The organism is Streptomyces sp. Ag109_G2-15 (genome assembly GCF_900215565.1).
Classification (GTDB): domain Bacteria; phylum Actinomycetota; class Actinomycetes; order Streptomycetales; family Streptomycetaceae; genus Streptomyces; species Streptomyces diastatochromogenes.
This window is the reverse complement of record NZ_OCNI01000001.1, coordinates 7,419,300-7,476,970: the sequence shown is the minus strand read 5'-3', so window position 1 is coordinate 7,476,970 and position 57,671 is coordinate 7,419,300. Positions and strand designations below refer to the sequence as shown.

At 73.7% G+C, this 57,671-nt stretch carries 41 protein-coding genes and 5 pseudogenes (2 of these 46 cut by a window edge); 16 read left to right on the top strand and 30 right to left on the bottom strand.

What is annotated here, in order from left to right:
- Positions 1-329 carry the 5' portion of a TetR/AcrR family transcriptional regulator gene (locus tag CRP49_RS33640; protein ID WP_097256744.1) on the bottom strand. 229 nt of this gene lie to the left of the window's left edge, so only the first 329 of its 558 coding nucleotides appear in the window; its start codon is at positions 327-329; the stop codon falls past the left edge of the window.
- Between the two features lie 94 nt (positions 330-423).
- Between CRP49_RS33640 and CRP49_RS33635 the strand changes: the two genes are divergently transcribed.
- Entirely contained in the window at positions 424-1,581 is a 1,158-nt protein-coding gene (locus tag CRP49_RS33635) for an FAD-dependent monooxygenase (RefSeq protein ID WP_097256743.1), read from the top strand.
- A gap of 84 nt (positions 1,582-1,665) precedes the next feature.
- On the opposite strand, the gene CRP49_RS33630 is transcribed toward CRP49_RS33635, so the two are convergent.
- Positions 1,666-2,043, bottom strand: coding sequence for a metalloregulator ArsR/SmtB family transcription factor (locus CRP49_RS33630; RefSeq protein WP_097256742.1), 378 nt, complete (start codon positions 2,041-2,043; stop codon positions 1,666-1,668).
- A gap of 96 nt (positions 2,044-2,139) precedes the next feature.
- Here CRP49_RS33630 and CRP49_RS33625 point away from each other — a divergent pair, with 96 nt between their 5' ends.
- Entirely contained in the window at positions 2,140-4,167 is a 2,028-nt protein-coding gene (locus tag CRP49_RS33625) for a heavy metal translocating P-type ATPase (protein WP_097257682.1), read from the top strand.
- Positions 4,168-4,287: 120 nt separating this feature from the next.
- Here CRP49_RS33625 and CRP49_RS33620 read toward each other — a convergent pair whose 3' ends face one another.
- The 5 genes from CRP49_RS33620 to CRP49_RS33600 all read right to left on the bottom strand — a co-directional run bounded on the left by CRP49_RS33620 (position 4,288) and on the right by CRP49_RS33600 (position 8,373).
- A complete protein-coding gene (locus CRP49_RS33620) occupies positions 4,288-4,944 on the bottom strand; it encodes a hypothetical protein (RefSeq protein WP_097256741.1) in 657 nt (218 codons plus the stop codon).
- A 70-nt stretch (positions 4,945-5,014) separates the two neighbouring features.
- A complete protein-coding gene (locus tag CRP49_RS33615; RefSeq protein ID WP_097256740.1) occupies positions 5,015-5,521 on the bottom strand; it encodes a molybdenum cofactor biosysynthesis protein in 507 nt (168 codons plus the stop codon).
- A 9-nt stretch (positions 5,522-5,530) separates the two neighbouring features.
- Positions 5,531-6,433, bottom strand: coding sequence for a hypothetical protein (locus CRP49_RS33610; RefSeq protein ID WP_097256739.1), 903 nt, complete (start codon positions 6,431-6,433; stop codon positions 5,531-5,533).
- A 112-nt stretch (positions 6,434-6,545) separates the two neighbouring features.
- Positions 6,546-7,721 carry a DUF2306 domain-containing protein gene (locus CRP49_RS33605; RefSeq protein ID WP_257033574.1) on the bottom strand — a complete coding sequence of 392 codons (1,176 nt, stop codon included), beginning with the start codon at positions 7,719-7,721 and terminating at the stop codon, positions 6,546-6,548.
- Positions 7,722-7,842: 121 nt separating this feature from the next.
- The gene (locus CRP49_RS33600; RefSeq protein WP_097256737.1) at positions 7,843-8,373 is read right to left on the bottom strand and encodes a PadR family transcriptional regulator; all 531 of its coding nucleotides are present in this window, start codon (positions 8,371-8,373) and stop codon (positions 7,843-7,845) included.
- 127 nt (positions 8,374-8,500) lie between these two features.
- Here CRP49_RS33600 and CRP49_RS33595 point away from each other — a divergent pair, with 127 nt between their 5' ends.
- The 3 genes and pseudogenes from CRP49_RS33595 to CRP49_RS48190 form a co-directional block, all read left to right on the top strand.
- Positions 8,501-9,700 carry an SMI1/KNR4 family protein gene (locus CRP49_RS33595; protein WP_097256736.1) on the top strand — a complete coding sequence of 400 codons (1,200 nt, stop codon included), beginning with the start codon at positions 8,501-8,503 and terminating at the stop codon, positions 9,698-9,700.
- 45 nt (positions 9,701-9,745) lie between these two features.
- Positions 9,746-10,366 (top strand): hypothetical protein, encoded by a 621-nt coding sequence (locus CRP49_RS33590; protein WP_097257681.1) that lies wholly within the window; start codon positions 9,746-9,748, stop codon positions 10,364-10,366.
- Positions 10,367-10,427: 61 nt separating this feature from the next.
- Positions 10,428-10,725: pseudogene (locus tag CRP49_RS48190) on the top strand (aminoglycoside phosphotransferase family protein); the annotation flags it as partial.
- Here CRP49_RS48190 and CRP49_RS47030 read toward each other — a convergent pair.
- From CRP49_RS47030 to CRP49_RS33560, 6 genes are all read right to left on the bottom strand, one after another.
- Positions 10,710-10,856, bottom strand: a complete 147-nt coding sequence (locus CRP49_RS47030) for a DUF5959 family protein (protein ID WP_179851833.1) — start codon at positions 10,854-10,856, stop codon at positions 10,710-10,712. The pseudogene CRP49_RS48190 and the gene CRP49_RS47030 overlap by 16 nt on opposite strands.
- Positions 10,857-10,916: 60 nt before the next feature.
- Positions 10,917-13,205 (bottom strand): lantibiotic dehydratase, encoded by a 2,289-nt coding sequence (locus CRP49_RS33580; protein WP_097257680.1) that lies wholly within the window; start codon positions 13,203-13,205, stop codon positions 10,917-10,919.
- Positions 13,206-13,285: 80 nt separating this feature from the next.
- Complete coding sequence (locus CRP49_RS33575) at positions 13,286-13,534, bottom strand: acyl carrier protein (protein ID WP_097256735.1); 249 nt, start codon at positions 13,532-13,534, stop codon at positions 13,286-13,288.
- The gene (locus CRP49_RS33570) at positions 13,531-14,535 is read right to left on the bottom strand and encodes a threonine/serine dehydratase (protein WP_097256734.1); all 1,005 of its coding nucleotides are present in this window, start codon (positions 14,533-14,535) and stop codon (positions 13,531-13,533) included. The genes CRP49_RS33575 and CRP49_RS33570 overlap by 4 nt, the downstream gene beginning before the upstream one ends.
- A complete protein-coding gene (locus CRP49_RS33565; protein ID WP_097256733.1) occupies positions 14,532-16,064 on the bottom strand; it encodes an amino acid adenylation domain-containing protein in 1,533 nt (510 codons plus the stop codon). The genes CRP49_RS33570 and CRP49_RS33565 overlap by 4 nt, the downstream gene beginning before the upstream one ends.
- Entirely contained in the window at positions 16,064-18,388 is a 2,325-nt protein-coding gene (locus tag CRP49_RS33560; RefSeq protein ID WP_097256732.1) for a lantibiotic dehydratase, read from the bottom strand. The genes CRP49_RS33565 and CRP49_RS33560 overlap by 1 nt, the downstream gene beginning before the upstream one ends.
- Before the next feature lie 268 nt (positions 18,389-18,656).
- Here CRP49_RS33560 and CRP49_RS33555 point away from each other — a divergent pair, with 268 nt between their 5' ends.
- The 3 genes from CRP49_RS33555 to CRP49_RS33545 all read left to right on the top strand — a co-directional run bounded on the left by CRP49_RS33555 (position 18,657) and on the right by CRP49_RS33545 (position 20,561).
- Entirely contained in the window at positions 18,657-18,908 is a 252-nt protein-coding gene (locus tag CRP49_RS33555) for an MbtH family NRPS accessory protein (RefSeq protein ID WP_306459758.1), read from the top strand.
- Entirely contained in the window at positions 18,901-19,686 is a 786-nt protein-coding gene (locus CRP49_RS33550; protein ID WP_097256731.1) for a 4'-phosphopantetheinyl transferase superfamily protein, read from the top strand. The genes CRP49_RS33555 and CRP49_RS33550 overlap by 8 nt, the downstream gene beginning before the upstream one ends.
- 134 nt (positions 19,687-19,820) lie before the next feature.
- Positions 19,821-20,561, top strand: coding sequence for a peptidase E (locus tag CRP49_RS33545; RefSeq protein ID WP_097256730.1), 741 nt, complete (start codon positions 19,821-19,823; stop codon positions 20,559-20,561).
- 37 nt (positions 20,562-20,598) lie between these two features.
- Here CRP49_RS33545 and CRP49_RS48185 read toward each other — a convergent pair whose 3' ends face one another.
- Together CRP49_RS48185 and CRP49_RS33535 are read right to left on the bottom strand one after the other, a co-directional pair.
- Positions 20,599-21,198, bottom strand: coding sequence for a response regulator transcription factor (locus CRP49_RS48185; protein WP_257033573.1), 600 nt, complete (start codon positions 21,196-21,198; stop codon positions 20,599-20,601).
- Complete coding sequence (locus CRP49_RS33535; RefSeq protein WP_097256729.1) at positions 21,195-21,806, bottom strand: response regulator transcription factor; 612 nt, start codon at positions 21,804-21,806, stop codon at positions 21,195-21,197. The genes CRP49_RS48185 and CRP49_RS33535 overlap by 4 nt, the downstream gene beginning before the upstream one ends.
- Positions 21,807-22,254: 448 nt before the next feature.
- Between CRP49_RS33535 and CRP49_RS33530 the strand changes: the two genes are divergently transcribed.
- The 4 genes from CRP49_RS33530 (at position 22,255) to CRP49_RS33515 (ending at position 29,557) form a co-directional block, all read left to right on the top strand.
- Positions 22,255-25,335: a type 2 lanthipeptide synthetase LanM family protein gene (locus CRP49_RS33530; protein ID WP_257033572.1), complete on the top strand. Its 3,081-nt coding sequence runs from the start codon at positions 22,255-22,257 to the stop codon at positions 25,333-25,335.
- Between the two features lie 102 nt (positions 25,336-25,437).
- Positions 25,438-25,644 (top strand): hypothetical protein, encoded by a 207-nt coding sequence (locus CRP49_RS33525; RefSeq protein WP_097256727.1) that lies wholly within the window; start codon positions 25,438-25,440, stop codon positions 25,642-25,644.
- Positions 25,645-25,779: 135 nt separating this feature from the next.
- A complete protein-coding gene (locus tag CRP49_RS33520; protein ID WP_097256726.1) occupies positions 25,780-28,695 on the top strand; it encodes a LuxR family transcriptional regulator in 2,916 nt (971 codons plus the stop codon).
- A 76-nt stretch (positions 28,696-28,771) separates the two neighbouring features.
- Positions 28,772-29,557 carry a calcium-binding protein gene (locus CRP49_RS33515; protein ID WP_097256725.1) on the top strand — a complete coding sequence of 262 codons (786 nt, stop codon included), beginning with the start codon at positions 28,772-28,774 and terminating at the stop codon, positions 29,555-29,557.
- 12 nt (positions 29,558-29,569) lie between these two features.
- On the opposite strand, the gene CRP49_RS33510 is transcribed toward CRP49_RS33515, so the two are convergent.
- The 7 genes from CRP49_RS33510 to CRP49_RS33480 all read right to left on the bottom strand — a co-directional run bounded on the left by CRP49_RS33510 (position 29,570) and on the right by CRP49_RS33480 (position 48,718).
- Positions 29,570-29,989 carry a helix-turn-helix domain-containing protein gene (locus CRP49_RS33510; RefSeq protein WP_257033571.1) on the bottom strand — a complete coding sequence of 140 codons (420 nt, stop codon included), beginning with the start codon at positions 29,987-29,989 and terminating at the stop codon, positions 29,570-29,572.
- A gap of 105 nt (positions 29,990-30,094) precedes the next feature.
- On the bottom strand, positions 30,095-31,345 hold the full coding sequence (locus CRP49_RS33505) for an MFS transporter (RefSeq protein ID WP_097256723.1): 1,251 nt from the start codon (positions 31,343-31,345) through the stop codon (positions 30,095-30,097).
- Between the two features lie 73 nt (positions 31,346-31,418).
- On the bottom strand, positions 31,419-32,648 hold the full coding sequence (locus CRP49_RS33500) for a cytochrome P450 (RefSeq protein ID WP_097256722.1): 1,230 nt from the start codon (positions 32,646-32,648) through the stop codon (positions 31,419-31,421).
- A complete protein-coding gene (locus CRP49_RS33495; protein ID WP_097256721.1) occupies positions 32,645-39,955 on the bottom strand; it encodes a non-ribosomal peptide synthetase in 7,311 nt (2,436 codons plus the stop codon). Before CRP49_RS33495 ends, CRP49_RS33500 begins: the two co-directional genes overlap by 4 nt.
- Before the next feature lie 185 nt (positions 39,956-40,140).
- Complete coding sequence (locus tag CRP49_RS33490) at positions 40,141-46,458, bottom strand: non-ribosomal peptide synthetase (RefSeq protein WP_097256720.1); 6,318 nt, start codon at positions 46,456-46,458, stop codon at positions 40,141-40,143.
- A 506-nt stretch (positions 46,459-46,964) separates the two neighbouring features.
- Positions 46,965-48,131, bottom strand: a complete 1,167-nt coding sequence (locus tag CRP49_RS33485) for an MFS transporter (RefSeq protein WP_097256719.1) — start codon at positions 48,129-48,131, stop codon at positions 46,965-46,967.
- A complete protein-coding gene (locus tag CRP49_RS33480; RefSeq protein ID WP_097256718.1) occupies positions 48,128-48,718 on the bottom strand; it encodes an XRE family transcriptional regulator in 591 nt (196 codons plus the stop codon). The genes CRP49_RS33485 and CRP49_RS33480 overlap by 4 nt, the downstream gene beginning before the upstream one ends.
- On the opposite strand from CRP49_RS33480, the gene CRP49_RS33475 reads away from it, so the two are divergent.
- The gene (locus CRP49_RS33475) at positions 48,717-49,235 is read left to right on the top strand and encodes a GNAT family N-acetyltransferase (protein WP_097256717.1); all 519 of its coding nucleotides are present in this window, start codon (positions 48,717-48,719) and stop codon (positions 49,233-49,235) included. The two genes, CRP49_RS33480 and CRP49_RS33475, sit on opposite strands and share 2 nt — an antisense overlap.
- Before the next feature lie 218 nt (positions 49,236-49,453).
- Positions 49,454-49,546, top strand: a pseudogene (locus tag CRP49_RS47025).
- On the opposite strand, the gene CRP49_RS33470 reads toward CRP49_RS47025, so the two are convergent.
- Together CRP49_RS33470 and CRP49_RS48180 are read right to left on the bottom strand one after the other, a co-directional pair.
- Complete coding sequence (locus CRP49_RS33470) at positions 49,528-50,499, bottom strand: DMT family transporter (protein ID WP_097256716.1); 972 nt, start codon at positions 50,497-50,499, stop codon at positions 49,528-49,530. The pseudogene CRP49_RS47025 and the gene CRP49_RS33470 overlap by 19 nt on opposite strands.
- Positions 50,500-50,760: 261 nt before the next feature.
- Positions 50,761-51,015, bottom strand: a pseudogene (locus CRP49_RS48180) (GNAT family N-acetyltransferase); the annotation flags it as partial.
- 71 nt (positions 51,016-51,086) lie between these two features.
- Here CRP49_RS48180 and CRP49_RS47020 point away from each other — a divergent pair.
- Positions 51,087-51,179 (top strand): annotated as a pseudogene (locus CRP49_RS47020).
- Positions 51,180-51,219: 40 nt separating this feature from the next.
- On the opposite strand, the gene CRP49_RS33460 reads toward CRP49_RS47020, so the two are convergent.
- From CRP49_RS33460 to CRP49_RS33445, 5 genes and pseudogenes are all read right to left on the bottom strand, one after another.
- The gene (locus CRP49_RS33460; protein ID WP_097256715.1) at positions 51,220-52,068 is read right to left on the bottom strand and encodes a lysozyme; all 849 of its coding nucleotides are present in this window, start codon (positions 52,066-52,068) and stop codon (positions 51,220-51,222) included.
- 157 nt (positions 52,069-52,225) lie between these two features.
- Positions 52,226-54,088 carry a M1 family metallopeptidase gene (locus tag CRP49_RS33455; RefSeq protein ID WP_097256714.1) on the bottom strand — a complete coding sequence of 621 codons (1,863 nt, stop codon included), beginning with the start codon at positions 54,086-54,088 and terminating at the stop codon, positions 52,226-52,228.
- Between the two features lie 240 nt (positions 54,089-54,328).
- Entirely contained in the window at positions 54,329-54,496 is a 168-nt protein-coding gene (locus tag CRP49_RS47015) for a hypothetical protein (RefSeq protein WP_179851832.1), read from the bottom strand.
- Between the two features lie 131 nt (positions 54,497-54,627).
- Entirely contained in the window at positions 54,628-55,284 is a 657-nt protein-coding gene (locus tag CRP49_RS33450) for a 1,4-alpha-glucan branching protein (RefSeq protein WP_097256713.1), read from the bottom strand.
- A 77-nt stretch (positions 55,285-55,361) separates the two neighbouring features.
- Positions 55,362-55,985, bottom strand: a pseudogene (locus tag CRP49_RS33445) (cyclopropane-fatty-acyl-phospholipid synthase family protein); the annotation flags it as partial.
- A 344-nt stretch (positions 55,986-56,329) separates the two neighbouring features.
- On the opposite strand from CRP49_RS33445, the gene CRP49_RS33440 reads away from it, so the two are divergent.
- Complete coding sequence (locus CRP49_RS33440) at positions 56,330-57,235, top strand: SGNH/GDSL hydrolase family protein (protein WP_179851831.1); 906 nt, start codon at positions 56,330-56,332, stop codon at positions 57,233-57,235.
- A gap of 90 nt (positions 57,236-57,325) precedes the next feature.
- On the opposite strand, the gene pgm is transcribed toward CRP49_RS33440, so the two are convergent.
- A protein-coding gene (gene pgm / locus CRP49_RS33435; protein WP_097256712.1) for a phosphoglucomutase (alpha-D-glucose-1,6-bisphosphate-dependent) crosses the window boundary here: on the bottom strand, positions 57,326-57,671 show its final stretch. Its footprint extends 1,295 nt past the window's final position; only the last 346 of its 1,641 coding nucleotides appear in the window; its start codon lies beyond the right edge, outside the window; its stop codon occupies positions 57,326-57,328.

Genomic DNA, 57,671 nt, shown 5'->3' with positions numbered 1-57,671 from the left:
GCGCACGCGTAGCGGGCGAGGGACCGGCGTCGCCCCTCCCCGGCGAGCCGGAGCCCGGTGAAGGCCAGGAGGCCCGCGGTCAGTTCGGCGGCGTTCCGGGGCACCGGTGTCCTGGCCCCGATCTCCTGAAACTCGGCCTGGTCGACTGCCACCAGGCGTCGAACCAGTGCGGTGAGCAGCGCCTGGCGGGTGCGGTAGTAGGCGGACGTGGTGCCGGGCGGCAGGTTCGCCGCGCGGTCCACGGCGCGGTGTGTCAGTCCGCGCATTCCGGCGTCGGCGAGCACGCCGATGGCCGCGTCGGCGAGGACAGTACGTCGATCGGTGGGCACCCCCTCTTTCTACACCCCGGCTTCTACAGCTGTAGAGGGCCGGGCTACGCTCCTTCTACACCTGTAGAAGACTGCGCGTGGAGAGGGGACCGGCATGGGCGGTACCGCAGTGGTGGTCGGTGGCGGGATCGGGGGGCTGTCCGCGGCGATCGGCCTACGCCGGATCGGCTGGGAGGTGACGGTCCTCGAACGTGCCGCCGCCCTGGCCGACGCGGGTGCGGGCATCTCGCTGCACGCCAACGGGCTGCGCGCGCTGGACGTGCTCGGCGTCGGCGCGGCGGTGCGTGCGGCGGCCCGGCCGCAGTACAGCGGGGGCACCCGCACTCCGTCCGGCGGTCTGCTGGCGCGCATGGACGGGGCCGCGCTCGCGCGTGAGCTGGGCACGCCGATCGTCGGCATCCCGCGCGCCACGCTGCACCGCCTGCTGCGCGCGGCGCTGCCTCCGGAGTGCCTGCGCACGGGCGTCTCCGTTCCGTCGGTCGACCGCTCGGCTCCCGACCGGATCGCGGTGCCGACCGGAGCGGGTGTCCTGGAGGCGGACCTGGTCGTCGCGGCCGACGGCGTGGGCAGCCGGCTGCGCGGCCAGGTGTTCCCGGACCATCCCGGCCCGGTCTACAGCGGGTCGACGGTCCTGCGCGCCATCACCGCGCGCCCGGTGGAGCTGAGCAGCGACTTCGAGCTGACCTGGGGGCAGGGGGCGGAGTTCGGCCACATCGCCTTCACCGACGGGCGCGCCGAGTGGCACGCGGTGCTCAACTCCCCGCCCGGCGTACGTCACGCGGACCCGCTGGGCACACTCCGCGACCGCTTCCACGACTGGCACGAACCGATCCCGACGCTCCTGGCGGCGACCCACCCCGAGGCCGTACTGCACCACGACATCCACGAGTTGGTGACGCCCCTGCCTAGCTACGTCGCGGACCGGATCGCGTTCCTCGGCGACGCGGCCCACGCCATGACCCCGCATCTCGGCCAGGGCGCCTGCCAGGCCCTGGAGGACGCCGCCACACTGGCCGCGGCACTGGCCGACGCGCCCACGGTCGCGACGGCACTGGCCCGGTACGACACCGAGCGCCGCCCCCGCGCCCAGTCGGTCGCCCGCGCGGCCCGGCAGGCAGGCCGGATGGGCCAGCAGCTGTCCCATCCCGCGGCCGTCGCCCTGCGCAACACGGCCCTACGACTCGCCCCGTCCCGAGCGGCGATCCGCGGCATCCTGCGCCACGCCGACTGGACACCGCCGAGCCTGGGTTGAGGCCTCCGCAGGCGGAGGACAGGCCACCTGGTCAGACCGGGCCGGCGTCCAGCGCACGGCGGACGGCGCCCACCCTCACGGCGGTCAACCCGCGGGCCGGTCCGTGTCCGGGGTGTCGGGCAGGCCGAGGCGGAGGTGTTCGGTGTGGTAGACGGCCTGGTCGAGGAGTTCGGCCACGTGGTTGTCGTAGAGGTCGTAGATGACCGAGCGGCCCTGGCGGCGGCCGACGACCAGGCCGAGGTTGCGCAGGAGGCGCAACTGGTGGGAGCAGGCGGACTGTTCCATGCCGACCTCGGTGGCCAGTTCGGTGGCCGCGCACGGGCCTTCCCGTAGCCTCGCGAGGATCAGCAGCCGGGACGGGGTGGCCAGGGCCTGCAGTGTGGTCGCCACGCGGGCGGCGCTGTCCGCGTCGAGGCGGGTGCGCGGCACGGACTGCCGATCGCGAGTAGCTCCATGGCCCATGGGGTCATCATACAGATAACACTTGAAAGCCTCTTCATATGTACCTGTATGGTGGGCGGGCTGGTTCCCCCTGCCCTGCCGAAGGGTTCATTCGTCATGTCCACCGTCCTGACCGACCGCCCGGCGCCGCCCGGTTCCGCCCCTTCCGAGGCCGCCGGCCCCGGGCGGCGGACCCGGGTGTTCGCCCTGCCCGAGGCCCGTTGGGCCGCCGCGGCCACGGTGCTGTTCCTCCTCGCGCTGCCGTTGCAACTGACCGGTGCGCCTGGCTGGGCCTGGGGTGTGCCGTACGCGCTCGCGTACGCCGCCGGCGGCTGGGAGCCCGCGTGGGCCGGGCTGCGGGCGTTGCGGGAGAAGACCCTGGACGTCGACCTGCTGATGATCGTGGCCGCGCTCGGGGCGGCCGCCGTCGGACAGGTGATGGACGGGGCGCTGCTGATCGTCATCTTCGCGACGTCCGGCGCGCTGGAGGCGCTGGCCACCGCGCGCACCGCCGACTCGGTGCGCGGCCTGCTCGATCTGGCCCCGGTCACCGCGACCCGGCTGCGCGCCGACGGCCGGGAGGAGACCGTCGCCCCGGCGGACCTCGCCGTCGGTGACACCGTGCTCGTCCGGCCCGGGGAGCGGATCGGCGCCGACGGTCAGGTGCTGGAGGGGGCGAGCGAGGTCGACCAGGCCACCATCACCGGCGAGCCGCTTCCGGTGGCCAAGGGGCCGGGTGACGAGGTGTTCGCCGGCACGCTCAACGGCACCGGCGCGCTGCGCGTGCGGGTCGGGCGGGGTGCCGCCGACTCGGTGATCGCCCGGATCGTCCGCATGGTGGAGGAGGCCTCCGAGACCAAGGCACCGACCCAGCTGTTCATCGAGAAGGTCGAACAGCGTTACTCGCTCGGCATGGTGGCGGCGACGCTCGCGGTGTTCGCGGTGCCGCTCGCCCTCGGCGCCGCGCTGACCGACTCCCTGCTGCGGGCGATGACCTTCATGATCGTCGCCTCGCCGTGCGCGGTCGTTCTGGCGACCATGCCGCCGCTGCTGTCCGCGATCGCCAACGCCGGCCGGCACGGGGTGCTGGTGAAGTCCGCGGTGGTGATGGAACGCCTGGGTCAGGTCGACGCGGTGGCGCTGGACAAGACCGGCACTCTCACCGAGGGCACTCCGCGCGTAACCGACATCCTGCCGCTGCCCGGCTCCGGCCTGGACGAGAAGGAGCTGCTCGCCCTCGCCGCGGCCGCCGAGCACCCCAGCGAACACCCACTGGCCCGGGCCGTGGTCGACGCCGCCCGGACCCACGGCCTCACCGTCACCGCCGCGCGGGACTTCGCCTCCGCTCCCGGCATCGGCGTACGGGCCTGGGTCGAGGGCCGTACCGTCGCGGTGGGCGCGCCGGAGCGGCTGCTGAACGACGACCGGTCAACTGCCCAGCTGACGCCTGCGGTTCGGCACGGCGCCCAGACCTTCGTCGCCGATCTGGAGGAGGGCGGCCGTACGGCGGTGCTCGTCACCGCCGACGGCGTCCCCGTCGGCGTCCTCGGCATCGCCGACCGGCTGCGACCGGACGCCGCCGGCACCGTCGCCTCCCTCACGGAACTCACCGGCAGCCGCCCGCTGCTGCTCACGGGCGACAACCCCCGCGCCGCCGCCCGGCTGGCCGGCGAGGTAGGCATCACCGAGGTCCGCGCCGGGCTGCTGCCCGAGGACAAGGTGGCCACGGTGCGAGAGCAGGAGCGCGCCGGCCGCAGGGTGCTGGTCGTCGGCGACGGCGTCAACGACGCGCCCGCCCTGGCCGCCGCCCACACCGGCATCGCCATGGGCCGTGCCGGATCGGACCTGGCCCTGGAGACCGCCGACGCGGTGATCGTCCGCGACGAACTGGCCACCGTGCCCACCGTGGTGGCCCTCTCCCGGCGGGCCCGGCGCCTGGTCGTGCAGAACCTCGTCATCGCCGCCGTGTTCATCACCGGCCTGGTCGTCTGGGACCTCACGGCCACCCTGCCGCTGCCGCTCGGTGTCCTCGGCCACGAGGGGTCGACCGTCGTCGTCGGCCTCAACGGCCTGCGGCTGCTCCGGGAGGCGGCCTGGGTGAAGGCCGGTGCGGGTGAAGGGCAGGCGGCCACCTCGGACTCCTGACACCGACCAACGGCGTCGTTTAGGCGACGGCGGCTGCTCCGTGAGACAGCCTGGGCGAGCGCCGGCGCCGACAAATGGCAGCCGGCCACCTCCGACTCCTGACACCGACCAACCGTGCCGTCAGGCGACGGTGGCGTCGGCGACGACCGCGTGGATGTCCGCCGTGATCTGCTTGTCGGCCTCGTCCGTGGTGACTCCGAGGAGGAAGGCCGTGCGTGTGCCGTCGACGGTCACCAGGGTCATCTCCAGGCGGGCGGTGCCGTCGCCGCCGTTGCGGATCCGCAGGACGGCCGTGTGGGCGGGCCGGCCGTCCACCTCGGTGGCGTGCGAGTCCTCCAGGGTGGCCGGCCGGTCGGGGAAGAAGAACTCGGCGTTGGAGCGGGCGGCGCTCTCGGCCGCCCGGCGCAAGTCAGCGCGCGGTACGGCCTGCCCGGCCCGGCCGGCCAGCACGGTGCCGCCGCCCGAGGAGGCCGCGCCGGAGGTCTTGCTCATCGTCGAGGAGAAGGCGTCGATCAGGTCCTTGTCCTTGGCCGCGTCGTGCTTCCAGCCTTCCGGCACGGCGTAGGAGAGTCCGGCGCGCGTGTCGGTGACCCGGGGACGGTCCGCCAGCGGGTCGTTCTCCCCGCCCTTGCTCCACCAGGCGGCGGCCACCACGCACGCGGCGACGAGGATCAGCGCCACCGCGCCCACGAGCAGCCGACGGCGCGGCCGGGGCGGCGCGGGCCGCGGCGGCTGGGTGGGGTACGGGAGCGGGGCGATCGGCGAGGGGCTTGTCATGCCCTCAGCCTTCATGATCTCCGGCGGGCGTCGCCTGAGTCGTCGTACTCATCTGCCATGCCTGGTTCGCCTACGACGTCTCCTGCGTTTCCCGCACTCCGAACAGGGCGGGTCCCACGGTCAGGATCCCGTCGCTCAGTGGCCGGCAGCGCACTCCCCCGCCGGCGCGCAGTGCCCGCTGCGCTCCCGGCCCCAGCGTGGTGTCCATCCAGGCGCAGGGTCTGGCCGCGCTGCGTACCGCCAGGTCCACGGGTCCGGTGCCGCAGTCGAGGAAGACCGTCGACCCGATGTACGCGTCGATGTCCACGCCGCGCAGCAGGACGTTACGGCGCGTGCGCAGCAGGCCGGCCTCGCCCGGGTCCGGCTGCGGCAGGCGTTCGACGGCCATCAGGGTGATCGACGCGTTGCGGTGGGCGGGGCGGTTGAAGTACCGGTCCCCGACGATGCCCAGTCCCGCGCGGACTTCGGCGGTCGTCACCAGTTCGTCGGGCGGCAGCTCGGGCTGTCCGTCGCCCGGTCGGCCAGCGAACCGGTGCACCGGCGAGACCAGCAGCTGAACGATTTCCACATGCGGCACGCCCCGAGCCTAGCCAGCGCTCCGCATCGCCTCACCCGGGCCGGCACCGCCTCTCAGCAGCAGGCGTCCACTCGCCCCGGCAGCCAGCAGCCCGGCCACCATGGCGACCAGGCCGAGGCCGGGTCCGGAGGACCAGTCGACGTGCGGGGCGCGGGCCGCCAGGACGAGCGTCATGGCGAGGGCCGTGCCGGGCAGGGACAGCAGGGCGGGGCGGGTGCGGTCCAGGTCGTCCTCGGCGAGGGAGCCCAGCACGCCCACCCCGAGCGCGAGTGCCCAGACGCCGAGGGCCTGGGCGTCCACCCGGTTCGTGTGCCAGGGCACGAAGTCCGCCCAGAAGCCGGGGCGGATTAGCAGCCCGGTTCCGATGCCCAGCCAGGACGAGCCGAGCACGGCGAGCGGCGGCTTCGACCAGCCGGGCAGCGGAGCGGTGCGCGGGACCGGCGGCCCGGACCGGCGGACGAGTTGCCCGGCGAGGCAGACCGCCGCCCCCACGCACAGCAGCCCCAGCACGAACAGCCAGCCCAGACTGAACAGCACCGAGACGATCGGGCCGCCGCGGGCGATGTACAGCCGGCCGGCGTTGAGCAGGCTGACCGCGAACAGACCGGCCAGGACCACGGCGAGCGGCAGGACGAGGGTGCGGGCCTGCTCCCAGGTGCGGGTGCGGGCGAGCCCGAACAGGGCCGGGGCGGTGCCCAGCATGCCGGCGCCGATCAGTCCGGGGCTCAGCGGGTCCGGCGAGGACCAGGCACCCAGGACGTGCCCGGTGAGGGCGACGGTCGTGAGGGTGCCGCCGACGAGCAGGTTGATCACCGCGACCGCGGTGGCCAGGAGGGCGACCCCGGCCGACAGCGGCCTCCCCGGTTCGGGCTCCGGTGCGGTGGCGCGGCGTGGGTCGGAGGACTCTGCCATAGGAGGGTTCCGTTCCGGGAGGATTCCGTTTCAGGAGGGTTCGGTTCCGTGGGGGCTAGCGGGCGGGGATCCGAGCGGCGAACCGGTTACGACGCGGGAGTGAGCGAAACGGCTACGACACCGAAGTAGCCGCCCGCACGGCAGGCAGCGGCGCCGGGGCGGAGCGCCTGCGGACCTCGCGGGCGTACAGCAGGCGCAGGCTCACCACCTGGGTGGCGCCGAAGGCCGTGAGCCCGCAGCCGATCGCGACGCCCGCCGTCAGGGCGGTGAACCGGGCGAGTCCCAGGCTGTGTTCGAAGAGCACGACGGCGCCGGCCGAGACCACGGGCGCCAGGCACAGCCCGGTCAGATGGATCCGCCACTCCTCACGGGCCCAGGGCCGCGCCTGCCGGGCGGCTCGCCGGGCGCCGAGGGCCATGACGGCGTGGGCGACGGCGTACGGCACCAGATAGGCGACCAGCAGCCGGCGCCCGGCCGTGCCGTACGCGGAGAAGGCGCGCGCGATCCAGACGAGGGCGGCGGCCGCGGCCAGGTGCGCGGTGGCGGTCACGGGCAGCGGCGCCCAGGACCGGCCGAGGCCGTCGACGGTGTCCCGGCGGTCCCGGGCGCGCGAGGCGAGCAGCGCGCCGAACGCGACGAGGGACCCGAGGTGCATGATGGCGACCCGGTTGATCTCCGTCATCGGCAGCCCGGGCAGCACGGCCGGCAGGGCGCCCCACTCCAGACGCAGCAGGGGCGCGGTGAGCAGGAAGCCGTAGCACAGGAGCATCCAGCGCTGGTGCAGGTCGGGGAGGCCGGCAACGGCCGCGAGGATGCCGAAGGTGACGCTCAGGACAGTGCCGACCAGGATGGTGGCGAGGACGATCCAGAAGGCGGCTCCGCTGAAGGCGTCCCGGGGCGCGGTGCGGGCGAGGTAGAGGCCGGCGCCGGCCATCGAGGTGTAGACCGTCACCGCGAAGAGGATCCCGAGGCCGCGGTGCAGACGGCTGCGGCGACGCGTGGCGGTCAGCAGCTGCGCGGGCCCGAGCAGCATGAGCAGTCCGCCCAGGGCGGAGTGCACGATCATCGGGATGAGGCTGTGCCGGTACGGCGCGACGCGGGTCGCGAGGGCGTCGGCGACGTAGCGGGGCGAGACCGCGTGCGCGAGCAGCGACTCCCCGAACGCGGGGGCGCCCGGGCGGGCGTACGGCCACAGTTCGGTCATCGCGAGGGGCGCGTAGCCGACGCACACGGCGGTCACGGTCACCGTGGCGACACGGCGCCAGGTGCTGCTCGTCCAAGGACGCACGACGACTCCCCGCTCTCGGGCGGCCCCGGTCCCGGTCCGACCCGCCATAGTCTCTTCTGGACTATCGAAGGGTTACCGACGGTAGAGCCGCCCCGCGCAGAGGTCAACGGTGTGCGCGAAGTCAACGGCCCGAGGCGCGTTCGTCCCGGCGCCGGACCCAGTCCCAGAAGTCGACCATCATCCGCTCGTAGCGGATGCCGAACTCCAGTGCCTCCCGCTGGCCGGGGGTCAGCAACTCGCCGACATCCTCGGCCAGTTGCTCGTACTTCCCCAAAATGCTTTCGTGTTCGGCGAATTGGGCGGGCGCGAGTTGTTCCGGCCGGGCCCCGAACCACAGCTTCAGGATGCCGCGCTCGCGGGCCTCCACGGGCACGAACTCGGGGTCGGCGAGCCACTGCCGCAGGGCTCGCCGACCCTCGTCCGTCAATGTCAGCACCCGGCGGTTGCGCCGGCTCTCCTGGCGCACCTGGGTCAGCATCCCGGCCGCGAGCAGGCGGTCGCACTGCGCGTAGACCTGCGCGTGCGGCACCGACCAGAAGGGCGCGACGGTGCGGCCGGCCTCCACCTTCACGTCGTACGCGCTGGCCTCGCCCAGCTTGTCGATGATGCCGAGGACGAGGAAGGAGGAGGTGGTCAGCCGCGCGTCAGCCATGGGCCGACCGTACCGTGATCCAGGCGCAGAAGGTCCCGGGGTGCTCCAGGTGGAGAGCCCGCACACGTTGCCGGTGACCGCCGGTGGCAGAATCGCGCCCATTCGATGATCACCCCGGAGGACGCACGTGACCGTGGACCTGGCCGAGTTCGCCGAGCCGGACGCCGAACGCCCGCCCACCCCCGTACCCGTGGACTGGGCGGCCGTGGAGGAGTGGCTCGGGACGCGGCTGCCCACCGACTACAAGGTGCTGGCCGACCGCTACGGCCCGGTGGACTTCGGGGAGTTCCTCTGGATCCATGTGCCGTGTGTGCAGCCGGGGCGGTTCGACTACGGCCGGTGGCTGTGGGCGACGCACCGGGAGGCCCGGATCGATGCGCGCGAACTGCCTGCGGGTGAGAGGCCGTTGCTGCACCCCGAGCCCGGCGGACTGCTCGCCTGGGGCTGCAGCCGGGGCTCCGACACACTGTTCTGGGACACCTCGGTGTCCGACGACCCCGACGAGTGGACGGTGGTCGTCACCCACCAGGGGCCCGTGCCCGGCAGCGGTCTGCTCCCCTGGCACCGGTACGACCTCACGCTCACCGGGTATCTACGGCACACCGTCCGTGACAGCTGGGAACTTCCGTCCCCGCCGGGCCCGTTGATGGGCCCCCTGCCGGGCACCTTCGCGCGCACCGCCTTCCTCGACACCGCCGGTCCCTGGACCCCGCCCGCCCCGACCGCACCCCGGCTGACCGAGGCGGAGCGCCGGGTCGCCCTGGAGACCGGCACGGGGCTGGACGCGCTGCGCCTGCTGACTCCGCCGCCGGCCGAGCCACATCTCGGGGACGGCACCTGGGAGGGGCTGTTCGAGCAGTTGGGCACGCCGTTGCCCGGGGAGTACGTACGGCTGATGGAGACGTACGGCAGTGGTTGCTGGAGCGGGTGGCTGCGGTTCCCGGAGCCACTGCGCACGACGGCACCGCGCTTCACCGCCTTCGTGGACCAGACGCTCGAGGCCTACGAGTCGCTGAGGTCCGGCCACCCGCAGTGGTATCCCCTCCCCACCTTCCCGGCGCCCGGCGGTTTCCTGCCCTTCGCCGACTCCATCGACGGCGACTACCTGGGCTGGCTCACCGAGGGCGACCGGCCCGACGACTGGCCGCTCGTGTTCTGGCCCCGGCACGCCGACCAGGGGCCGCCGCTGGAACAGGGGCTGATCGACACGCTGCTGGCCTGGCAGCGCGGCCGGCTCAGCACGGTCGGCCTGTGCGTCCTGGACGAGGACGACGACCCGGTCGAGTTCGCCGCCTTCGAGGCCTTCGGCGAGGAGGACGAGGACTGAGTCCCGGCCGTCGGCGGGTCGTCCGCACCCGGCATGATGATCACCATGACTCCGATCACCGGCCTGGACCTGACCGGCTTCACCTGGCGTGAGCCCGGCGTGTGGACGGACGCGGCGGGACTCGTCCTGTCGGTCCACTTCTTTCCCCTCGTCCCCGATCTGCCCGCCCCGCTGAATGAGTTCGAGCACCTGCGGACCGGGCTCGCGGCAGGCGTGGGCCGGGCCGGGGGCGGGCTCATCGAGGCGGTGCCCGGTACCCTGCACGGCGTCCCGGCGGTCCGTCAGCTGGTGAAGGTGCCTCGGCCGGGCGCACCGCGCGGGCAGGTGTTCCTCGGCTCGTGGACCGTACCGAAGGCGGGGTGCAGCGCGGCCGTGAAGGTACAGGCCGCGGAAGGCGCGATGACCGGTGTGCGCGAGGCCACGGTGATGGCGCAGATGGGGCCCGAGGCCTACTTCCGTCCCCACCCGTACTCCGCCGGCGGGCAGTTCGGCGGGCTCCCGTGTCACGCGGCCGACGACGAGCAGTGGGACGCGCTGTTCCCCGACCACCCGCTCACCCTGGTACGGGCCGCACTGCACCGCATCACGCCGACGGTCGCCCTCGACGAGCGCTTCCGGCAACTGCCCCCGTTCGCGGGACCCGTACCGCCCGCGCAGCACGGGTAGCTTGCCCTGTGTGACGACCGAGGGCGCGACAGGAGACGGCCGGGCGCTGCCCGGAGGCACGATGAACGCGGGTGCGGTCTTCCGCCGGGGTGCGGTGGTCGACCGTCCCGCACCCCGTACCGCCGGACGGCCGCGAGCAGCTGACCTTCATCGCGGGTGAGGTCGCCCTGCCGCCGTTTCCTCGGTGGGCGATGACGGAGCCCGCACTGAGGTCGGTGGGCGTCCTCCTGCGCCGCCTCCACGAGACCGGCGCGGCAGTCCCGGCCGACCCTCACCCCGACTGGCCCCGGGACCTGGCCGACCCACAGGGCGGACGGGGGACGGCACATCGTCTGACCCCGGCTCAGTCCTCGTTCAGACGCCAGGTCTTCCAGATCAGGTCGAGGCGGTCGTACGCCTCGATGTCCTGTCCCGCGTCGAGCATGTCCAGGGCCTGCTGCCACTGGCGAAGATCCTCCGGGAAGAGCCAGGTCCTGAGGCTGCCGCGCAATCAGGTCGATCGGCTCCTCGGCCATCAAGGCACCTCCCGGCTCGCGCATGTGGTCGAACACTATGGCCTGGGCTCGGTGTCGAAGGCGACGAACCTCAGCTCCGAGGTGTAGCGCCGGCCCTCGTCGTCCGTGAGCCAGGTCTGTTCCGGGGTGGGCAGCATCTCGGTGATCGTGACCTTGCCCTCCGGGTGCTTGCGGGCGAGGCGGCGCAGGGCCTTGGCGAGGATGGTGACGTAGACGGGGCTGTCGAAGTCCACGTAGAACGGCCGGGACTCGGTCGGAGAGACGACGAACACGAAGCGGGGCAGGCCGCGTTCGGTGCGCCAGTGACGGGCGCGGACGAAACGGCGGGCCTCGTCCTTGTCGTCGGCGAACTCCGCCCGGGCGGCGGCCACCCGCCAGGTCTCCCGGGCGATCACCAGGCGGTCCACGCTCACCCGGGGCGAGTGGTCCGACTCCGGGAGGAGCCGGAACAGGTCCATCGACAGGGTCGTCAGCACGTGGGAGAAGACGTCCACCGCCGGGAACTTGGAGCCGTCCGGGAGCCGGACGACCAGCCGGCCTTCGCGTTCCTCCACCATGGCGTCGGCGCTGCGGACGGTGCGGGGCCGGTTCGGGTCCGCCGTGAAGTCGGCCAGGGCCACCTGATGGTCCTGGGGTCGTACGAGGGTGTGGCGGACCCTGGCCGAGAGGCGGGCTCGGTGCTCCTTCGGGATGAGGGGCATGAGGCGCGGGCCGGGGTGGTCGCGGTCGGTGAGGCGGAACAGCTCGTCCACGTCGGGGTGTTGGTGGGTGAAGAGCGAGGCGCCCAACGTGTTGGCGGCGACGTGGAGTTCACCGAGGACGAGGGTGAAGTCGCCGCGTGCGACCGCCTCCGCTCCGTCGGCGGCCAGCATCACGTCCGGGCTGAGATAGCGGGCGGCGGTCCAGCCGCCGCCGGTCGTCCCGAACTCCTTCCCGACCTGTGCCTCGATGTCCGGCAGTCGTACGTCCACGCGGCGGGCCCCGGCCGGCACGGCGAGGACGCGCTGCCAGCGCTCGGCGAACTCCCGCTGGAGGTCCACGGCGGCGGTGCGCGCCGGGCCGTGCAGCACGGGCAGGCACGCGAACCAGAAGGACGCCAGGTCGACCGGGCCCTCGGCGGCCAGCCGTGCGTACACCCGGTGCGCCTCGGCCGTCACCGTCTCGGCGAGGCGGGAGGTGAGCCAGCCGGCGCTGTCCATCAGGGGCCGCAGCGGGCGCAGGGCGTCGAGTACGGCCGGGCCGATGCGGGCGGTGGCGGCCCGGCGCGTGTCGGAGTACACCAGCGCCCGGCACGGGGCGGTCGACGCGGACTTCTCGCGCACGGCGGGCGTGTCGGTCAGCTCCGTGAAGGTGCGCTCCAGGCCGGTCATCGCCTCGACCAGCTCGTCGACGTCACGGGCCGCCGCGATACGGGCGCGGCCCTCCTCCAGCCGGTTCAGGGCCGCGAGGCCCCGGCGGCGCGGCCCGGGCGCCCCGACGGACTCGAGCCAGGAACGCAGGGCGCGGTCGGGGTGGGTGTCGGCGGGGACCTCCAGGCGCCACACCACCCAGCGGCGGGCGACCAGGTCGTCCAGGACGGCGGGCACGTCGGTGTCCGGTAGTTCGGCGGCGATGCGCCGCGCCGGGCGGATGCCGTCGCAGCGGGCGAGGACGGCCGCGGCCTCGGCCGACAGGGTCAGCGGGCGCCGCCCCGGTACCCGGACCCGGTCCCCGTCCAGGGCGACGAAGGGCACGCGCCGGGGTGCGGTCCACTCGCGCAGGGCGGGGTCGGCGTCCAGGGTCTTCGCCAGCGCGTCGATGCCCCAACTGGCCCAGTAGACAGTCGAGTCGGCGATCAGGCCGTGTCCGGCGTCGAGCGTGACACCCGGCGCGGTCGCGTCCCAGCGGCCCCAGCCGACCGGGCCGAAGAAGCCGATGGTGTCGTTCTTCACGCAGAACCGCTGCCAGTAGTGGGCGACCAGCTCCTCCCGTTGCCGGGGCATACTGCTCCGGCTGTCGGCCGTCGGGGTCCAGCGCAGGAACGGGGCGATACCGGTGCGCAGGACGGTCGGGTTCTGCCAGGCCACCGCCTCGCGGAAGGCGGGGGTGCGGGCGATGTCCTGCAGGGTGTGTGCGGACTCAACGGCGGCGTCGGCGAAGAGGTGGGCGAAGTCCGCCCAGCGGGCGCCGTCCAGATTGTCGTCGGCGGCGAACTTGTCGGCCGCCTCGGCCAGTCCGGCCGGTGCGAGGCGCAGCACTCCGTCGGCGGGGAAGCCCGGCCCGCGCAGGGCGAACTGCTCCCACAGCCGCCAGCGGCCGACGGACGGCACGAGGTCTTCGGTCATGGCACGGCTCTCCTTGGCGAACGTGGGTGGACTGTCCTTGCCGTAGGGGGTGCGGCCGGGCGGCCACACCCCGGATGCCGTCAGGCGGCTCCGTAGTCCGCGTCCACGACCTCGGCCAGGTCCCGGGGCGTGGGGTAGGCGAAGACCAGGGAGACCGGGAGGTCCACGCCGAGGGCCTCCTGGAGGCGGCCGGTGATCTGGAAGGCGGTGAGCGAGTCGCCGCCCGCCTCGTAGAAGTCGGTGTCCGCGGTGAGGTCGGCGAGGGCCAGGACGTCCCGGAAGATGCCGACGAGCAGGTCGAGGGTGCTGATGGCGGTGTTCGTGGTCATGACGTGTGCTCCTTCGGGTGAGGGTGGGCGAGGTGGAGGTCGTGCAGGCGGGCGGGCGTGTTGCCGCCGGAGACGACGGCCACGGCACGTTCGGGGCGGCCGGCGCGCAGGGCGCCGGCCAGGGCGACGGCCCCGCTGGGCTCGGCGTCGATGCCGTACCGGCGCAGTAGGGCCGCGGCGGCGAGGATCTCGGCGTCACCGACGGCGATCAGGTCGTCGACGCGGTCGCGGATGATCGGATAGGGGACGGCTCCGGGGCGCTGGCCGCGCAGCCCGTCCGCCACGGTGGTGCTGGGCGGCAGCTGGACCGGGTGGCCCGCGGCCAGGGAGCGGGCGTAGCGCGGGGTGGAGGCGGGCTCGACGCCGACCACGCGCACCGGGTGGCCGTCGGCGGCGAGGCAGACGCCCGCGAGGAGTCCGCCGCCGCCGGTCGGGACGTAGACCGTCTCGGTGCCGGGGGCGTCGGCGAGCAGTTCGACGCCGACCGTGCCCTGTCCGGCGACGACCAGTGGATGGTCGGAGGAGGGGACGAGGACGGCGTCGCGCTCGCTCGCCAGGGCGCGGGCGCGTTCCTCCCGTTCGGCCACTCCCCCGCCGACCCGCAGGGTCTCGGCGCCGAGCGCCCGGATGGCGGCGGTCTTCGCGGGAGCCGCGCCCGCCGCCAGGACCACCGTCAGCCGGATGCCGAGCGTGCGGGCGAGGCGGGCCAGGGCGATGCCGTGGTTGCCGGAGGAGCCGGTGACGACTTGGTCGGCGTCCAGGGCGAGGACGGCGTTGGCGGCGCCGCGCAGCTTGAACGAGCCGGCCGGCTGGAGGTGTTCGGCCTTCAGCAGCAGGCGCGGGCCGTCCACCGCGGTCGCCGGTCCGGGCAGGAGAGGGGTGCGGACGACGTACGGGGCGATGCGCTCGGCGGCGGCGCGCAGGTCGGCGGGGCCGAGGCGCACCTCGGCGAGGCTCGGGCGGCGGACGGTGGCGACCTGGCGCACGTCGGTGGCGGTCATCCGGCTCTCCCGACTCTTCGGGCTCGCCCGACACTCCCCGCACCCCCCGCGTCGGCAAGGAGCCTCCGGTCCGCCTTGCCACCCCGCGTCGTGGGCAGCGTGTCGAGTCGTACGAAGCGGCGGGGCATCAGGTGGGGCGGCAGCAGGCGGGCGAGATGGGCGCGCAGCGCCGTGTCCGTGGTGTCGGCCAGCTCGCCCGTGACATGGGCGAGGAGGTACCCGCGCCCTCGGTCGTCGCTGTGCGGCGTGACCACGGCCCCGGTGACCCTCGGGTGGGCCAGCAGCACACCCTCGATCTCCGCCGGGTCCACGCGGTAGCCGCGTATCTTCACCTGCCGGTCGGTCCGGCCGGCGTAGTGCAGGCCCTCGGGTCCCCACCAGCCGAGGTCACCGGTGCGGTAGAGGCGGGCGCCGGGTGGGCCGTACGGGTCGGGTACGAAGCACTCGGCCGTGCGGGCCGGTCGACCGCCGTAGCCACGGGCCAGGCCGGCTCCACCGATGTACACCTCGCCCACCGTGCCGTCGGGCACGGATGCCAAGTCGGCGTCCAGGACCCGGATCACGGCTCCGGCGCGGGGCGTGCCCACCGGGTCGGCGGACGGGTCGGGTGCGGCGGGGACGGCGTACCGGGTGGTGGTCATGGTGCACTCGGTCGGGCCGTACTGGTTGACCAGCGTGCCGGGTACGAGGGAGCGGCCGCCCGCGGCGAGGAAGGGCCGCAGCGACTCCCCGCTGGACGCCACCAGGCCGACGCCGGCCAGCGGTTCGCCGAGCCCCCGCTGCCCGGCCAGGTGGGCCAGGAAGGAGGGGGTGGTGCTCAGCACGGCGGTGATGCCGTGCTCGCGGACGGTGCGGGCGAACTCCTCGGGGCGCAGCAGCCGGGCCCGGTCCACGATCACCAGGCGGGCGCCGGCGAGCAGCGGGACGAAGGTGTCCCGGATCGAGGCGTCGTAACCGAGGGGTGCCGTCTGCAGGGCCACCGTGTCCGGGCCGAGACCGAACGCGGCGGCCGTGTCCCTCAAGTACATGTCGAGGCTGCGGTGTTCGACCAGGACGGCACTGGGTTCCCCGGTGCTGCCGGAGGTGTGGCTGACGTAGGCGAGGGCGCGGGGGTCGACCGGGCCGGGCCGTGCGTCGTCCGGGGTCGCCGGGTGTGGCTGGTCGAGGAGGACGGACGGCATCCGCAGGCCCAGGACGGGGGCCAGGTCGGCGGTGGTCAGCAGCAGGCCGGCGCCCGCGCTTCGGGTGAACGCGGCCAGTCGGTCGCGCGGTTGCCCCACGTCGAGCGTCAGGAAGGCCGCCCCGCAGCGCAGGACCGCGGCCATGGCCGCCACCGCCCGGGTGCCGTGCTCGACGGCCACGGCGCACACCGTCTCCGGGCCGACGCCGTGGGCCCGCAGGATCCGGGCCGTCTCCTCGATGTGCTCGGCGAGCCGGGTGTAGGTCACCTCACCTGAGGGTGTGGTGAGCGCGATCCGGCGCGGGTGACGCGAGGCGTGTGCGTGGATGTCGTCGGCGACGGTGCGCATCACGCCTCCCCCGTGCCGGCGACGGTCTGGTCGACGGCCACGAACCGGAGTTCGGAGGTGTAGCGGCGGCCCTCGTCGTCGGTGAGCCAGGCCTGTTCCGGGGTGGGCAGCATCTCGCTGACCTTCAGCCGGGCCCCGGGGTCCTTGCGGGCGAGCCTGCGGGCCGCCTTGGCGAGGATGGTGATGTACACGGGGCTGTCGAAGTCGACGTAGAACGGGCGGGGTTCGGTCGGGGAGACGACGAAGACGTACCGGGGCAGCTCGTGGCGGCGCTGCCAGTGCCGGGCCCGGACGAAGCGGGCGGCCTCCGTCTTCTCGTCGGCGAAGTCCACTCCGGCGACGGGGAGTTGCCAGGTCTCGCGGGCCACGGTCATGCGGTCGACGGTGATGCGCGGGGTGTGCTCGCCCTCCGGGCGCAGGGTGAAGCGGTCCATGACGCGCTGGGTGAGGGTGTTGGCGTACACGTCGAGGAGGTCGTACGCCGTGCCGTCGGGCAGCACGGCGGCGAGCCGGCCGTCGCGGTCCTCGACGGTGACGTCCGCGCCGAGCACGGTGCGGGGCCGGTGCGGGTCTCCGGTCTGGTCGACCAGGGCCACGTAGTGGTCCTCGGGCCGGTCCAGGGCGGGGCGGCTGCGCGAGGACCACTTCAGGGGCAGTTCCTTCGGCAGCATGGGCAGCAGGCGCGGGCCGGGGAAGTCGCGGGTGGTCTCGGCGAGGAGCACGTTCCGGTCGGGGTGCTGGTACACGAACAGGGAGGCACCCATCGTGTTCAGCGCACAGTGCATCTCGCCCAGGACCAGTTCGACGTCACCGCGCGCGAGGGCCTCGTCGTCTGCGGCCGTCACCAGGACGTCGGGGCTGATGTACCGGGCCAGCGACCAGCCGTCGCCCGGTTCGTCGAACTCCCGCCGCACCCGCTCGGCCAGCTCCGCCGTGGACAGCCGGACCCGGCGCGCCCCCGGCGGCAGGTCGAGGATCTTCGTCCACTTGGCGCGCAGTTCGGCCTGGGCGGTGTCGATGAGGTCGCCGGCGTCCGGGTGCGGGGAGGGCAGGGTGTGCAGCCACAGGGTGGCGAGGTCCACGGGTGCGCCGTCGGCGCGCAGCCGGTCGTGGACGGTGCGCAGGCGGGTGCGGATGGCGTCGGCGAAGCGGTTGGTCATCCAGCGGGCGGCGGTCAGGCAGAGTTGGAGCGGCTCCAGGTGGGCGAGGAGTCCGGCGCCGGCCGTTGCGGTCGCCGAGCGGCGGGCGTCGGAGTACACCAACCCCCGGCAGGGCGCGGTGCGTTCGCCCTTGGCGCGCTGGGCCTCGCTGTCGGTGAGCGCGGCGAAGTCGGCCTCCAGGTCGCCGATCGCGCGGGTCAGCGCTGTGGCGTCGGTACCGGCGGCGCGTACGGCGTCCCGGCCGCGTTCCAGAACGGCGAGCTTGGCGAGCGCCCGTTCGCGGGCCGCCTCGTCGGGGACGCGCTCCAGGATGCGGCGCAGGGCGCGGTCGGGACGGGTGGCGGCGGGGACCTCCAGTTTCCAGTGGACCCAGCGGCGGGAGACCAGCTCGCCCACGATCCGGGCCGCCTCGCCCGCCTCGATGCCGAGGGCGTCGGCGATCGCGTCCGGGTGGCGGGTGCCGTCGCACAGCTGCAGCACGGCCAGCTCGGTGGCGCCGATCCGCTGGGCGGGCCGCCCCGGCACCCGCACCGCGCCGTCCGCCCAGCGCACGAAGGACACCCGGCGGGGCGGGATCCAGCGCATCAGGTCCCGGTCCTCGGCCAGCACCTTGGCGAGGGCGTCGATCGCCCAGCCGGAGAAGTACACCTCCGAGGCGGCGAGGAAACCCTGCCCCGGGTCGACGGCGACGGCATCCGGGGTGGACGTGTCCCAGCGGCCCCAGCCGACCGGGCCGAAGAAGCCGATGGTGTCGTTCTTCACGCAGAACCGCTGCCAGTAGTGGGCGACCAGTTCCTCGCGCTGCCGTGGCATGCTGCTGCGGCTGTCGGCCGTGGGCGTCCAGCGCAGGAACGGGGCGATGCCGGTGCGCAGGACGGCCGGGTTCTGCCAGGCCAGGGCCGCCTGGAAGCGGGCCTGGGCGGCGATCTCCTGCAGCCGGCGGGCGGTGCGTACGGCGGCCTCGGAGACGTCCTCGGTGAAGGCCTGCCACTCGGTGCCGGACAGGTCGGCGTCCGGGCCGAACTTGTCGGCGGCCTCGGCCAGTCCGGGCGGGGCGAGGCGCAGGACGCCGTCGGCGGGGAAGCCGGGGCCGCGCAGCGCGAACTGTTCCCACAGCCGCCAGCCTCCGCCCGGCAGCAGGACAGGTGCGTGCTCGTCCGACATCGCGTGGCTCCTTCCGGAAAGGGGGTGCGCGGGAATCGCGTGGCTCGGCCGGGCGGCAGGCGCCGCCGCCGGGAGTGCCGGGTGCCGGGCTCCCCGCGACCGGTCAGCACCGTCCCGCGGCACGGCCACCCCTCACCAGAGAAGATCCGGCAGCAACGCGCGCCACCGGATCGGCGCGTTCGTCCCTGCCCCGGGTGCGGGGCCCCGGGCACGCTGACCTCGTCGGCCCCTGACCTGCGGTCGGCCCATCATCTGCGGGAGGTTCACCGTGACGCACGACTACCTGGCGACCGGTACGGGCGGCGAGGAGGCCGGCCGGGACAGCGACGAGGTGTATCTCGTGGTGCGCAACGACGAGGAGCAGTACTCCATCTGGCGCGCGGACCGCGAGGTGCCCGCGGGCTGGTACCCGGAGGGCCTGCGGGGCAGCCGGCAGGAGTGCCTGGACCACATCGGCGTGATCTGGACGGACATGCGCCCGCTCAGCCTGCGCCGCCGGCTGGCCGGGGCAGATGTCTGAGCACCGCCCGGGTCCGCTCCTGACCCGCCCGGCCCACGCCCCGCCGCCGGGGCTGCTCTGCCCGGCCGTGCTGGACCTGTCGGGTCTGCGGCGCCCGGTGGGACTTCCTCGACCCCGGGCGCTGGAGGGGCCGTTGGAGCTGTACCTGGCCCAGGTCGGCGCCGTGGACGAAGGCGCCCTGCGCCACGCGCAGGAGCTGCTGGACGCGGAGGAGCGGGCGCGTGCCCGCGCGTTCCGGCACGCCCGGGACCGGGACGCCTACGTGGTGGCGCACGCGGCACTCCGCAACGTCCTGAGCGTCCTGCTGGGCATGCGGGCCGACGCGCTGCCGCTGGTGCGCGAACCCTGCGCGGGCTGCGGCGGACCGCACGGCCGGCCGGCGCTGCGGACGTCGGGGGTGCGGACGCCGGGGGTGCACTTCTCGCTGTCGCACAGCGGGGGCCTGGTGCTGGTGGCGCTCGCCGGCGCTCCGGTCGGTGTCGACGTGGAGGGGCTGGCCACGGCGCAGGCGGTGCTGAGCGCCCGGTCCGCACTGCACGTGGCGGAGCGGGACGAGCTGACCCTGCTGCCCGCCCACGAGCGTCCGGCGGCGTTCACCCGGGCCTGGGTCCGCAAGGAGGCCTATCTCAAGGGCCTGGGCACCGGTCTGGTGCGCGATCCCGCGCTGGACCACGTCGGCACCGGACCGCTGCCCGTCGCACCGGCACCGGACTGGACCCTGCGGGACGTGCTCGTACCGGCCGGGTACGCGGCGGCCGTGGCCCTGCGCGGCGCATAACAAGGCAAGTAGTGGGGGCCGGTCCAACGACCGGCCCCCACTGGGCTGTTCGGCTGAGGCACCCGAATCCCGGAGTGTTCACCTCCACGATTCCTTCATGTCTCCCCGGGAGTCACCGCGATACGATCACGCGCGTGACGGCACCCGAACCGACCATCCTCGCCACCTCCGGAGGGCATCGCGTCGGCGGACGCACCCGGGTGCTCTTCGACGCCCTGGTCCATCACGCGGTCGACCTCTCCGGTGTGCACGGCAGGCGGCCGCGCATCCTGTACGTCGGCACGGCCACGGGAGACGCGGAACACGTCACGGCGCGGGTGTCCGAGGCGGCCCGGGTGGCGGGCTTCGACCTCACCCCGCTGCAGCTGTTCCCCATGCCGAACGTCGACGACATCGAGGCCACCGTCCTCGGCCATGACGTGGTCTGGGTGATGGGCGGCTCGGTCGCCAACCTGCTCGCCGTGTGGCGGGTGCACGGCCTGGACACCGTGATGCGCCGCGCCTGGCAGGCGGGCGTGGTGCTCGCCGGTGTGAGCGCGGGCTCCATCTGCTGGTTCCGGGGCGGCGCGACGGACTCCTTCGGGCCCGAGCTGCGCCCGGTCACCGACGCCCTCGGCCTGCTCCCGTACGGCAACGGCGTGCACTACGACTCCGACACGGGCCGTCGCCCGCTGATCCACCGTCTCGTCGCGGACGGCACCCTCCCGACCTCCCACTGCACCGACGACGGAGTGGGCCTGGTCTACCGGGGCACCGAGTTGGTCGAGGCCGTGGCGGAACTGCCGGGTAAGGCCGCCTACTTGGTCTCCCGGCAGGGCGCGCGGGCGGTGGAGGAGCGCATCGAGCCGCGGCTGCTGCCGACGCCGGCGTTCTGAGACCCCCTCAGGGCGTCGGCATGGCTGCCGCACGGCGTCAGACGAGGCCGTGGCGTACCGCGTGGGCCACCGCGTGGGCGCGGTTGCGGGCCTGGAGGCGGGACATGACCTCGTAGATGACGTTCTTGACGGTGTGTTCGGAGCAACACAGCAGCCGGGCGATGTCCGCGTTGCCGTGTCCCTCGGCCATCAGGCGCAGCACAGAAGTCTGCCGGGCGGTCAGGGCGGGCCGCGCTCCGGTCCGCGCCGGTGTGCCGTGCTGCGGGCCGGCGGTCAGGAGCTGGGACAGCACCGGGTAGGGGATGCTCTGGTACGGATGGCCGGTGCGGCGGAAGGCTGCCATCAGGTTGTCCTCGGTGAGGTCCGAAGCCCTGAGGACGACCGCTCCGGCGCGGAGGGCCAGCATCAGGCCCCTGCGTGTGACGTTGTCGCACACGAGCAGCAGCGGGCCGGGGTCACGCACTCCCCGCAGCGCCTGCTCGGCGTCGTCGGCGACGATCACCGTGGCGGTGGGGGAATCATGGCCGGGCGCCTGGTCGAGACCGGCGCGGCGGGCGAGGGCGTGGACGCGGTCCGCGTGGCGCGGGGACAGGACGCGTATGAGCAGGGCACCAGGGGCGGTGAGGGTCGTCGTCACAGCAGGCCCGCCCTCAGTGCGTAGGCCACCGCGTGGGCGCGGTTGCGCAGCCGGAAGCGCTGGGTGATGTCGTGGACGACCGTGGTCACCGTACGCGGGGAGTAGGCGAGGCGCTGGGCGATCTCCGCCGTCTCGTGCCCGTCGGCGACGAGTTCCAGGACCGAGCGCTCGCGTTCCGACAGGGCGCTGCCCGCCCAGCCGCCTGCCGTGTGCCGGGCCGCGCCCGGCCGGTCGAGGACCTGTTCGAGCAGTTCGGGTGGCAGGGTGCAGTCGTCCCGGGCGGCGGCCAGCACCGCGTGGGCGAGACGCGCGGCGTCGGCCTCCCGGCGCAGCAACAGGCCGCGAGCACCGGCGGCGAGGGCGTGCAGGGCGTCACCGGAGGCGAGGGCGCCGGCCACCAGGACGACGGCGGGGCGGTTCGGGTGGGCACGGGTCGTACGCACCATGTCGAGTTCGGCGGGTCCGAGCCGGTCCACGGTGAGGACGGCGACCCGTGCGTCACCGGGCTCGCACACGGCCAGCCCCGGGCACGTGAGCAGGGAACTGCGGGTGCCGGCCTCCAGCACCGGGTCGAGGGCGACCACACCGACGGGTACGGGTGCTCCCATCTGCTGCTCCTTGGAAGGTCGTCCGCCCGGTCGTCAGTGTTGCGGGCGGTCTGGGGTACTGCACAACACCCTGCTGTGCCGGCACGTACGGAGCATCGGTAGTCGACCCCCACCTTTCCCGGCCGGCGGGTGGTGGACCCCGGCGCGGGGCGGGAGGGAGCCGGCTGTGGGGCCGTGGGGCGGGTCCGGGGAGGTTGTGTGAAGGGCGGGTGGGGGTGGAGATGGGGGTCGCGCGCCGCCCCAAGGGCGGCTGCAAGGCCCGGGCCAGGGTTGCCAAGGCTCTGGAGCGAACTCGCCACCCCCACCGGGGGGTTGCCCACCCACCCCTGCCGACCTGCCGTTTCTCCGGCCGAGGGTGGGGCCGTCCCCCAGTGCGGTGGGGGCCCGCGAAGAATATGGGGGTCGCTTCCCCATGTGGGGGACGTACCGGCTCTGCGACCTTCGTCTCGTGACTGAGACCGCCAGCCTCCCGACTCCCCGGAGCGCCGGCCTGCCGCTCGCCTGGTGGGCCCCGGCGCTGTCCCTCGCGGAACGGCTCGCCGCCCCGGACCTCCCGGCCGCGCCAGCCGGGCCCACCTCCGCCGGGCGCGCCCCCTGGGCAGCCGGTGACGCGGAGGGCTTCGCCGCGCGACTCGCCCACCTCGGCGTCGACGCGGGCACGGCGGGGGCGCTCGCGCTGGAGTCGGCCGAGCGGCTGGCGGCCCGGACGGAAAAGCCCGGTTGGGCGCGGTACGTAGAACAGGCGCTGGAGTCGGCCACCGAGGAAGCGGCCGACGGGCACACCGGAGGCGCGGGACCCGATGCGTTCGCTCCCGTCGTACGACCGCTCGTCGCCCCGGCGGCCGCGCGGCTGGACAGCCTGCTGGCGAGGCTGCCGGAAGCCGAACGGGCGGTCTGGCAGGGCGCGTTCCAAGAGCGGCTGACGCACCAGCTGGTCCGGCAGGCCGCCCGCACCCTGGTCCACGAACTCGCCTCGGCGCGGCGGGCCGCCCGGCTGGCCGGGGCCGGACCGCGCGAGCGGTTCGCCTCGTTCCTCGCCATGACACGCACCCGGCTGGGTCTGGGCGGGCTGTTCGCCGCCTACCCGGTGCTGGCCCGGATGCTCGGGCAGACCGCGCTGGACGCCACCGAGGCCGCCGCGGAACTCGTACGGCGGTTCCAGGCCGACCGGGACGACCTGGTCGCCGGTCTCCTCGACGGCCGGGTCCCCGGGGCGCTCAGCCGCGCCGACCTCGGCCTCGGGGACGCGCACCAGGGCAACCGGGCGGTCGCGGTGCTGCACTTCGCGAGCGGTGACCGGATCGTGTACAAGCCCCGGCCGCTGGAGCAGCACGCGCTCCTGGACGACCTGGTGGGCTGGCTGAACACCAAGGTGCCGGGGCTCGGGCTGCGCAGTCCGCGCAGTGTTCGCCGGGACGGGTACGGCTGGCTGGAGTTCGTGGCGCACCGCTGGTGCCGGTCGGTGGCCGAGACCGACGCCTTCTACCGGCGGCAGGGCGCGCTGCTGGCGCTGCTGTACGCGGTGGACGGTGCCGACATGCACTACGAGAACGTCATCGCCTGCGGCGACCAGCCGGTCCTGGTGGACGCCGAGACGCTGCTGCACACCGGGCTTCCGCCGGCCATGACGGCCGGTGCGGACCCGGCCGCGGACGCCCTGCACGCGTCCGTGCACCGCACCTGCCTCCTGCCCCACCTGCTGATCGGTGAGCACGGGGCGCTCGACATCTCCGCGCTCGGCCGGTCCACCGACGGCACCTACCCGAGCGAGGGGCTGCGCTGGGAGGACAGCGGCACGGACACCATGCGGGCGGTGCGCGCCCCGGTGCTCAGCCCGGCCGCGCAGAACCACCCCCTGCCCGACGGCCGTCCGCTGGACGGCGCCGATCACCGGGCCGCCCTGCTGGAGGGCTTCCGCACCGCCTACGCGGCCGTCTCCGCACACGGCCGCGAACTGGCCGGCGCCGACGGGCCGTTGGCCGCCCGGGCCGAGAGCCCGGCCCGCCTCATCGTCCGCTCGACCCGGCTGTACGCGACGCTGCTGGAGGAGTCCACCCATCCGTCCCTGCTCGGTGACGCGCTGGCCAGGGAGGGTGTGTTCGCCGTCCTGTGGACCGAGTCCGAGCAGGACGAGGTGCGCCGCAGGCTCGTCGAGCACGAGACGGCGGACCTGTGGCGCGGTGACGTACCCCTGTTCACCCATCGGCCGTCCGGGACCGGGGTCCGGGCGGCCGATGGGACCTGGCTGCCCGGTCTGCTGCCGGTGGCGAGTCTGACCGCGGTCCGGGAGAAGATCGCCCGGATGGACGAGGTCGACTGCCACGACCAGGAGTGGATCGTCGCCGCCACCCTCGCGGCGCGCGGTGCCGCGTCTCCGCTGGACCGGCCCAGGTCCGAGCTGACGGTGACGCCGGTGCCCGCCGTGGTACCCGAGCCGTCCCGGCTGCTCGCCGCGGCCTGCGGGATCGCCGACGAGATCGCCGCCCGCGCGGTGCGCTCCGAGGGCCGGACCAACTGGCTCGGTCTGGAACGGGTTTCGGGCCCGCACTGGGCGGTGCTGCCCATGGGCGCCGGCCTCGCGCAGGGCTACTGCGGGGTCGCGCTGTTCCTGGCCCACGCGGACGCACTGGCCGGGGGCGGCCGGTACGCGCCACTGGCCCGGGAGGCCGTACGGCCGTTGCCCGCCCTGCTGAAGGCGCTGGCAGCCGACCCCGAGCTGAGTGCGGCGGCGGGTCCCGGGGCGTACGACGGGCTCGGCGGCATCCTGTACGCCCTGGTGCGGCTGTCGGCCCTGCTGGACGAGAACCTGACGGACTGTCTGCCGGACGCGCTGACGGCGCTCGGCCACGCCGCGGCGGCCTGCCCGGACCCGGGCCTGGCCGGTGGTACGGCCGGGGCGCTGGCCGCCGCGGTGGCGGTGTACGAGGCGACCGGAGCCGCCGAGGCCCTGCGGCTGGCGGACCCGGTGGCGGACCGGCTGCTGGCCACGGCGGCCGACGCCGACGGGGTGCCCGGATTCGCGAACGGCGGTGCGGGCGTCGGCTGGGCTCTGCTGCGGTACGCGGCCCGCCGGCCCGGGCGTGCCGCCGCGCACACGGCCACCGCCCACGCCATGCTCCGTGCCGCGCTCCAGGACGCCCTGACCACGCCACAGGACCCGTCCTGGTCCTCCGGACTCGCCGGGGTGGCGGCCGCCGCCCTCGGACCCGACGCGCCGTCGGTCCGGAACCGGCTGACGGAGACCGAGGTGCGCCCCGACCTGAGCCTGGGGCACGGCACCCTCGGCACGCTGGAGGCCCTGGCCGTGCTCGCCGAACGGGGTGACGCGACCGCGGCCGAGAGCCTCACCGGGCGCACCGGCCAGGTGCTCGCCCTCGTCGAGGCGCAGGGACACCGCTGTGCCACCCCGGACCACGTGCCCTCCCCCGGGCTGCTGACCGGACTGTCCGGGATCGGCTACGGCCTGCTCCGCCTGGCCCGCCCCGAGTCCGTCCCTTCCGTTCTGCTCCTGGGACATCCCGACCACTGACCGACCCACGCACCACCGCTCAACCGCTCGTCAGCACCACGGCTTTCCTCCACCTCCCACCCCGTGCTCGCCCGCGCGGGTCATACGAAGGGGATCACCGTCATGGACAAGCACCTCACCACCGCCGCCGCCTCCGCCGCCGAGGTCACCGACACCACCGCCATCGAGCAGGACGCGGCGGGCGGGATCACCCTCAAGGGCCGCAACCGCGCCTGCGCCCGGGCCCGTGTGCTGGCCGGGATGGTGCTGACCAGCGGGATCGTCATCACGCTGAGCACGCTGGACACCTCGGTCTCCGCGCCGCGGTGACGCCTCGTCAGCTGTGACACCCAGCGGTGGTTGCGGGCTCCTTCGGGAGCCCGCAACCACCGCTTCGGCACGAGAACCGGAACGTGTACGGGCGACCTGCCACACGTCCCGATATTCCGATTATCATCTGCGTTCATGCGTTCCCATGCGCCTTCCCTGGTCGGACGGGAGCCCCAACTGGGCTTGCTCGAGCGTGCCTTGTCCGACGCCCGGCAGGGTCGCGGTGGTGTGGTCTTCCTGGTCGGCGAGGCCGGGGTCGGCAAGTCACGGCTGGCGGCCGAGGCCGTGGGCGGTGCGCTGGGGGCCGGGATGCGGGTGCTGCGCGGCCGCAGCAGCACAACGGGTCCGGCCGTGCCGTTCCGGCCGCTCACCGAGGCGCTGATGTCGCTGTTCCGCAGCGGCGAACCCCTCGACGACCTGGTCCTCGGGCCCTACCGGCCGGTCCTCGGGCGGCTGATTCCCGACTGGGACACCGGGGAGCGGGAGAGCAGCTCGATGGTGATCCTGGGCGAGGCGGTCCTGCGCCTGCTCATCGCCGCGGCCCGCGGCCAGGGCCAGCTTCTGCTGCTGGAGGATCTGCACGACGCCGACCCGGAGACGCTCGGCGTTCTCGAGTACCTGGTGGACAACCTCGAGTACACGCCGGTGCTGCTGCTGGCCACCGTGCGGACGGACTTCAGCGACGCCCTCGACCTGGCGCAGTCGGCCCGTCGGCGCGGTGCCGCCACCCTGGTCGAACTGCCGTCGCTGACCCGCCCCCAGGTCCACGACATGATCGCGGCCCAGCTCGGCGTCCCCGGCCCCGACGAGGTGCCCGCACCGGTCCTGCGGCGCCTGTGGGAGGACAGCGCGGGCAGCCCGTACCTGGTCGAGGAACTGCTCCAGTCCATGATCGGAGCCGGCACGCTGGTGCAGGGTCCGGACGGCTGGCGGGCGGTCGGGGATCTTCGCAGTGACGTTTCCTCGACGCTGGCCCGCGGCATCCTCCGCCGTATCGACCGGCTCGGCGCACAGGGCCTCACCCTCCTGTCGGCCGCCGCCGTGCTCGGCAGGCGCTTCCCGCTGACCGTGCTGCAGCGCATGACCGGCATCGACGACCGGGCCCTGCTCAGCCATCTGCACGCGGGGGTGGCCGCCCGGCTGGTGCTGCCCGACGAGCCCGCCCCGGACTGGTACTCCTTCCGCCACTCCCTCACCGTGGAGGCCCTGTTCACCCAGATGACGCCCGGCCGACGCGCCGATCTGGCCCGGCGCGGCGCGGAGGCGGTCGAGGAGCTGCACCCCGAACTCGCCGGGGACTGGTGCGCGTTGGCCGCGGGCCTGCGCTGCGAGGCCGGTGACACCGCCGAGGCCGGGCGGCTGTTCGCCGAGGCCGGCGGGCGGGCGCTGGCGGCGGGCGCGCTGGGCTCGGCGGTGACCCTGCTCAGCCGGGCCGAGGACCTGCTGGCGTCCGGCAGTGATCCGCAGGCCCGGGCCGGGGTGCTCGAACACCTGCTGCCCGCGCTCGCCGAGGCGGGTGACTTCGCCCGCGCCTTCGACCTGGCCGAGGACCTCCATGTGCTCGACGGCTCCGGCCTGAGTCCGGCCCGGCTGGCCACCCTGCACACCCGGCTGGCCAAGGTCGCCCACACGGCGGGCCGCTGGAGCGACGGCAACCGCCAGATAGCCAGGGCCCGGAAGGTGCTGGCGGCGGCTCCGGACGACGCGACCGCGGCGGCCGTCGACGTCACCGCCGCCTATCTCGCCCTCGACACGCCCGGCCCCGACCGCACGCAGCACGCCGAGAAGCTGGCCCGCTCGGCCGCCGACACCGCCGAGCGGTACGGGCTGCCCGTCGTCGCCTGCCAGGCCCGGGAGCTGCTCGCCACGGTGGCCCGCGAACGGGACCCGGAGGAGTCGCAGGCGATGCTGGAGCAGGCCCTCGCCACGGCCGAGCGGCACCGGCTGCCGTTGCAGCGCATGTACGCGGCCACCCGCATGGGCGGCAACGCGTGGCTCGCCGAGGGCGACACCGCGGGCCTGCTGGCGGCCCGTGCGGAGGCGCTGCGGCTCGGCTCGGTCAACATCGTGCACACCGTGGACGGCATCCTCGTCCTCGACGGTGTGCTGCGCGGCCGCTACGACACCGCGCGCACGGCCGCCACCGAGTGCCTGGCCGTCGTACGCCGACTGCGGCTCGCCCCCGCGGTGCGCTACGTCCTCATGGCGCAGGCCACGCTGGAGGCGCACCTCGGCGACCGAACGGCGATGGAGGCGGCACTGGCCGCGTTCGCCGAATGGGACGGGGCCGGTTCGCAGGAGGAGCCGCTGTGCTTCGGCCTGGCCCGCGCCTTCTGCGCGCTGATGGAGGAGGACCGCGAGCTGTGCCGGGCGGAGCTGCGGCAGGTGCTGGCCCTGGAGGCCGGCAACCCCACCACCTATCACCTCAGCGGCACCCACGGCCTCGTCCTGCTGCTGGACCTGCTCGCCGGTGACGCGGACCGGGCCCGGCACGAGGAGGTCACCGCCACCGCGGTCGCCCGGATGCGCTGGAACCGTCAGTTCGTGATGCTCGCCGATGCCGTGCTGCTGGGCCGGGAGGGCGAGGGCGCACGGGCCGCCGCGACGGTCGAGGCGGCGCTGGCGGTGGCGGAGCCGTATCCGATGGCCCAGCATCTCGGGTTGCGGCTGATCGCGGACGCGGCGCACCAGGACGGCTGGGGCGATCCGGTGGGGTGGCTGCGGCGGGCGGAACACCACTTCCACGAGCGGGACGTGGCGGCCGTCGCGGGCGCCTGCCGGGCCGCACTGCGCCGGCTCGGCGCTCCCGTGCACCAGCACCGCTCGGGCACCAGCGGCATCCCCGAGCACCTGCGCGCGCAGGGCGTCACCGTCCGGGAGTTCGAGGTCTTCCGGCTGCTCGCGGAGCGGCTGAGCAACAAGGACATCGCGGACCGGCTGTTCATCTCGCCGCGTACGGCCGAGAAGCACATCGCGAGCCTGATGACCAAGACCGGGGCCCTCAACCGCGCGGACCTGTGCGCCCGGTCGGCCGCACTGCGAACCGCCTGACCTCGTCCGGCGTCCCTACTAGTCGTCCGGCCTCTGTCCCGGTCCCGGGCGGCCCACTCTTCCCTTGCGAGGACCCATGCTCATACGTTCTGCCGTCACCGCCCTGTCGGGCGCGCTGGTCCTGTCCGCCCTCGCCGTCACGACCGCCGACGCCGACGGCGGCCAGGGAGACACCCACGTCGTCCAGGTCGTCGTCAACGGCGGAAAGCCGGTCGTGGTCGGTGCCACCGGGTCGAAGACGTTCACGCTCAGCATCACCGCCGCCGACAACTCGGGGATCAAGGACGCCTTCGGCTGGGTCTACCACGGCTCGGTCGACAACCCGGACGGCCATGCGGGGCCCGGTTCCGAGACTCCGATGGACTGCTCCCCCGACCCTGCCAGCGAGACCACCGCCATCTGCACCACCGACATCACCATCGGCCCCCGTACCGCCCACACCAACTCCACCGCCGGAACCTGGCACGTGTGGACCTCCGTGGACGCCTACGACTTCGACTGGATCCAGCTGGACAGCGCGGGCACCTTCCTGATGAAACGTGCCGCCAGACTGACGGCCGACGCCTCCCCCGAGCCGGTGGCCGCGGGCAAGACCCTCACCGTCACCGGCAAACTGACCCGCGCCAACTGGGACAACGGCACCTACGGCGGCTACGCGGGCCAGGCGGTGAAGCTGCAGTTCCGCAAGGCCGGGACGACCACCTACAGCACCGTGAAGACGGTGACCAGCGGAACCGGCGGCGCTCTGAAGACCACGGCGAAGGCCACCGTGGACGGCTACTGGCGCTGGAGCTTCGCCGGGACCGGCACGACCGGGTCGGCCAACGCTCCCGGCGACTACGTCCACGTCACCGCTTCCTGACCTGGGACCCGGTCAGGTCCGGCGCGTCAGGATGGGGCTCGTCACCTGACCGGGCACGAAGTCCTGGGCGTCGTGCGGGGACGCGGCCCTGCGGTCGGCGCGGAAGGCGCTCGGGGTACGGCCCGTCATCGCCTTGAACGTGCGGTCGAAGTGCGGCTGGTCGTGGTAGCCGGCCTGCGCGGCCGCGTCGGCCCAGCTCGCGCCGGCCTCCTTCAGCCGCAGGGCCGCCTGCAGCCGCATCACCTGCGCCGCGCCCTTCGGGGTCAGCCCGGTCTGGCAGCGGAAGCGCCGTTCGAGGTGGCGGCGGATCCAGCCGGTCCGGGCGGCCGGCTCCTCCCCCCGTACCCGCCCGGCCGTGCCCTGAAGGGCGCGCCAGGCCCAGGCCACCTCGGGGCTGCCGGCCGGGCCCGATTCCAGTGCCGCCCGCAGCACCCGGTCCAGCAGCGCGAACCGGCCGCGCCAGTCCGGGACGCCCGCCAGCCGGGCGGGCAGGTCGGCCCAGGGCGAGCGGCGGAAGGCCTGTCGGCGCCGCAGGCCCTACCGCATCTCGCGTACCGCCCGCGACCCGAGCACCGCCACGGCGGTGGCGGCGAGCACGCAGGCCACCACCCCGAACAGGGCGAGCGTGTCGACGCGGGCCAGTGCGCCGCACACGATGAGCGACAGGGGGGCGGCGGCGTAGCCGAGGACCATGTCGACGGAGACGACCCGGCTGAGCACGTTCTGCGGGATGTTGCGCTGGATCCAGCTCAGCCCGAACACGCCCTGGAAGCCGATGGCGAAGCCCATGGCGAGTACGGTCGCGACCACGGCCGGCGTGCTGTGCACCAGCCCGAGCACGGCCATCCCGGCGCCGAGCCAGCCCGCGAGTGCGGCCACCAGCAGGCCGACCCGGGGCCGGCCGCCGAGCGCTCCGCCGGCCAGGGTGCCGAGCATGGCGCCTCCGGCGAGGGAGCCGTTGAGCACGCCCAGCGTGGCGGAGCCGCCGCGCAGTACCTGGTCCGCGAGGGTGGCGAAGCCGACCGTGAAGGGCCCGGCGTAACAGAAGTTGACGGCGGTGTCGAGGGCGACGACGGTGCGCAGCCGGGGGTCGCGCCAGGTATAGGTCACGCCCTCGCGGATGCGGGCGCCCAGGGACTTGGGCGCGTCCTCGGCGGCCGGCGCGGCGGACTTGGCGGTCCGGGGCCGGGTGCGGATGCTCGCGACGCACCAGCCGCACAGGGCGAAGCAGACGGCGTCGACGAGGAAGGCGACCGGCGCCCGGGTCAGGGCGATGACCACACCGCCGACGGCCGGGCCGACGACGGCGGCCGTGCGCGATCCGGCGCCCAGCAGCGCGTTGGCCGGAGTGAGGAGCTGTTCGTCGACCACGGACGGCAGGATGGAGACTCGGGCGGGCTGGAAGAAGGCGTCGACGGCGCCGAAGGCCGCGGCCGCCGCGCACAGCATCCACACCGTCAGATGCCCGGTCAGTCCGGCCAGTCCGACCCCCGCCATCAGCCCGGCCCGGGTCCAGCTGGAGGCGACCATGAGCGTGCGGGTGGACCAGGAGTCGCTGAGGGTGCCGCCGACCAGGGTGAGCAGGGCGCGGGGCACGGCCTGGAAGGCGAGGACGTAGCCGAGGGTGAGGGTGGAGCCGGTCAGGCCGAGGGTGATCCAGGAGAAGGCGACGACGCTGAAGCCGTCGCCGAGCAGGGACAACGACTGTCCCAGCCACAGGAGTTGGAAGGGGCGGTGCCGGGCGGGTGCCCACAGCCGTGGACCGGCGCCGGCGAGGGTGGTGGCCATGGTGGAGCCTTTCGTGATCGGCGGGGCGCGGCACCCGGCGGGAACGGCCGGGTGCCGCGGCGCGGGTCGGCGGTCAGTAGCGGACGGGCAGGGCGGTGAGGCTGCGGTTGAGCAGGGAGGGCTGCCAGGTGAGCCGGTCGGGGTCCGGCACCGTGAGGTCCGGGTGGTCACGGACCATCGTCTCCACGGCGGCCACGGCCACGAGTCGGGCCAGGGCGGCGCCGACGCAGAAGTGGGCGCCGAAGCCGAAGCCGAGGTGGGTGGCGCCGGTGCGGCGGACGTCGAACCGGTCGGGGTCCTCGAAGCGGCCCGGGTCGCGGTTGGCGGCGGCGGTCACCAGGAAGATCCGGTCCCCCGCGCGCAAGGTGCGGCCGTCGAGGTCGAGGTCGCGGGCGGCGGTGCGGATGGACATCTTGGACGGGCCGTCCAGGCGCAGCGCCTCCTCCACAGCCCCTTGCACCAGCCCCAAGTCCTCACGGACCGCCGCGAGTTGACCGGGACGGGCGTGCAGGGCCAGGACCGCGTTGGCGATGAGGTTGCTGGTGGTCTCCCCGCCGGCGAACGCCATCTGGGTGAGCATCCCGACGAACTCCTCCTCGGTGACCGAGTCCCCGACCCGGCCCTCCCGCAGCACCTGGCTGATCAGGTCGTCGGCCGGTTCGGCCCGGCGCCGGGCGACCAGGTCGGCGAGGTAGTCCTCCAGGCTCACCAGCGCCTGCAGGGAGGCCCGGTACTCGCTCTCCTCCTGGGCGGTGCCGAGGACGAGGTCGGCGACGCGGGCGTTCCAGTACCAGAAGGAGGGGGCGTCGGTGCGCGGGATGCCGAGCCAGCGGGCGAAGACCAGGGCGGGCAGGGGCTTGGCGACGTCGGCCATCAGGTCACCGGTGCGGCCGGGGGTGGCCCGGCGGGCGAGGACGGCCGCCGTGGCCTTCTCGGTGAAGGTGCGGTAGCGGGCCACGGCCCGGGCGGCGAAGGCCTCCTGGAACACCTGGCGCAGTCTGCGGTGGTGTGGCGGGTCGTTGAAGACCATCCAGCGGGACAGGATCCCGAAGGCCCGCTCGGCGTCCGCGCGGGCGCCCTGCGGCACCGCGTCCATCAACGGCCGTACCCGGTCGGCCGAGACGGCGGGGTCGCGCAGGCAGCGCATGACCTGGTCGTATCCCGTGACGAGCCAGGCGTGGTGCATCGGGCTCCAGTGGACGGGAGCGTGTGCGCGCAGCGCGTTCAGGTAGCCGTAGGGCTCGGCGACGAGGTCCGGGGAGAGCAGGTAGCGCTCGGTGAAGGCGGGGGCGACGGTGGTCATCGGGCGTCCTCCGCCTCGATCCCGACGAGCAGGTCGGCGATGCCGCCCACCCTCGGCTCGGCCATCATCGACATGTGGTCGCCGTCGCTGATGTGCAGGGTGAGACCGCCCTCGGCCACCTCCCGCCAGCGTGCGACGTAGGTGTCGTAGTCGACGTCGAGGCCCGGCATCGTACGACCGCGGGGCAGTCCGGCGGCCTCGCTGCCCACCACCAGGTGCACATGTCCGGGGTGGGGCCGGACCTCGTAGGCGGCGAGCGCGGCGAGCAGTGAGTGCCACACCTCGATCGGCGCGTCCTCGACCAGGGCGGCCTCGGCGGGGCTCATGCCGGCGCCGAGCAGGGTGGCGGTGAGTTCCGCCGTGGCCCGGTCGCGCTGCGGTGAGGGCGGCAGCTCGCGCAGCCGGTCGCGCAGGCGCAGTGCCTCGCGCAGGTCCTTGGTGACGCCGGTGAGACGGGCGCGGGCGGCGGCGTTGGGCAGGTACGGCTCGATGAGGACCAGCGGCGCGGCCCGGTGACCCGCCCGGTGCAGCTGGGTGGCCATCTCCAGGGCGATGTTGGCGCCCATGGACCAGCCCAGCAGGGCATGCCGGCCCTCGCCGTCCCGGTCGGTCATCTCGGCGACGTAGTTGGCGGCGATGCCCGTCACGGTGCTCGGGTCCACGCCACCGAGCAGGCCGCGCGCCTGGAAGGCGTGGACGGGGCGGCCGGGCGGCAGGGCGCGGGCGAGCGGCACGAACCAGGCGGCGCTGCCGCCGGTGGGGTGCACACACCACAGGGGCTCTCCCTCGCCCTCGCGCAGCCGGACCTCGGAGGTGACGGCGGCGGGCAGGGAGGCGGTGCGGGTGGCGTGCGCGGCGAGCCGGGCGATCGTCGGGTGCTCGATCAGGTCGCCGACCGAGACGGTCAGACCGCGTCCGGCGGCCATCAGGGAGACCCGGACCGTGGACAGTGAGCTGCCGCCGATGCGGAAGAAGTCGTCGTGGACGCCGATGCGGGACAGTCCGAGGACTTCCCGCCACACCTCGGCGAGGACCTTCTCGGCGGGGGTGGCGGGGGCGACGTACTCGGTGTCGCTCTCGACCGCCTCCGCCGTGGGCAGCGGCAGCGCTCGTTTGTCGATCTTGCCGCTGCGGTTGACGGGCATCTGGTCCAGGAAGACGAACCGGGCGGGCAGCATGTAGACGGGCAGGGAGGCGCGCAGGGCACGGCGCAGCTCCTCGGGGGCGGGCCGCTCCGGGCCGGGTACGACGAGATAGGCGACGAGGGCCGGTTCGCCGGGCAGGTCGGTGCGGTGCAGGACCACGGCCTGGCGGACGTCGGGCAGCGCCCGCAACGCGTGCTCGATCTCGCCGAGTTCGATGCGGAAGCCGCGCAGCTTCACCTGGGAGTCACGGCGGCCGAGCCACTCCACCGAGCCGTCGGGCCGGTGGGTGCCGAGGTCGCCCGTGCGGCACAGGCGCTCGCCGGGGGCGCCGTACGGGTCGGGGACGTAGGTGGCGGCGGTGAGCGCGGGCCGCCCGAGGTAGCCGCGGCCGACGGCCTGACCGCCGAGGTAGATCTCGCCTGGGACGCCGGCCGGGACCGGCTGGAGGTCCTCGTCCAGGACGTGGATGCGGGTGTTGCGGATGGGGGTGCCGATGGGCGGGCGGCCCTGGCCGGGCGTCAGCTCCGCGGCCACGGACCACACCGAGGTCTCGGTGAGCCCGTAGACGTTGTGGAAACGGCGGCCCCGGGCCCAGACGTCGGCGAGTTCGGCCGGGCAGGCCTCGCCCGCGACCTGGAGCACACGCAGCTCGGGGAATTCGTCCTCGCCGAGGACCGCGAGGGCGCTGGGCGGCAGCATGGCGCCGGTGACGTGATGCTCGCGCAGGGTGCGGGCCAGGTCGGGGCCGGGGCGCAGCGCGTCCTTCGGGGCGGTGACCAGGCGGCCGCCGTTGGCGAGGGACCAGGTGAGTTCCAGGATCGAGGCGTCGAAACCGAAGGAGGCGAACTGCAGCACCCGGTCCTCGGGGGTGGGCCGCACCAGGTCGCGCTGGCCTTCGAGCATGTTGGACAGGCCGCGGTGCGGGATGGCGACGCCCTTGGGGGTGCCGGTGGAGCCGGAGGTGTAGATGATGTAGGCGAGGGTGTCGGCGTCGGGCTCCGCGGTGCCGGGGACTTCGGACGCTTCGATCGGCGTGTCGGCGTCGAGGAGCAGCACCGGACCGTCGAAGGGCACGGTTCCGTCGAGCGCCTGCTGGGTCAGCAGGACGCGCATCCCGCTGTCCTCGGCCATGAACGCCAGCCGGTCGGTGGGGTGTTGCGGATCGAGCGGCAGGAAGGCGCCGCCCGAGCGCAGCACGGCGACGGCGGCACGGACCAGGTCGGGTCCGCGCTCGACACAGATGCCGACCACCGTCTCCGGGCCCACCCCGAGCCGGCGCAGTCGTCGCGCCAACACCTCGGCCTGTGACTGCAGTTCGGCGTACGTCAGCCGGTGTCCGCCGTGCTCGACGGCGACCGCGTCCGGGGTGCGGGCGGCGTGGGCGGCGATGTGCTCGTGGAACAGCAGCGGCGAGGACGGGGTTTCGGGCCCCTTGGCCCAGACGTCGAGGGCGGTGGCACGGGCGGCGCCGGTGAGTGCGGGCCGGGTCACCCGGGCGTGCGGGTCGGCGGTCATCGCCTCCAGCTGGGCGCAGAACACGTCGGCCAGCTGCTCGGCGGTGGCGGGTGCGACGAACTCCGGGTCGGCGTCCAGCGTGAAGGCGTTGACGCTCGCGTTCACCAGCAGCGGGAACATGGTCCGGGCGATCTCCAGGGAGTCGTCCCAGGACTCGTGCGAGAGCCGGTGGAAGTTGACGTAGTTGAAGACGGCGTCGGTCCAGCTCGGCTCGGTGGGCCGCAGTCGGGCGATGCGCACGAGCGGGACCCTGCGGTGCGGCAGCATGTCCTGCTCGGCGCTGAACACGTCCCGCAGGTGGGCGAGCCAGCTGCCGCGCGGGCGGGCCACGCCGAACGGCACGGTGTTCAGGAAGAGTCCGCGCATCCGGTCGGCGCCCGGAACCTCGGGCCGGCCGTTGGTGACCAGGCCGATGCTGTGGCCGAGCGCGCTGTCGTCGCGCTCCGCGAACAGGCTCATCGTGTGGTGGAACGCGGTCATCAGGACCGTACGGCGCGGCACTCCCGCTTCCTTGGCCAGCCGGCCGATGCGCTCGGCGAGGTGGGCGTAGGAGCGCCGCACCTCGTGCACCGGCGGCTGCCCGGCGTCCGGGCCGGCCGGGCGTCGGCCCAGGCGGACCGGCCGCAGGTCGGCGAGCCGCCCCCGCCAATACTCCAGCGACTCCTCGCTGTCGAGCGCGGCCCGCTCCAGGGCGACGTACTCGGCGAAGGCCGGGGCGCTCGGCGGCCGTGGTGCGGTGCGGTGGGCGACGGCCTCCCGGTGCAGGGACAGCAGGTCGGCGACGAGCGAGGTCAGGCTCCAGCCGTCCAGGACGACATGGCAGTCGGTGAGGACGAGCCGCAGGTCGTGGTCGGTGACGTGGTGGAGGTGGATACGGACCAGGGGCGCGGCGGCGAGGTCGAAGCGGCGCCCGAACTCCTCGTCCACGAACCGGCCGAGCCGCGCCCGCTGCTCCTCGCGGGGCAGTCCGCGCAGGTCGGTGTAGCCGACCGGGAGGTGGGCGCTGCGATGGACGAGCTGGAGCGGTTCGCGGTACGAGACGAGGTCCACGGAGGTGCGCAGGATGGGGTGCCCGGCGACCACCGCGTCCACGGCGGCCTGGAAGGTGTCCAGGTCGAAGCCCTCGGGGACGGTGATCTTCAGGTCGGTGACGTTGTGGTAGGCGCCGCGCCGTGGGTCGGCGAGCATCTCGTGCAGCATGCCGGCCTGCAGCATGGTGAGCGGGTAGGCGTCGGCGAGCCCGTCCGGCAGACGGTCGGCGTCGGCGGGGTCGAGCTGGGAGAACGGGGTGACGGGGGCCGGGGTGTCGACGTCGTCGGTGACGAGCGTGGCGAGGTCGGCGAGAGTACGGGCACGGAAGACGTCGGCGACGGTCAGGCCGAGGCCGGCCTGCCGGGCCAGGCCGACCAGGCGCAGTGCGAGGATGGAGTCGCCGCCCAGGTCGAAGAAGTTGTCGCTGCGGCTGACGTGTTCGGCGCCCAGCACCTGTGTCCACACACCGGCCAGGCCCTGCTCCACGGGCCCCTCCGGAGGCACGTGCTCGCCCTGTCCGGCCGACGTGGGTACGACAGCGGTCAGCACGGCTCGGTCGACCTTGCCGTTGGCGGTCAGCGGCAGCCGCTCGTGGCGGACGAACAGCGCCGGGACCATGTAGTCGGGCAGGGTCAGGCGCAGCCCCTCCCGCAGTGCGGGCGGGTCCAGCGGGCGGGCCTCGGGGGTGACCACATGGGCGACCAGCCGGGCTCCGTCGCCGTCGCGTCGGGCGACCACGGCGACGTCGGCGACACCGGGCAGCGTGCGCAGGGCGGTCTCGATCTCGCCGGGTTCGATGCGGTAGCCGCGGATCTTCACCTGGTGGTCGGCACGGCCGACATAGGCGAGTTGGCCGTCCTGCAGGACCCGTACCAGGTCGCCGGTGCGGTACATGCGGGCGCCGGGCTCGCCGAAGGGGTCGTCGAGGAAGCGTTCGGCGGTCAGCTCCGGCCGGTTGCGGTAGCCGCGGGCGACTCCGCCGCCGGAGACGTACAGTTCGCCGACGCTGCCCGGCGGGACCAGCCGGCCCCGGGAGTCGAGGACGTAACCGTGCTGGCCGGACAGCGGACGCCCGATCGGCGAGCGGACCGCCCCCGTCACGTCCTCCTCCATGATCGTGCGGAAGGTGACGTGCACGGTGGTCTCGGTGATGCCGTACATGTTCACCAGGGCGGGACGGCGTCCCGGGGCGGTGAACCAGTCGCGGTAGTCCCGCACGTCGAAGGCGTCGCCGCCGAAGATCACCGTGCGCAGGGCGAGTTCGGAGAAGTCCCCGCCGGCGTCCTCAAGGTGGGCGCGCAGGCCCTTGAAGGCGGCGGGAGTCTGGTTGAGGACGGTGACACCCTCCTCCCGCAACACGCGCTGCACGGCCGCCGGGTCGCGCACCTCGTGCGCGCCGAGCACCACGACGTGTCCACCGCTGGTGAGCGGGGCCCACAGCTCCCACACGGAGAAGTCGAACGCCGGGGAGTGCATCAGCGTCCACACGTCGGCGGGCCCGAAGTCGAAGTGCCGGTCGGCGGCGCCGAGCAGCCAGGCGAGGTTGCCGTGGGTGATCTCGACGCCCTTGGGACGGCCGGTGGAGCCGGAGGTGTAGATGACGTAGGCGAGGTCGCCCGGGTCAGGGAGGACGTCCTCGCAGTCGGTCCCGGTCTCGGTGCCCAGCTCGATGACGTCAACCGGCAGCCCCTCCACCGCCGGGCGGGTGGCCGGGTCGGTGACGATCCAGTCGATGCCGGAGTCGGTGACGGTGAACTCGCGCCGGGCCCGGGGGTGGGAGGGGTCGAGCGGCAGGTAGGCGGCTCCGGCGCGCCACACGCCGAGCAGGGCGACGGCCAGGTCGGGTGTGCGGTCGAGGCAGACACCGACGAGGGAGCCGCGGGCGACGCCCGAGGCGCGGAGCCGGGCGGCCAACCCGGATGCCCGGGCGTCGAGTTCGGCGTAGGTGAGGGAGCGCCCGGAACCGGTCACGGCCACCGCGTGCGGGGTGCGGGCGATGTGCTCGGCCAGGCGGTCCGGCGCGGTGCGCGGGGCGGGAAGGGAGCCGGTGCCGGAGTTGGCGGGTCCGTCGGGTCCGAGCAGGTGGGCGCGTTCGGCCGGGCTGAGCGGATCGATGGCGCCGAGCCGGGTGTCGGGCTGTGCGCAGAAGGCCTCCAGCAGGGCCACCGTGTGCCGGGCGAGGGCGGCGACCGAGGCCTCCTCGAACAGGTCCGGCCGGTAGACGAACGCCAGGTCGGTACGGCCGTCCCCGTCCCGCAGGTCCAGGGTGAGGTCGAACTTGGCGGTGGTCAGGGAGATCCGGTACGGCGTGCCGCTCGCACCGCCGAGGGCGAACCCGGCCGGCGTGGCGTCGGTGTGCGTGTACAGGACCTGGACGAGCGGGTTGCGTGCGAGATCGCGCTCCGGGCTGAGCGCGTCGACGACCCGCTCGAACGGCAGCGACTGGTGGGAGAACGCCTCCAGGACGCGGTCCCGGGTGCGCTCCAGCAGCGTCGCCGGGGTCGGGTCGTCGGAGACGTCACCGCGCAGCACGAGGGTGTTGACGAAGAAGCCGACCAGCTGTTCCGTCTCGGCCTGCTCCCGGCCCGCGACCACCGTGCCGACGGCGATGTCGCTCTGCCCGCTGTGGAAGGCCAGCGCGGCCTGGAAGGCGGCCAGCACCGTCATGTACGGGGTCGTACCGACACGCCGGCCCAGCGCGGCGAGCCCGTCGGTGAGCGCGGGCGGCAGGGTGACGGTGTGGGCGGCGCCGCGTCCGCCGGGCGTGTCGGGGCGGGGGTGGTCCGTGGGCAGGTCCAGCGGGGTCAGACCGGCGAGCTTGGAGCGCCAGTGGTCGAGGGCGGCGGACTGGTCGCTCTCCCGTTGCCACAGCGCGTAGTCGGCGTAGTCGAGGGGCAGTTCGGGCAGGTGCGCGGTGCGGCCCTCGGTCCTGGCCCGGTACAGCTCGGTCAGGTCACGGACGATCAGGTCGAGCGACCAGCCGTCGGAGACGATGTGGTGCATGCCGAGGACCAGCACGTGGTCGTCGTCGGCGGCTCGTACGAGGGTGGCGCGGAAGGCAGGTTCACGGGCGAGGTCGAAGGGGCGTACGGCGGCGGCGTGGACGGCGGCCGTCAGGCGTCGCTCGCGGTCGGCGCCGGCGGGGCCGGTCACGTCCACGATGTCCAGCGCCGTGCCGTCGGCGGGGCCGGTCATGGCCATCACGTCCGGCACCGTGCCGCCGGCCGAGCCGGTCACGTCCGGCGCCGTGCCGTCGGCAGGCAGCACCCGCTGGTACGGGACGCCCTCGTGCTCGGGGAAGACCACCCGCAGCTGCTCGTGCCGGGCGACCAGGTCGGCCACGGCGGCCCGCAGCGCCGGCACGTCCAGGGGGCCGGTGAACCGCCAGGCGGCGGGCAGCAGATAGGTAGGCGCGCCGGGGTCCAGTCGGTCCAGGAAGTACAGGCGCTGCTGGGCGGCGGACAGCGGGATCCGGTCCGGGCGGGGCCGGATCCGCCGCGGACCGTCGGCCCGGGCGGCGGCCCCACGCAGCCGCTGCTCCAGCAGGCGGCGTGCCGCCGGGGACAGGCCGCCGCCGGTGGCGAGGGGGCCGGGACGCACGTCCGAAGTGGTCATGAGGGCACTCCGTTCTCACTCTGGGAAAGAAGCTGGCGATGGGTGGGGCCGAGCCCCGGCGCTCAGCAGGCGGGCCTCGACGGTCGGGCGGCGACCGTGGCGCTCAGCAAGCCGGCCGCGACGCCCGGAAGGCGACCGTGGCGCTCAGCAAGCGGACCTCGACGCCCGAAAGGCAGCCGTGGCGCTCAGAAGCCGGCCGTCAGGGAGAGGTCGATCTCGTCGTCGCTCATCTGCGAGATCAGCTCCAGCAGGCGACGCTCCACCTCGGCTGCGAGCCGTTCCACGGTGGGATGCTCGAACAGGTCCCGGACCTGCAGCGGGCAGTCGAAGGCGGTCCGCAGGCGGGAGGTGACGGACACCGCGCGCAGGGAGTGCCCGCCCAGGGCGAAGAAGTCGTCGTGGACGCCGACCCGGGGCAGGTCCAGCACCTCGCACCAGATCTGTGCGACGACCGTCTCGGCGGGGGTGCGCGGCGCCACGAAGGCATGCGGTGCGGGTGCCACGGGGTCGGGCAGGGCGACGGTGTCCAGCTTGCCCTGCACGGTCAGCGGCAGCCGGTCGAGCAGCACGTACGCCGACGGGACGAGGTAGTGGGGCAGGTGGGCCCGGCTGTGCGTCGCCAGGGACTCCTCCGAGAGGCCGGTACCGGCGGCGTAGCCGACGAGGGCCGGTTCGCCGTGCAGGGTGCGGACCACGACGGCCGCTGCCCGGACGCCGGGATGGCCGCGCAGCACCGCCTCGGCCTCTCCCGGCTCCACGCGGAACCCACGGATCTTGACCTGGTCGTCGTTGCGGCCGAGGAACTCCAGTTCCCCGGAGGGCAGTCGGCGTACCACGTCGCCGGTCCGGTAGAGCCGGCCGCCCGGCGCGACGCCGAACGGATCGGGTACGAAGCGCTCGGCCGTCGGGGCGGGCCGGTCGAGGTAGCCCCGCGCCAACTCCTGTCCTCCGATGAGGAGTTCGCCGGGAACCCCGTCCGGGACGAGTTCACCGAGGGTGTCCACCACGTAGGTGCGCCGGCTGGCCAGGGCGCGTCCGATGGGCACCCGGCCGTGCGGGACCTCCTCGATACGGTGTGCGGTCGCGGAGATCACCGCTTCGGTGGGGCCGTAGGTGTTGACCACGGGCACGCCGGGCAGGTGCGCGAACCAGCGCGCCAAGGGGTCGGCGGGCAACGCCTCTCCCCCGGTCACCAGCAGTCGCAGCGAGGCCAGTTGAGGGGCCAGGGCGTCCAGGCGGGCCACGACCTCAGCCCAGTAGGACGGTGTGAGTTCCATGACGGTCACCCGCTCGGCCGCGACGCGGGCGGCGAGTTCCTCCGGGGACCAGATCTCGTCCGGGCGCACGATCACCGTCGCCCCGGTGCCCAGCGCGGGCAGGATCTGCTCCAGCGAGGCGTCGAACGAGGTCGAGGCGAAGGAGAGCACCCGGTCGGCAGCGGTCAGCCCGAACTCCTCGCGGACTGCGACCACATGGGCGTCCAGGGCGTGGTGCTCTACGCCCACCGCCTTGGGACGGCCGGTGGAGCCCGAGGTGAAGATGACGTAGGCGAGGTCGCCCGGATCGGGGACGTGCCGGGGGCCGTCGGGCACCGGTCGCACCCGGTCGATGTCGACCGCGACCACCCCGAGCCCGGTGACCTTCCCCCGGGTTCCCGCGTCCGCGACCACGTGCCGCACTCCCGCCTCCTGGAGCATGAACCGCAGTCGCTCCGCAGGGAGTCGGGCGTCGAGCGGGACGTACACACCGCCCACCCGCCATACGGCGATCATCGTGGCCACCGACCACACACCCCGGCCCACGCACACACCCACCGCATCACCCGGCGTGACCCCGGCGGCGGCCAGTTCAGCGGCCAACCCGCCGGTCAGCGCGTCCAGTTGGCCGTAGTCCACGGTCTGTCCTTCGCACGCTACGACCGGGGCGTCCGGTCGGCCCGCCACCCGGAACCGCGGCGCCGGCCGGGCGTCCCGGCCCGCGTCGGCCACCAGGTGCCTCCGCTCCCGCGCGGTGAGCAGTGGCGCCTCGTCCACCCGGGTTCCGGGGTCGGCGAGGACGGCTCGCAGCAGTCGGCCGACGTGCTGGGCGAACCGGGTGGTCGTCTCCGGGTCGAAGAGGTCGGCGGCGTACTCCATGTTGAGCGCGAACCGGTCGGGCCGCACCAGGAAGGTGGCCGTCAGGTCGAACTTCGCCGAGGCCCACGGCAGTTCGAAGCCGGCGGCGTCAAGACCCGGCAGTCCCGAGCCACCCGTACTCGCGTCCTGTACGTCCACCATGACCTGGAACAGCGGGTTGCGGGACAGGTCGCGCTCCGGTCGCAGCCGCTCCACGACCCGCTCGAACGGCACCTCCTGGTGGTCGAAGGCGCCCAGGACGACGTCCCGCACCCGGTCCACGAGCCCGGCGAAGGTGGGCCGCCCGGAGAGGTCGGTGCGCAGCACCACCGTGTTGACGAAGAAGCCGACCAGCGGCTCCAGTTCGAGGCGGCCGCGCCCGGCGACGGGCGTGCCGACCGACACGTCGGTCTGTCCGGACCAGCGGGCGAGGACGGCCTGGGCGGCGGCCAGCAGCACCATGAAGCGGGTCGCGCCGCGCTCACGGGCGTACGCGTCCACCCGTTCGGCCAGGTCGGCGGGCAGCTCGACCTCGACGGCGCCGCCGCGGCCGGTGAACACCGACGGCCGTGGCCGGTCGGTGGGTAGCTCCAGAGCCGGGGCGGCCTCCAGGGTGCGGTCCCAGTAGGCGAGTTGGGGCTCCAGCGCCCCGCTGTCGGCGCGGTCGCGCTGCCAGACGGCGAAGTCGCCGTACTGCACCGGCAACGGCGGCAGCTGGGCCCGCTCTCCCGTCCGCCGGGCCCGGTAGTGCAGGGCGAGTTCGTCGAGGAGGACGCCCTTGGACCAGCCGTCGGTGACCGCGTGGTGCAGGGCCAGGACGACGACGTGGTCGTCCGCGGCCAGCTGCCACACGCCGGCCCGCAGCAGCGGCGGCCGGGCGAGGTCGAAGCGGCGGGTGGCGAGGGCCGCGGCCCGCCGTCGTACCGCCTCCAGCCGAGCCTCCTCGTCCGGGGCCGTCGGCGCCTGTTCCCAGTGGAGCGGGACCGGTACGGGGTCGCAGACCTGCTGCACGGGACGGCCGTCGGACTCGACCAACGCCGTGCGCAGCACCTCGTGCCGCTCGACCAGGTCGTCCAGGGCCTGCTGACAGGCGGTGCGGTCGAGGCCGCCGCGGACCCGCCAGGAGTACCAGAGGAGGTAGGAGTCGCCCCGGTCGGAGGTGCGGTCCAGGAACCAGAGGCGTTCCTGGGCGAAGGACAGCGGAAGCGGGCGGGTCCGGTCGACGGGGACCACCTCGGTGGTGCCGGACGCGCGGGCGGCGGCGACGCGCGGGGCGAAGCCCCGGACTGTGGGGTGTTCGAAGACCGTGCGCAGTTCGACCTCGCGGCCCAGTCGCTGGGCGATCCGGGAGACGGCCATGGTGGCGAGCAGGGAGTGTCCGCCGAGGTCGAAGAAGCTGTCGTCGATGCCGATCCGGTCCAGGCCCAGCACGTCCGCCCACACCTCGGCGACGATCCGCTCGGTCTCGTCGCGGGGCGGCGCGTAGGCGGCGTCGGCGGATCGGGCGTGGGCGGGGTCCGGCAGGGCGGAGCGGTCGAGTTTGCCGGAGACGCCGACCGGCAGGGCCTCCAGGACGACGAACTCGGAGGGTACGGCGTGGTGCGGCAGGTAGCGGGCGCACCAGGCGCGCAGCTCCGCCCGGTCCACGGCCGCCCGGGCGTCCCCGGCCGGTACGACGTAGCCGACGAGGCTGCGTCCGGTGGCCCGGTCGGGGCGGGCGGCGGCCGCGGCGACCAGCGGGCAGGCCCGCAACACCGTCTCGATCTCCCCGAGTTCGATCCTGAAGCCCCGGATCTTGACCTGGTCGTCGTTGCGGCCGAGGAACTCCAGGTCTCCGCCGGCCTGCCAGCGCACGAGGTCACCGGTGCGGTACAGCCGGCTGCCGGGCGGTCCGTACGGGTCGGGCACGAAACGCTCGGCCGTGAGGGCGGGGCGGCGCAGGTAGCCGCGGGCCACTTCCGTGCCGCCGATGAGGAGTTCGCCGGAAACTCCGACGGGGACCGGCTCGCCGTCGGCGTCGACCACGTACACCCGGCGGTCGCCGAGCGGGCGGCCGATGGGCACAGTGCCGGTGGGCGGGCGGCCGATAGGCGCAGTGTCGGCAAGCGAGTCGGCGGCCTCGTAGGTGGTGGCGGTGACCGTGGTCTCGGTGGGCCCGTAGGCGTTGCACACGCGAGCCCAGGGGACGGCGGCCCGCCAGACGGCGAGGGTGTCGGCCGGGACGGCCTCCCCGCCGAGGACCAGCAGGCGCAGGGAGGCGAGTGCCGCGGCCAGGCGCCGGTCGAGGGAGAGGGTCAGCTCCGCCCAGTACGTCGGGGGCACGTTGACGACAGTCAGGGCGTGCCGCTGGACGACCTCGGGGACCTGGGTGGGCAGCCAGGGTTCGTCGGGGCGCAGGACGACGGTCGCGCCGGATGTGAGCGCGGGCAGCACCTGGTCAAGGGAGGCGTCGAAGGAGAAGGAGGCGAAGGCCAGCACCCGGTCGGCGGCGGTGATGCCGAGGCGCTCGCGGGCGGCCGTCACATGGGAGGCGAGGGCGCCGTGTTCGACGCCGACCGCCTTGGGACGGCCGGTGGAGCCGGACGTGAAGATGACGTGAGCCAGTTCGCGGGGATCGGGGCGGTGCCGGGGCCCGTCGGCGGCGGGGGTGACGGCCGTGACGTCGACCGTGACCGGAGCCAGTGCCGCGGCCGCCTGCAGGGTCGCGGGGTCGGCGACGACGCAGGCCAGCTGGGCCTCCTCGGCCATGAACCGCAGCCGTTCCGCGGGGAGTTCGGGGTCCAGGGGGACGTACGCCCCACCCGCCCGCCAGATCCCCTCGATCGCGGCGACCGACCACGGGCTGCGGCGCAGCAGCACGCCCACAGGGCTGCCGGCCCCGACCCCGGCAGCCCCGAGCGCGGCGGCGAGCCCACCCGTCATGGCGTCCAGCCCGGCGTAGGTGACGCGGTCGTCACCGCAGATCAGGGCGGTCGCGTCGGGACGTCCGGAGAAGGCGACCTCGGGCAGCGGGCCGGCGGGCCGGTCGGGGGCGTACTGCCACTCGGGGCGGGGGCGGGCCGGGCCCGCCAGGGCCAGGGCGCGCGCCAACTCCTGCACCGGGATGTCGGGATCGGCCAGCACGGACCGCAGCAGGGCCACATAGGCGTCGGCGAACGCCCGCATGGTGGCAGTGTCGAAGAGGGCGGTGGCGTACTGCAGGACGGCGGCGATGCTGCCGTCCGTGCGCAGGGTGAGGTCGAGGAAGACGTCCAGTGGGGTCTCGGTCAGCGGCGGCTCGACCAGTTCCACGGCCAGGCCGGGCATCCGCGCCGGGCGGATCGGGCTGTTGAGCAGGGTGAACGACGCCTGCGCCAACGGATGCCGGGACAGGTCCCGCCCGCCGCCCACCGCGCCGACCACGTGGTCGAACGGAGCCTCGGCGTGGGAGAGGTCCGCCAGCACCCGCCCGCGCACCCGGTCCAGCAGAGCCGCGAAGCCCGGTCGGCCGGACAGGTCCGTGCGCAGCACGACCGTGTTGACGAGCGGGCCGATGAGGCCGGGGGCACCGCGCTGGGCGCGGTCGGCGAGCGTGCTGCACACGGCGACGTCCGTACGGCCCGACCAGTGGCCGAGGAGCGCCTGGTAGACGGTGAGCAGCAGCATGTAGCGGGTGGCGCGCCGGGAGCGGGCCAGGGCGTCGACGTCGGCGACCAGGTCGGCGGGCAGGTCGAAGCGGACGACGTCGCCGGAGCCGTCCCAGACCTGGGGGCGCGGCCGGTCGGTGGGCAGGTCGAGCGGGGTCAGACCGGCGAGGCGGTCCCGCCAGTGGCCGAGCAGCCGCTCCAACCGGTCCCCGGAGAGCCGTAGGGCCTGGGAGCGGGCCAGGTCGGTGTACCGCGCGGCGGGCGGGGCGACGGTCTCGCCGCGGTATCCGGCGGCGAGTTCGTCCAGCAGGACACCCCAGGACCAGCCGTCCACGGCGATGTGATGGACCTCGACCAGCAGCAGGTGCTCGTCGGGCGCGACCCGGGCGAGCGTGGCCCGGACCGGGTGCTGCGCGGACAGGTCCACCGGGCGGCCCAGGTACCGGGCGAAGAGGTCGTCGGGGCCGTCCGCCTCGGTCCGCTCCAGGACGATTCCGGCGGGGGCGTCCACGACGGGCACCGGCTCTCCGCCGACCGCGGTGAACCGGGTGCGCAGCACCTCGTGCCGTTCCACGATCCCGGACAGGGCCCGCTCCAGGCGTGCCGCGTCGAGGCTCCCGCGCAGCCTGAGCACCAGCGGAAGCATCGACCCGGTCGATTGACCGGCCAGCTGGTCCAGGAACCACAGCCGGCGCTGCGCGAAGGATGCCGTGGGAGTGTCGCCGTCGGTCGGTGCCCCCGCGGGGGCCGGGCCTGCTGTCACTGTGCGCCTCCAAGCCGTGTTTTCCAGCAGACTGCCGCCGGCGCCAGAGGACCCATAGGGAAGAAGACGCAGCACCGGACGCAGAGCGGACTGCCCGCCCCTCCCTCCGCCGGTGGCCCACCGCGTATCTGGTCGTGGTCGGCGTGCCGGCCGGATGCGGAGCGCTGCTCAACGCATGCGCGAGAGCAGGTGACTCACCGGCGATCAGCCTCCCGTACACATCCTCGGATCACGTCGGTGTAGCCGGCGACCTGGAAGGCCGCGCAGATGTGGATCGCCTGGTCCAGAATCGCGATACTCCCCTGCGCGGTTCCGCAGGCCGACAGGAACGCCAAGCAACCGGATCCCTCGCACCGCACAGGGATCCTTACCCCGAACGAAAACGGCCCGCACCCGGCGACAGGCCGGCGACGCGCCGGGCGTGCGTCGGAGGCATCCGGACATCGAGGACGGCGACGTCGGATTGCGCCGCGAGACGAGACGGCCTATGCCGCGGGGCGGGCGGGTCAGGGAGTACGTGGGGTGCCGGTGCGCCCGAGGGCTGCGGCGAGGAGAAGCGTGGCGATGGCAGTGAGGGTGGTGCCCTGCCAGCCGAGGGTGTTGAGCAGGGGTGCGGCGACGGCAGTGCCGATGGCACCGATCGTGAAGTACAGCAGGAGATAGACGCTGCTGAGGCTGCCGGAGCGTTGAGGGTCGAGGGCGATGACGCGGCTCTGGTTGGCAGCCTGGGCGGCGAAGCAGCCGGCGTCGAACAGGGCGAGCCCGAGTGCTGTGGCCGGCGGTGTGTCGAGGCCGGTGACCAGCAGAGTGGTTCCGGCCGCGGCGGCCAGCATGGCGGCGGTGATCACGGTTCGGGAGGTGTACCGGTCGGTGAGACGTCCGGTGAGGGGGAGTGCCGCGAAGCCGAGGAGTCCGGCCAGGCTGTACAGGCCAATGGCGGTCGGCCCCAGGGAGTACGGCGGCTGGGCCAAGGTGAGGGCCAGGGCGACCCAGATGAGGTTGAAGGCGAAGTACCACAGGCCGCCTGTGACCACGGCCCGGCGCAGCTGCGGGTGGTGGCGCAGGAGCGGGGGAAGTGAGGCGAGGGTGGTGCGGTAGCTGTGGTCGGAGGGGGGTCGTTGCCGTGGCAGGAACGTGGGGGCGGCGATCGCGCCGAGCAGGGCGAGGGCGGCGAAGACGAGGAGCATCTGCCGCCACCCGAGGATGTCGCTGAGTGCTCCTCCTGCCAGGCGGCTCAGCAGGATGCCGGCCGACATACCGGCGGCCACGGTCGCGACGCCGGTTCCGCGGTGCCCGGGTGGGGCGGTGCGGCCTGCGATGTTGCCGGCCTGGGCCGCGACGCTGGCGGCGGCGCCGATGAGCAGGTAGGCGGCCAGGAGCGGGACCGGGCCGGGTGCGGCTGCGGCGAGGGTGAGAGCGGCCGCCAGGGCCATGAGGTGTGCGGTGACCAGGCGGTGCGGAGCGAGGTGGTCGGTGAGGGGGAGCAGGAGGGCGAAGCCGGTCATGCAGCCGGCGAGCGCGGCGGTCGGCACGAGGCCGATCACGGAGAGGGGGACGCCCAGGTCGGCGGCGACCGCTGTGAGCGCGGGCTGGATGGCGTAGTTGTTCGCGATCGCCGTTCCGGCTATGGCGGCGAGGAGGAACGTGCCGCCTCGGGGAAGGGGGCGGGTCACGGCCGTGCGCCGCGGGTGAGGATGACGGCGTAGCGGCACGCGGTGTCTGTGGTGTTGGCGAAGACGCGCTCGGCGGGTGCGCCGAGTTCGATGGTGTCACCCGCGTCGAGTTCGTGGACTGCGTCGCCGTCGTGGAAGGTCAGGTGGCCGTCGAGCACCCAGACGACCTGTCGTACGAAGGCGAAGGCGGCGGCCGGGTACGGCACGCGGGCACCGGCGGGCAGGCGGATCTCGGCGATCTCCGCGGGGAAGTGCGGACTGGTGATCTGCCGGCGCCGGTAGCCGGTGGCGGGGTCGCGCCACTCGGCCGCGTCGTCCCGGCGGCGCACTCCGACGACTGCGTCCGTGTCGTCCTCTGTTCCTTCGGCGAGGGCGAGCAGGGAGGCGACGCTGAGCTGGAAGGCGGCTGACAGCTTGCCGAGGACGACGGCGGTGGGGCTGCTCTCGCCGCGTTCGATCCGGCTGATCATGGCCTGGGAGACACCGGAGGCGTCCGCGAGCTGGGCCAGGGTCCACCGGCGGCGTTCCCGTTCGGTGCGGATACGGGCTGCGATCTGCCCCACCAGAGGATCTACTATGTTGGACATGGATCCAATATATGAGAGACATCGCGCTGTGACAGTACGCCCGGCACATCGCGGTGACGCCGAGGCCATCCGCGCGATCCGCAACCACGCGATCGAGCACTCCACGGCCCTGTGGACGCAGACCCCGCAGTCCCCCACCGAGGGGGCGGCCTGGCTGGCCACTCACCTGGAGCGCGGCTCGGCATTCGTGGCCGACGTGGACGGCGAGGTTGCCGGGTTCGCGGTCTACGGCCCGTGGCGAGAGCTGGACGGATACCGGCATACGGTCGAGGACTCGGTCTACGTCCGCGAAGGCCGACACGGGCTCGGCATCGGCTCCGCACTGCTCGCCGCACTCATCACCGCGGCGCGCGATGCCGGCCATCACGTCGTCATCGCCGGCATCGAAGCGGAGAACACCTCGTCGATCCGACTGCACGAACGGTTCGGGTTCCATCACGTCGGCACGGTGCCGGAGGTCGGCACCAAGTTCGGCCGATGGCTCGACCTGACGATCATGCGACTGCCCCTGACCTGAGCCGCCGGCACAGGGGAGGGCACGGAGAAGCTCTGGGTCAGGGGCGGTGCAGGACGATTCAGGTTGTCCGGCCGAGCCTACGCGCGCACGGCGGCCCTGGTCACCGGCCTGCACCCCAAGGACGGCACCGCAGGCCCGGCCCGGCGCGTCAGCGCGCTGTCAGCGGTCCCTGCCACTGTTGTTCTCGTGAACGGCACGGGAGACCGGGCCGGGAACGAGGAGAGGTGCCCGGAGTGGCTTATCGGGGACCAGCGAGCACGTCTCGAGGTCGGGCCTCACGGCCCGCGCAGGTTCAAATCCTGCCCTCTCCGCTCGACTTCCCCAGGGCGGGCACGGTCAGCAGGACCAGGCCCAGGGCGAGGACGGCCAGCCCGCACCAGGAGGCGGCCGGCAGGCGTTCATCGAGGACGGTGACACCCAGGACCGCCGCCACGGCGGGCTCCGCCAGGGTCAGCGTGGTGGCTGCCGACGCCGGAGTGCGGCGCAGTCCGTGCCCGAAGAGCCGATAGGCCAGGTAGACCGTGAACAGGGCGAGATACACCGCCACCGTCGCGCCGCGGGTGGTGGCGAGCCAGCGCGTGTCGACGCACACCACGAGCGGCAGGACGAGCAGCCCGGCCGTGCCGAACAGCACGCCCATCACCGCGTCGGACGGGTACCCGCGGGTGATGAGCCTGCCGCCGATCAGTGAGTAGGCGGCGTACGACAGTCCGGCGCACGCGGCGAGCGCGACGCCGGTCAGGTCCATGGGCGTGGCGTGCCCGGTGAGCCCGGGGCCCAGGACCAGGAGGGTGCAGCCCAGCACGGCGGCCGCGGTGGCGCCGGTCCAGCGTGCGGTCGGCCGGGCCCGTCCGGTGATCCAGGACAGCAGTCCGGCGAAGACCGGCGCGCTGCCCAGCGCGATCACGGTGGCCACGGCCACGCCGGTCCGGGCCACCGCCGGGTAGAAGGTGACCGGATAGCCGGCCACCGCGAGCGCGCCGAGGACGAGCAGCCACCGCTCGGCGCGCGTACAGGCGGCGGGCAGCGAGCGGGCGCCACGGGAGGTGAGGAACAGGAGGATGCCGCCGAGGGTGAGGCCGGCGCAGCCGATGGCCGCCGCCGGCGCGCCTGCCGGTGCCAGAGAGCTGGCGGTTCCGGTCGTGCCCCACAGCACGGCCGAGGTCAGGATGGGCGCGGGGCCGCCGAGGAGACCGGTGCGAGAAGTGCGCGGGCCGGTGGTGGCCGGGCGCGCGGGATTCAGAGGGGTGGTGCGGTTCGGCACAGTCGTGAACTTCCGTCGTCGAATGCGTCTGGGACCGGATTCGAAACGGGCGCACGACAGGCCCCCGTCACCGCCCTGCGGGTCGGCCGGGGCCCGGAATCAAACCGTCGGTGTCCTGCGCCCGGTCAGGCGCAGAGCGGCGGCAGAACGACGTGCCAGTAGCTGTTCACCCGGCGATGGTACCTGCCCGGGACGCGACCGTGAGCGCTGTGGCCTCTGCACTGACCTGTGTGGTGAGCGCAGAGGCCCGATCACCTCTCGGGCCATCAGGGCTTCGTCCGGGACGTCGATACTCACGCCGATGCCGTGAGTGGAGGCGCGGGTGAAGCCGAAGCGCGGGTAGTACGTCGGGTGTCCGAGGACGATGACGTAGTGCTCGCCCATCTCCTCGGCGGCGCTGAGGGCTGCTCGGACGGCGGCTGATCCGGCGCCGGTGCTCCGGTGCTCGGGCCACACTGCGACGGGAGCCAGGCACAGGGCCGGGGTGTCGTCGATATGACAGCGGGTCAGCAGGGCGTCAGCGTGCTGTCAGCGGTCCCTGCCACTGTTGTTCTCGTGAACGGCACGGGAGACCGGGCCGGGAGCGAGGAGAGGTGCCCGGAGTGGCTTATCGGGGACCAGCGAGCACGTCTCGAGGTCGGGCCTCACGGCCCGCGCAGGTTCGAATCCTGCCCTCTCCGCTCGACTTCCCCAGGGGGACGGAGCACTGCCGACGGCACGTCAGCCGGTGGCGAGGCTCTTCACCTTGTCCACGGAGCCGTTGAACCTGTCGTGGTCCCCGACCGTCGGGCCGGAGGACGTGTACTGCCACATCGTGTACGACGACCAGCCCGCCGGCAGGGTCCCCGCCGACGAGGCGTAACGGGCGACCCAGAGCGGGTTGGTGGCACCGAAGCCGGCGTAGTTGCCGGTGCAGTCGCTCCACCAGCTGGTGGCGGTATAGATGACGGCGTCACGGCCGGTACGGGCCTTGTAGCGGTCCAGGAAGTCGCGGATCCAGTCGACCATCCCGGTCCTGGACTTGCCGTAGCAGGCGTCGCCGTACGGGTTCCACTCGATGTCGAGCGCACCGGGCAGGGTCTTGGCGTCCTTGGACCAGCCGCCGCCGTGGTCGACGAAGTAGTCGGCCTGGGTCGCGCCGCCCGTGGTGTCAGGCGTCGCGAAGTGGTACGCCCCGCGGATCATGCCGACGTCGCTCGAGCCGTCGTACTGCTGCTCGAAGTAGGGGTTCGAGTAGTACGTGCCCTCCGCGGCCTTCGTGTAGGCCCAGCGCACGCCGCTGCTCCAGAGGGTGTTCCAGGCGACTTCGCCCTGGTAGCTGGCGACGTCCACGCCTTCGGTCTGCGTCGCGCGGGGGACGGACACGGAGGCGTCGTCGGTGGCGGCTTCGCCGTCGTGGGCGAGCACCCCCATGCCCATGTAGGCGTCGCCTCGGTCGGGTATGGACTCGGCCGCCGAGGGCACGGCAGCGGGGATCGACAGGGTCAGCAGGAGGCCGGTCAGGGCGCTGGCGACGGACCAGCGTGAGCGGCGGCGGCGAAGGGATTCAGGGCTCGTCACGGGATCCATCTGACCCGCAGTCGGTCCCCGCCGCACTCCGTATTCCACCCAACTACGCCATTTCGGCAGGGTATCTACGCCATGTGAGTGGCTGGGCCGTCATGTCCGCATGGTCATGGGCGGCGCCGGGCAAGGCGCCGCCCATGACCGGCCGGTCCGGTCCGGGTCAGCCGTCGATGCGGTGCTGGGTCCAGAAGGAGGTCAGGTCGGTGCTCGTGGCGGCCTGGGCTGCCGCCTTGAACTCGGCCGTGGTCGAGACGCCGTACCAGTGCGCGGTCGCGTAGTCCTTCAGCAGCTTGGCCATGGCCGTGTCGCCGAGGACGCGCCGCAGGTCGTGCAGGGCGCACTTGCCGTAGCCGTAGACCACGGTGGAGTACCGGGACGAGTGCGCGTCCCAGTAGGCCATCGAGTTGGTGATCTTCTCCGCGCTGGAGGCCCAGGACACGCTGCTCCAGCAGTTGCTGCCGGTCTTGCCGAGGGCCAGGTCGGTGGCGTAGTCGGTGAACGCCTCGTCCAGCCACGGGCTGTTGTACTCGTCGTCGCCGACGATGCCGTACCACCACTGGTGGCCGATCTCATGGGTGAGCGCCGTGGTGCTGACCAGGTCGAGGACGAACCCGGGGTACTCCATGCCGCCGAACCAGTAGTTGTTGTCGATGACCGCGTCCAGCTCACCGTAGGGGTAGGCGCCGAAGCGTGCCGCGTGGGCGTCGACGGCGGTCTTGGCGGTGCTGAGCATCGACTGGGCGCTGGAGGAGCTGATCCCCGAGACGGAGTAGATGTTCACGGGGACGCCGCCGGACGAGGTGCCGGAGATCTTGGTGAAGGGCCCGGCGGCCCAGGCGAAGTCACGGACCTTGGCGGCGGTGGCGGTGGTGACCGTGCGGCCGCTGGAGCCCGGGGTGTCGGTGGAGGTGCCGGTGGCCGGGACCAGCAGGGTGCTGGGGTGGTCGAGGGTCACCTTGAAGTCGGCGGCCAGGGAGTAGAACGACTCGCCGTTGTTGGTGTACGGGTCCAGGTGCCAGCCCGCGCTGTCGCGGACGGCGAGGACGGGCAGGGCGTTGCCGATGAAGCTGAAGGCGCCGTCGTGACCGAACCGGTCGGCGCCGCTGGGCACGGTGATGCCCAGGTCGAAGCCGATGGTGGCGGTCTGCCCCTGGTTCAGCGGCGTCGGCAGGGTGACCTTCAGGGCCGTGCAGTCCACGGAGAGGGTGCCCGCGGTGCCGCCGGTGACGTTGGTGACCGTGATGGGCATCGCCGAGCAGGTGCCGTGGTAGTTGTCCCACAGCCTCAGGTACACCTCGCTGAGCGCGGTGGCGGAGGCGTTGGTGAAGGACACGCTCTCGTGCCCGTTCCAGACGGTGCCGCTCGTGTCGCTGCTGAGGCTGACGGTGTAGGAGGGCGCGGCCGGGGTGCGGGTCGAGTCCGCCGGCGGCGGGGTGGAGTCGCCGGAGGTGGCGAGGGCGATGTCGTCCAGGACGAAGCTCGTCTGGAGGCTGGAGTCCTCGGTTCCGGTAAAGGCCAGGTTCACGGTCTGCCCGGCGAACGACGAGACGTCGAAGGACTTCTGCACGTAGCCGGTGTTCTCGTCGAGGTTCGAGTACGTCGCCAGCGTGGTGCTGCCGATCTTGGCTGTCAGCTTGTCGTACGCGGTGGACGAGGTCGTCTCGTCGGTGTCGATGTGCAGCCAGAAGGTGAGGGTGGCGGTGCTGCACCCGCTCGGGATCGTGACGCTCTGGGTGAGGGTGTCGGTGTGGGTGCCGCCGACACCGTTCAGCCAGGCGAAGGAGGAGCCGCCGTGGGCGGTCTCGCCGGTGCGGTTGGTGATGACGCTGGACGAGGACTGGGTCCAGGGTGAGGTGCCGCTTTCGAAGCCGCCGTTGGTGACCGCCTGCGCCGGGGTGCAGGCAGCTGCCGCCGGTTCCTTGGCGGGCTGGGCGGCGGCGGGGGTGACGGGGAGGGAGAGAGCGGCCAGCGCGGCGAGGGTGAGGACACCGGCGCCGAGGGCCTTGTGGGGGGTGGATCTCACACGCTACTCCTTTGCGGCGGCCGGGATTCCGGCCTGCTCGATGGCCGCCCGGCCGGCTGGGGTGCGCCGGGGCGGCCGCGGGGTTGGGGTTGCGCGATCGCTGTACGGGGTGGTGCGCCGCGCCCTCATGGGGTCGGGGCGATGACTGCCGAAAGACTGACAGATTTGACCAGGGCATGCCAGAAGGCCACGGAAAGTGGGGGCCGGTGCTCCTGATGCCGAGGAGTGGTGCGGTGAGGGTCAGGACCGCGACTCCGGAAGCGCCACGTACCCGCCGATGCCCGCGAGCACGCCCGCCGCGGCGAGCAGCAGGGCCGCGGTCATGCTCACCCGCAGCAGCAGCGCGCCGATGCCAGCGGCGGCGCCGCTCGGACGTGGCGGCGCCCAGCCGGCTGCCGGCGACCGCACCGACGGCGAACGCCGTACCGGATCCGATCGGCGACAGCCCCTGCCCGAGGCCCTGATAGGCGGGCATGGGCGCACCTTGCTCCACCCCACTGCTGCACCAGGCCCCCGGTATGTCGATCCCCCGGAGGGAATCAGCCGGCGTCCAGGACCATGAACACCGCCCGAAGCCGAGTGCCGTCCGGTCCCGGCCAGCCGCCCGCTACATGGCCGAGCGCTCCCTGCGGAGGCAGCGGCGGGTTCTCGGGGACGGGCTCGAGGACGCGGTGGAGGTGGAGGACCGTGCCGTGGGGTGCGGGGAGGTGGGTGCCCTGCTCGTCGTCGGTCGGCTCCGGGGCGAGGCCCTTCAGGGAGAACGGCTCGCCCGTGTAGGAGCGGGTCACCTCGCGGTCGGGTGTGTCGGTGATGCTCTGGGCCATCGCCTGCGCCTTGCCCTCGACGAGGGACAGCAGTTCGGTGACCAGCACCGGGTCGTGGAAGCCGTCGTACGCCCAGCGCTTGCCCAGCACACCGTGCTCCATCGTGCCGACGAGCGCGTGCTCCGCCCCCTCCAGCGGCGCACCGCGATAGGTGAGCGGGACCAGGTAGGCGGTCGGCTCGGGGGTGGAGGTGTCGGTGGCCACCATGATCTCGATCCCGACCTCGCCCTCCGGGTCGTCCAGCCGGAAGCCGCCGGACTTCGTCAGCACGGCGGCGTCCGGACCGCCGCGGTACCAGGGGCGCGTGGGCAGCCAGGTGGAGAGGAGTTCGACCTTGGTCGGCTTGAGGGTGGTGTGGTGGATGACGGCCATGCCGGTGGCTCTCCTCCGTTGTGCTGGTACGGACCCTCGAAGCTTTCCACACCGTCCGCGCGGACGGCCGACGCCCCTCAGACTCGGTCCGCCGCGATCAGCAGGTAGTGGAAGTTGCCCTCCTTGTACGCCGTCAGGAAGGGGTCCTCAACGCCTGTGGCCAGCGAGGACTTGGCGCGCAGCTCCCAGTAGGGGATGGTCGCGTCCGTGAGGTCGACGACGTTCATCGGGACCAGGCCGCTCGCGGCCATGGCCTTGAAGTAGGCGCTGCGCGGGTGGATGTTGCACGTGCAGTGCTCGTCGATGCGGCTGACGGCCTTGGAGCGGCCGCCCGTCACGTCGTTGTAGCAGCCCGTGATGACGACGTAGCGGCCGCCGAAGGCCAGTTGGCGGGCGTGCTCGGCGAAGAGGTCGAACAGGTCGACGTACATGGTGGATTCGTTGTTCCAGATGCCCTGGAACGCGCCGGTCGGCAGGCCGGTGTCCAGCATGTTGCGGAAGTGGTAGCGCACCTTGTCGTCCACACCCCGCTCGCGGGCCTGGCCGTTGGCGAACTCGACCTGGGCCTCCGAGATGGACACGCCGTCGACCTGGCGGCCGAAGCGGGCGTTGGCCATGATGCTGGTACCGCCGCGGCCGCAGCCGGCGTCCAGCAGGCGGTGGCCGGGGGCGATGGGGCCGAGGTGGTCGAGCAGGACGTCAAAGGCTCCTGTGGCGCAAGTGAATCAACGTCAAATGATGTTGGTCGAGACGGCCGGAGGAATGACCGACACATTTGCGCCACTGGACGAACAGGCAGCGCACGCGACCCACCCGACTCCTCCGACCGGCCTGGGACGGCTGATATGCCCGCTGTGTCGTGATGACCGCATGAGGACCACATTCCGAGCCCTCCCTCGCCGTGCCCCGGTCACCACCTCGGCGCGAATGTTCCCTCCCGCTTCTGGTCCGCGAGACCTACCGGACGGTATACAGGCCCAGTTGAACGCGCGGACCGCTCTTCACGGGGGCCGTGCGATGTCACGGCCCTCAGGGGGAGGACTCCATGGCGAACGACACGCGCAGGGTGGCCGGAACGAGAGGCCGGCGGCGAACCGCCGTGCTGGGGGCGGCACTCGGGGGCTGCGCCCTCGTCGCCGCGTCGACGGTACCCGCGGCCGCGCACGGCCACGATCTCAGCTACGTCTCCCTCGGGGACTCCTACACCTCGGGCCCGCTCATCCCCCGCCAGGTGGACGCCAACTGCGCCCGCTCCGACCACAACTACCCCTCGCTCGTGGCAACGCAGCGCGAGGCGACCGCGTTCAAGGACGTGAGCTGCGCCGGGGCCACGACGAACGAGATGTGGAAGCCGCAGGGCACCAACGACCCGCAACTCGAGGCGCTGGGACGGGACACCGACCTGGTGACGGTGCAGATCGGCGGCAACGACGTCGGCTTCGGCTCGATCATCGGGACCTGCGCCCGCCTCGGCGCCCAGGACCCGACGGGCAACCCCTGCGAGCGCTCGTACAAGGCCTCGGGCTACGACCAGTTGGCGCTCACCATCCTGGACACCGCGCCGAAGATCGACCGGGTGCTGCGGGCCGTGCACGCCCGTGCCCCGCATGCGCGGGTGCTCCTCGTCGGCTATCCGGACCTGCTGCCGGACGACGGCAGCGGCTGCTTCCCCTCGGTGCCCTTCGCGCAGAAGGACTTCGCCTATCTGCGGGACACCGAGAAGCGGCTGAACCTGATGCTGCGCCTGGTCGCCGCGTGGAACCGGGCCGACTACGTCGACACCTACGGCCCCACGGTCGGCCACGACATGTGCAAGGCGCCCGCGGACCGCTGGATCGAGCCGCTGCAGCCGGCCTCGCCCGCGGCCCCCGCACACCCCAACGCCAAGGGCGAGGCCGCCATGGCGCAGGCCGTGCTGGACCGGCTGGAGCGGGGCCGCGGACGCGGCTGAACGGGCACAGCTGAACGGGCACGGCTGAACGGGCACGGCGACGGCCTCCGCGCGCGTCACGGAGGCCGTCGTACAGATGGACCCGGGGCCTCAGCCGCCGAGCGCCGCCAGGACCACGCCCTTGGCCTCCTCCTGCACCCGGGCGAGGTGGTCGGGGCCGAGGAACGACTCGGCGTAGACCTTGTAGACGTCCTCCGTGCCCGAAGGACGGGCCGCGAACCAGGCGTTGGCGGTGGTGACCTTGATCCCGCCGATGGCGGCGCCGTTGCCCGGCGCCTCGGTCAGGACCCCGGTGACCGCCTCTCCGGCGAGCGTGTCGGCGGTGACCTGGGCCGGGGACAGCTTCGCCAGCAGCGCCTTCTGCTCGCGGGTGGCGGGGGCGTCGATGCGGGCGTAGGCGGGTTCGCCGAAGCGGGCGGTCAGGTCGGCGTAGTGC

What these genes read in the sequence shown, in the direction of transcription:
- CRP49_RS33635 (WP_097256743.1), top strand. Translation starts at nt 424, where the DNA reads ATGGGCGGTACCGCAGTGGTGGTCGGTGGCGGGATCGGGGGGCTGTCC.
- CRP49_RS33480 (WP_097256718.1), bottom strand. Translation starts at nt 48,718, where the DNA reads ATGTCCAACATAGTAGATCCTCTGGTGGGGCAGATCGCAGCCCGTATC.
- CRP49_RS33525 (WP_097256727.1), top strand. Translation starts at nt 25,438, where the DNA reads ATGGACAAGCACCTCACCACCGCCGCCGCCTCCGCCGCCGAGGTCACC.
- CRP49_RS33475 (WP_097256717.1), top strand. Translation starts at nt 48,717, where the DNA reads ATGGATCCAATATATGAGAGACATCGCGCTGTGACAGTACGCCCGGCA.
- CRP49_RS33505 (WP_097256723.1), bottom strand. Translation starts at nt 31,345, where the DNA reads ATGGCCACCACCCTCGCCGGCGCCGGTCCACGGCTGTGGGCACCCGCC.
- CRP49_RS33620 (WP_097256741.1), bottom strand. Translation starts at nt 4,944, where the DNA reads ATGACAAGCCCCTCGCCGATCGCCCCGCTCCCGTACCCCACCCAGCCG.
- CRP49_RS33590 (WP_097257681.1), top strand. Translation starts at nt 9,746, where the DNA reads ATGACTCCGATCACCGGCCTGGACCTGACCGGCTTCACCTGGCGTGAG.
- CRP49_RS33535 (WP_097256729.1), bottom strand. Translation starts at nt 21,806, where the DNA reads ATGGGAGCACCCGTACCCGTCGGTGTGGTCGCCCTCGACCCGGTGCTG.
- CRP49_RS33500 (WP_097256722.1), bottom strand. Translation starts at nt 32,648, where the DNA reads ATGACCACCGTCGCCCCCGCCTTCACCGAGCGCTACCTGCTCTCCCCG.
- CRP49_RS33450 (WP_097256713.1), bottom strand. Translation starts at nt 55,284, where the DNA reads ATGGCCGTCATCCACCACACCACCCTCAAGCCGACCAAGGTCGAACTC.
- CRP49_RS33550 (WP_097256731.1), top strand. Translation starts at nt 18,901, where the DNA reads ATGTCTGAGCACCGCCCGGGTCCGCTCCTGACCCGCCCGGCCCACGCC.
- CRP49_RS33520 (WP_097256726.1), top strand. Translation starts at nt 25,780, where the DNA reads ATGCGTTCCCATGCGCCTTCCCTGGTCGGACGGGAGCCCCAACTGGGC.
- CRP49_RS33560 (WP_097256732.1), bottom strand. Translation starts at nt 18,388, where the DNA reads ATGTCGGACGAGCACGCACCTGTCCTGCTGCCGGGCGGAGGCTGGCGG.
- CRP49_RS33515 (WP_097256725.1), top strand. Translation starts at nt 28,772, where the DNA reads ATGCTCATACGTTCTGCCGTCACCGCCCTGTCGGGCGCGCTGGTCCTG.
- CRP49_RS33570 (WP_097256734.1), bottom strand. Translation starts at nt 14,535, where the DNA reads ATGACCGCCACCGACGTGCGCCAGGTCGCCACCGTCCGCCGCCCGAGC.
- CRP49_RS33630 (WP_097256742.1), bottom strand. Translation starts at nt 2,043, where the DNA reads ATGGGCCATGGAGCTACTCGCGATCGGCAGTCCGTGCCGCGCACCCGC.
- CRP49_RS33610 (WP_097256739.1), bottom strand. Translation starts at nt 6,433, where the DNA reads ATGGCAGAGTCCTCCGACCCACGCCGCGCCACCGCACCGGAGCCCGAA.
- CRP49_RS33600 (WP_097256737.1), bottom strand. Translation starts at nt 8,373, where the DNA reads ATGGCTGACGCGCGGCTGACCACCTCCTCCTTCCTCGTCCTCGGCATC.
- CRP49_RS33580 (WP_097257680.1), bottom strand. Translation starts at nt 13,205, where the DNA reads ATGACCGAAGACCTCGTGCCGTCCGTCGGCCGCTGGCGGCTGTGGGAG.
- CRP49_RS33565 (WP_097256733.1), bottom strand. Translation starts at nt 16,064, where the DNA reads ATGCGCACCGTCGCCGACGACATCCACGCACACGCCTCGCGTCACCCG.
- CRP49_RS33575 (WP_097256735.1), bottom strand. Translation starts at nt 13,534, where the DNA reads ATGACCACGAACACCGCCATCAGCACCCTCGACCTGCTCGTCGGCATC.
- CRP49_RS33460 (WP_097256715.1), bottom strand. Translation starts at nt 52,068, where the DNA reads ATGGATCCCGTGACGAGCCCTGAATCCCTTCGCCGCCGCCGCTCACGC.
- CRP49_RS33625 (WP_097257682.1), top strand. Translation starts at nt 2,140, where the DNA reads ATGTCCACCGTCCTGACCGACCGCCCGGCGCCGCCCGGTTCCGCCCCT.
- CRP49_RS33440 (WP_179851831.1), top strand. Translation starts at nt 56,330, where the DNA reads ATGGCGAACGACACGCGCAGGGTGGCCGGAACGAGAGGCCGGCGGCGA.
- CRP49_RS33495 (WP_097256721.1), bottom strand. Translation starts at nt 39,955, where the DNA reads ATGACCACTTCGGACGTGCGTCCCGGCCCCCTCGCCACCGGCGGCGGC.